General features: G+C 36.2%; 55 protein-coding genes and 1 pseudogene (1 of these 56 running past the window's edge). 15 read left to right on the forward strand and 41 right to left on the reverse strand.

The window, feature by feature from the left end:
- Positions 1-23: 23 nt before the first annotated feature.
- The 6 genes and pseudogenes from DBR39_RS17255 to DBR39_RS17280 form a co-directional block, all read right to left on the reverse strand.
- Positions 24-614: a hypothetical protein gene (locus DBR39_RS17255; protein ID WP_124535170.1), complete on the reverse strand. Its 591-nt coding sequence runs from the start codon at positions 612-614 to the stop codon at positions 24-26.
- Between the two features lie 13 nt (positions 615-627).
- Positions 628-1,137 carry an RNA polymerase sigma factor gene (locus DBR39_RS17260; RefSeq protein WP_124535172.1) on the reverse strand — a complete coding sequence of 170 codons (510 nt, stop codon included), beginning with the start codon at positions 1,135-1,137 and terminating at the stop codon, positions 628-630.
- Positions 1,138-1,402: 265 nt separating this feature from the next.
- Complete coding sequence (locus DBR39_RS17265; protein ID WP_124535175.1) at positions 1,403-1,762, reverse strand: hypothetical protein; 360 nt, start codon at positions 1,760-1,762, stop codon at positions 1,403-1,405.
- Between the two features lie 62 nt (positions 1,763-1,824).
- Positions 1,825-2,640 carry a hypothetical protein gene (locus DBR39_RS17270; protein WP_124535177.1) on the reverse strand — a complete coding sequence of 272 codons (816 nt, stop codon included), beginning with the start codon at positions 2,638-2,640 and terminating at the stop codon, positions 1,825-1,827.
- A 10-nt stretch (positions 2,641-2,650) separates the two neighbouring features.
- Positions 2,651-3,159 (reverse strand): annotated as a pseudogene (locus tag DBR39_RS17275) (RNA polymerase sigma factor).
- A gap of 152 nt (positions 3,160-3,311) precedes the next feature.
- On the reverse strand, positions 3,312-4,940 hold the full coding sequence (locus DBR39_RS17280) for an NADP-dependent glyceraldehyde-3-phosphate dehydrogenase (RefSeq protein ID WP_124535179.1): 1,629 nt from the start codon (positions 4,938-4,940) through the stop codon (positions 3,312-3,314).
- 225 nt (positions 4,941-5,165) lie between these two features.
- Here DBR39_RS17280 and tpx point away from each other — a divergent pair, with 225 nt between their 5' ends.
- Positions 5,166-5,738 (forward strand): thiol peroxidase, encoded by a 573-nt coding sequence (tpx, locus tag DBR39_RS17285; RefSeq protein ID WP_185147212.1) that lies wholly within the window; start codon positions 5,166-5,168, stop codon positions 5,736-5,738.
- 114 nt (positions 5,739-5,852) lie between these two features.
- Here the strand turns inward: tpx and DBR39_RS17290 are convergent, their stop codons facing one another.
- The 8 genes from DBR39_RS17290 to DBR39_RS17325 form a co-directional block, all read right to left on the reverse strand.
- Positions 5,853-6,611, reverse strand: coding sequence for an NAD-binding protein (locus tag DBR39_RS17290; protein WP_124535181.1), 759 nt, complete (start codon positions 6,609-6,611; stop codon positions 5,853-5,855).
- An 82-nt stretch (positions 6,612-6,693) separates the two neighbouring features.
- Entirely contained in the window at positions 6,694-7,260 is a 567-nt protein-coding gene (locus DBR39_RS17295) for a hypothetical protein (protein WP_124535183.1), read from the reverse strand.
- Between the two features lie 469 nt (positions 7,261-7,729).
- On the reverse strand, positions 7,730-8,185 hold the full coding sequence (locus tag DBR39_RS17300; RefSeq protein WP_124535185.1) for a hypothetical protein: 456 nt from the start codon (positions 8,183-8,185) through the stop codon (positions 7,730-7,732).
- A gap of 13 nt (positions 8,186-8,198) precedes the next feature.
- Complete coding sequence (locus DBR39_RS17305) at positions 8,199-8,774, reverse strand: hypothetical protein (RefSeq protein ID WP_124535187.1); 576 nt, start codon at positions 8,772-8,774, stop codon at positions 8,199-8,201.
- Between the two features lie 65 nt (positions 8,775-8,839).
- A complete protein-coding gene (locus DBR39_RS17310) occupies positions 8,840-9,556 on the reverse strand; it encodes a TonB-dependent receptor plug domain-containing protein (RefSeq protein WP_124535189.1) in 717 nt (238 codons plus the stop codon).
- A 392-nt stretch (positions 9,557-9,948) separates the two neighbouring features.
- Positions 9,949-10,707 (reverse strand): MBL fold metallo-hydrolase, encoded by a 759-nt coding sequence (locus tag DBR39_RS17315; protein ID WP_124535191.1) that lies wholly within the window; start codon positions 10,705-10,707, stop codon positions 9,949-9,951.
- A 229-nt stretch (positions 10,708-10,936) separates the two neighbouring features.
- Positions 10,937-11,479 (reverse strand): Crp/Fnr family transcriptional regulator, encoded by a 543-nt coding sequence (locus tag DBR39_RS17320; protein ID WP_124535193.1) that lies wholly within the window; start codon positions 11,477-11,479, stop codon positions 10,937-10,939.
- A gap of 16 nt (positions 11,480-11,495) precedes the next feature.
- Complete coding sequence (locus tag DBR39_RS17325) at positions 11,496-13,481, reverse strand: urocanate hydratase (RefSeq protein ID WP_124535195.1); 1,986 nt, start codon at positions 13,479-13,481, stop codon at positions 11,496-11,498.
- A gap of 245 nt (positions 13,482-13,726) precedes the next feature.
- Here DBR39_RS17325 and DBR39_RS17330 point away from each other — a divergent pair, with 245 nt between their 5' ends.
- Positions 13,727-14,164, forward strand: a complete 438-nt coding sequence (locus tag DBR39_RS17330; RefSeq protein WP_124535197.1) for an endonuclease domain-containing protein — start codon at positions 13,727-13,729, stop codon at positions 14,162-14,164.
- A gap of 115 nt (positions 14,165-14,279) precedes the next feature.
- Here DBR39_RS17330 and DBR39_RS17335 read toward each other — a convergent pair whose 3' ends face one another.
- The 4 genes from DBR39_RS17335 to DBR39_RS17350 all read right to left on the reverse strand — a co-directional run bounded on the left by DBR39_RS17335 (position 14,280) and on the right by DBR39_RS17350 (position 17,278).
- Entirely contained in the window at positions 14,280-14,573 is a 294-nt protein-coding gene (locus tag DBR39_RS17335) for a hypothetical protein (RefSeq protein WP_124535199.1), read from the reverse strand.
- Positions 14,574-14,622: 49 nt separating this feature from the next.
- Positions 14,623-15,609, reverse strand: coding sequence for a 2-hydroxyacid dehydrogenase (locus DBR39_RS17340; protein WP_124535201.1), 987 nt, complete (start codon positions 15,607-15,609; stop codon positions 14,623-14,625).
- 268 nt (positions 15,610-15,877) lie between these two features.
- Complete coding sequence (locus DBR39_RS17345; protein ID WP_124535203.1) at positions 15,878-16,528, reverse strand: protein-L-isoaspartate(D-aspartate) O-methyltransferase; 651 nt, start codon at positions 16,526-16,528, stop codon at positions 15,878-15,880.
- A gap of 102 nt (positions 16,529-16,630) precedes the next feature.
- Positions 16,631-17,278, reverse strand: a complete 648-nt coding sequence (locus tag DBR39_RS17350; RefSeq protein ID WP_124535205.1) for a hypothetical protein — start codon at positions 17,276-17,278, stop codon at positions 16,631-16,633.
- Between the two features lie 134 nt (positions 17,279-17,412).
- On the opposite strand from DBR39_RS17350, the gene DBR39_RS17355 reads away from it, so the two are divergent.
- From DBR39_RS17355 to DBR39_RS17390, 8 genes are all read left to right on the forward strand, one after another.
- Positions 17,413-18,375, forward strand: coding sequence for a Gfo/Idh/MocA family protein (locus DBR39_RS17355; protein WP_103234123.1), 963 nt, complete (start codon positions 17,413-17,415; stop codon positions 18,373-18,375).
- A gap of 1 nt (position 18,376) precedes the next feature.
- Entirely contained in the window at positions 18,377-18,580 is a 204-nt protein-coding gene (locus DBR39_RS17360) for a hypothetical protein (protein ID WP_124535207.1), read from the forward strand.
- A gap of 81 nt (positions 18,581-18,661) precedes the next feature.
- Positions 18,662-19,111 (forward strand): hypothetical protein, encoded by a 450-nt coding sequence (locus DBR39_RS17365; RefSeq protein ID WP_124535209.1) that lies wholly within the window; start codon positions 18,662-18,664, stop codon positions 19,109-19,111.
- A gap of 43 nt (positions 19,112-19,154) precedes the next feature.
- Positions 19,155-20,885, forward strand: coding sequence for a cellulase family glycosylhydrolase (locus DBR39_RS17370; RefSeq protein ID WP_124535211.1), 1,731 nt, complete (start codon positions 19,155-19,157; stop codon positions 20,883-20,885).
- A gap of 66 nt (positions 20,886-20,951) precedes the next feature.
- The gene (bla-A, locus tag DBR39_RS17375) at positions 20,952-21,830 is read left to right on the forward strand and encodes a CGA/CIA family class A beta-lactamase (RefSeq protein WP_124535213.1); all 879 of its coding nucleotides are present in this window, start codon (positions 20,952-20,954) and stop codon (positions 21,828-21,830) included.
- Positions 21,831-21,861: 31 nt separating this feature from the next.
- Positions 21,862-22,272 (forward strand): hypothetical protein, encoded by a 411-nt coding sequence (locus tag DBR39_RS17380; RefSeq protein WP_124535215.1) that lies wholly within the window; start codon positions 21,862-21,864, stop codon positions 22,270-22,272.
- A gap of 10 nt (positions 22,273-22,282) precedes the next feature.
- Positions 22,283-23,173, forward strand: a complete 891-nt coding sequence (locus DBR39_RS17385) for a 3-hydroxybutyryl-CoA dehydrogenase (RefSeq protein ID WP_185147219.1) — start codon at positions 22,283-22,285, stop codon at positions 23,171-23,173.
- Between the two features lie 51 nt (positions 23,174-23,224).
- Positions 23,225-23,464 carry a hypothetical protein gene (locus tag DBR39_RS17390; RefSeq protein ID WP_002977986.1) on the forward strand — a complete coding sequence of 80 codons (240 nt, stop codon included), beginning with the start codon at positions 23,225-23,227 and terminating at the stop codon, positions 23,462-23,464.
- A gap of 49 nt (positions 23,465-23,513) precedes the next feature.
- On the opposite strand, the gene DBR39_RS17395 is transcribed toward DBR39_RS17390, so the two are convergent.
- From DBR39_RS17395 to DBR39_RS17410, 4 genes are all read right to left on the reverse strand, one after another.
- Positions 23,514-23,924: an META domain-containing protein gene (locus DBR39_RS17395; RefSeq protein WP_103234129.1), complete on the reverse strand. Its 411-nt coding sequence runs from the start codon at positions 23,922-23,924 to the stop codon at positions 23,514-23,516.
- Between the two features lie 584 nt (positions 23,925-24,508).
- Entirely contained in the window at positions 24,509-26,911 is a 2,403-nt protein-coding gene (gene pheT, locus DBR39_RS17400; protein ID WP_124535219.1) for a phenylalanine--tRNA ligase subunit beta, read from the reverse strand.
- 207 nt (positions 26,912-27,118) lie between these two features.
- Positions 27,119-27,736, reverse strand: coding sequence for a DUF417 family protein (locus DBR39_RS17405; protein ID WP_124535221.1), 618 nt, complete (start codon positions 27,734-27,736; stop codon positions 27,119-27,121).
- A gap of 62 nt (positions 27,737-27,798) precedes the next feature.
- The gene (locus DBR39_RS17410; protein WP_124535223.1) at positions 27,799-28,629 is read right to left on the reverse strand and encodes an AraC family transcriptional regulator; all 831 of its coding nucleotides are present in this window, start codon (positions 28,627-28,629) and stop codon (positions 27,799-27,801) included.
- 299 nt (positions 28,630-28,928) lie between these two features.
- Here DBR39_RS17410 and DBR39_RS17415 point away from each other — a divergent pair, with 299 nt between their 5' ends.
- On the forward strand, positions 28,929-29,108 hold the full coding sequence (locus tag DBR39_RS17415; protein ID WP_124535225.1) for a bacteriocin-like protein: 180 nt from the start codon (positions 28,929-28,931) through the stop codon (positions 29,106-29,108).
- A gap of 48 nt (positions 29,109-29,156) precedes the next feature.
- The gene (locus DBR39_RS17420) at positions 29,157-29,990 is read left to right on the forward strand and encodes a GLPGLI family protein (RefSeq protein WP_124535227.1); all 834 of its coding nucleotides are present in this window, start codon (positions 29,157-29,159) and stop codon (positions 29,988-29,990) included.
- 78 nt (positions 29,991-30,068) lie between these two features.
- Here DBR39_RS17420 and dnaN read toward each other — a convergent pair whose 3' ends face one another.
- Positions 30,069-31,199 (reverse strand): DNA polymerase III subunit beta, encoded by a 1,131-nt coding sequence (gene dnaN / locus DBR39_RS17425; RefSeq protein WP_103232859.1) that lies wholly within the window; start codon positions 31,197-31,199, stop codon positions 30,069-30,071.
- A gap of 184 nt (positions 31,200-31,383) precedes the next feature.
- On the opposite strand from dnaN, the gene DBR39_RS17430 reads away from it, so the two are divergent.
- Both DBR39_RS17430 and DBR39_RS17435 read left to right on the forward strand, forming a co-directional pair.
- Positions 31,384-31,749: a diacylglycerol kinase family protein gene (locus DBR39_RS17430; RefSeq protein WP_124535229.1), complete on the forward strand. Its 366-nt coding sequence runs from the start codon at positions 31,384-31,386 to the stop codon at positions 31,747-31,749.
- Positions 31,750-31,818: 69 nt separating this feature from the next.
- A complete protein-coding gene (locus DBR39_RS17435) occupies positions 31,819-32,277 on the forward strand; it encodes a lipocalin family protein (RefSeq protein WP_124535231.1) in 459 nt (152 codons plus the stop codon).
- An 84-nt stretch (positions 32,278-32,361) separates the two neighbouring features.
- Here the strand turns inward: DBR39_RS17435 and DBR39_RS17440 are convergent, their stop codons facing one another.
- From DBR39_RS17440 to DBR39_RS17525, 18 genes are all read right to left on the reverse strand, one after another.
- Positions 32,362-32,820 carry a GyrI-like domain-containing protein gene (locus tag DBR39_RS17440; RefSeq protein ID WP_124535233.1) on the reverse strand — a complete coding sequence of 153 codons (459 nt, stop codon included), beginning with the start codon at positions 32,818-32,820 and terminating at the stop codon, positions 32,362-32,364.
- Between the two features lie 142 nt (positions 32,821-32,962).
- The gene (locus DBR39_RS17445; RefSeq protein ID WP_124535235.1) at positions 32,963-33,295 is read right to left on the reverse strand and encodes a gamma-glutamylcyclotransferase family protein; all 333 of its coding nucleotides are present in this window, start codon (positions 33,293-33,295) and stop codon (positions 32,963-32,965) included.
- Positions 33,295-33,924 (reverse strand): SGNH/GDSL hydrolase family protein, encoded by a 630-nt coding sequence (locus DBR39_RS17450; protein ID WP_124535237.1) that lies wholly within the window; start codon positions 33,922-33,924, stop codon positions 33,295-33,297. Before DBR39_RS17450 ends, DBR39_RS17445 begins: the two co-directional genes overlap by 1 nt.
- Before the next feature lie 581 nt (positions 33,925-34,505).
- Positions 34,506-34,919 carry a ribonuclease inhibitor gene (locus DBR39_RS17455; protein WP_124535239.1) on the reverse strand — a complete coding sequence of 138 codons (414 nt, stop codon included), beginning with the start codon at positions 34,917-34,919 and terminating at the stop codon, positions 34,506-34,508.
- Positions 34,900-38,595, reverse strand: a complete 3,696-nt coding sequence (locus tag DBR39_RS17460) for a phosphoribosylformylglycinamidine synthase (protein WP_124535241.1) — start codon at positions 38,593-38,595, stop codon at positions 34,900-34,902. The genes DBR39_RS17455 and DBR39_RS17460 overlap by 20 nt, the downstream gene beginning before the upstream one ends.
- Before the next feature lie 380 nt (positions 38,596-38,975).
- Positions 38,976-40,400, reverse strand: a complete 1,425-nt coding sequence (locus DBR39_RS17465) for a serine hydrolase (protein WP_124535243.1) — start codon at positions 40,398-40,400, stop codon at positions 38,976-38,978.
- A 13-nt stretch (positions 40,401-40,413) separates the two neighbouring features.
- The gene (locus DBR39_RS17470; protein ID WP_124535245.1) at positions 40,414-41,382 is read right to left on the reverse strand and encodes a WG repeat-containing protein; all 969 of its coding nucleotides are present in this window, start codon (positions 41,380-41,382) and stop codon (positions 40,414-40,416) included.
- A 43-nt stretch (positions 41,383-41,425) separates the two neighbouring features.
- Entirely contained in the window at positions 41,426-42,853 is a 1,428-nt protein-coding gene (purB, locus tag DBR39_RS17475; RefSeq protein ID WP_124535247.1) for an adenylosuccinate lyase, read from the reverse strand.
- A 388-nt stretch (positions 42,854-43,241) separates the two neighbouring features.
- Entirely contained in the window at positions 43,242-43,382 is a 141-nt protein-coding gene (locus DBR39_RS24325; RefSeq protein WP_153816321.1) for a bacteriocin-like protein, read from the reverse strand.
- Between the two features lie 170 nt (positions 43,383-43,552).
- The gene (locus DBR39_RS17480; RefSeq protein WP_410494262.1) at positions 43,553-46,099 is read right to left on the reverse strand and encodes a CocE/NonD family hydrolase; all 2,547 of its coding nucleotides are present in this window, start codon (positions 46,097-46,099) and stop codon (positions 43,553-43,555) included.
- Positions 46,100-46,128: 29 nt separating this feature from the next.
- Positions 46,129-46,539 carry a hypothetical protein gene (locus DBR39_RS17490; RefSeq protein ID WP_124535249.1) on the reverse strand — a complete coding sequence of 137 codons (411 nt, stop codon included), beginning with the start codon at positions 46,537-46,539 and terminating at the stop codon, positions 46,129-46,131.
- 121 nt (positions 46,540-46,660) lie between these two features.
- Entirely contained in the window at positions 46,661-47,059 is a 399-nt protein-coding gene (locus tag DBR39_RS17495; protein ID WP_124535251.1) for a hypothetical protein, read from the reverse strand.
- A 95-nt stretch (positions 47,060-47,154) separates the two neighbouring features.
- A complete protein-coding gene (gene bglX, locus DBR39_RS17500) occupies positions 47,155-49,482 on the reverse strand; it encodes a beta-glucosidase BglX (protein WP_124535253.1) in 2,328 nt (775 codons plus the stop codon).
- Positions 49,483-49,571: 89 nt separating this feature from the next.
- On the reverse strand, positions 49,572-50,723 hold the full coding sequence (locus DBR39_RS17505; RefSeq protein ID WP_124535255.1) for a hypothetical protein: 1,152 nt from the start codon (positions 50,721-50,723) through the stop codon (positions 49,572-49,574).
- Positions 50,724-50,752: 29 nt separating this feature from the next.
- On the reverse strand, positions 50,753-51,460 hold the full coding sequence (locus tag DBR39_RS17510) for a prolyl oligopeptidase family serine peptidase (RefSeq protein ID WP_124535257.1): 708 nt from the start codon (positions 51,458-51,460) through the stop codon (positions 50,753-50,755).
- A gap of 78 nt (positions 51,461-51,538) precedes the next feature.
- A complete protein-coding gene (locus DBR39_RS17515) occupies positions 51,539-52,930 on the reverse strand; it encodes a glucoamylase family protein (RefSeq protein ID WP_124535259.1) in 1,392 nt (463 codons plus the stop codon).
- Positions 52,931-53,000: 70 nt separating this feature from the next.
- On the reverse strand, positions 53,001-54,419 hold the full coding sequence (locus DBR39_RS17520) for a RagB/SusD family nutrient uptake outer membrane protein (protein WP_124535261.1): 1,419 nt from the start codon (positions 54,417-54,419) through the stop codon (positions 53,001-53,003).
- Between the two features lie 10 nt (positions 54,420-54,429).
- Positions 54,430-57,246: a SusC/RagA family TonB-linked outer membrane protein gene (locus tag DBR39_RS17525; RefSeq protein ID WP_124535263.1), complete on the reverse strand. Its 2,817-nt coding sequence runs from the start codon at positions 57,244-57,246 to the stop codon at positions 54,430-54,432.
- A 365-nt stretch (positions 57,247-57,611) separates the two neighbouring features.
- On the opposite strand from DBR39_RS17525, the gene DBR39_RS17530 reads away from it, so the two are divergent.
- Positions 57,612-57,671, forward strand: the start of a protein-coding gene (locus DBR39_RS17530; RefSeq protein ID WP_124535265.1) for a DUF4197 family protein. 612 nt of this gene lie beyond the right edge of the window; only the first 60 of its 672 coding nucleotides appear in the window; it begins with the start codon at positions 57,612-57,614; its stop codon lies beyond the right edge, outside the window.

The raw sequence follows: 57,671 nt of genomic DNA on the forward strand, positions 1-57,671 counted from the left end.
TTTTAGCCCGCCGAAACTTTTTTCTATCTTTTTAATTCTTCCAAAAGACCTTCAATATGCTGGATGTATCTTCCATAATACCGGTAAAACCAATATTTCCCAGCCAGAAAGAGCAGGAATAGCCCTCCTATTACAGAACCAATTAAGATCACTGCAATCTTCAGTTCACTCAAAGGTTTCGGCCAGGGAATAAACTCCAGGACAATAAGGATTTCACATACCAGAAATGGTGCAAAACTGATATAGTATGAAAGGTAGTACTGTTTATTCAGATTCAGCTGCATGACCAGATCTTTCAGAGAATCATAGGTCTTTGGTGCAGGATTACTGATTTCGTTATACAATTTAAAGAACTTGCTAAAAAAGAAAACGGTAACAATAAGCATGGAGGCAATTAAAACCGTTATATATAATTGTAATTTGAAGGGGCGGCAGAATGAGCAGACTAAAAATGCAAAGACAAAGATCCCTATGACCCACCAGAATTCCACACGCATATTTTTACGTATTTTTTCAAGGGGAAGATTGAGCTTATTTCTTTGTTCTGTGCTTATTTCAGGAGTTTCCTCCACAATATCTTCATTCCAGGTGTTTTTCAATTCATCGATATTCATTGGATTACTGATTTTAATGTTTGTTGTTTTTTATTTGGCTTAAGATATCTTTAAGTTTAGTTTTTGCCCGGTTCATTTTCACTCTTGCATTCCCTTCCGAAATTCCCATCTGTTCTGCAATCTGCTTTCCTGAAAAATCTTCCAGATAATAGAATATAAAGGCTTTATCAATAGGATTCAACTGATGAATAGCCTTATACATTTCAACCAGGCGGTCTTCTTTACGATAGTCGTAGTCTTCCTGAACAATCATCTGGTTAGAAAAATCTTCATTGGTAATAAAGCTTCTTCTTTTTTCTGATTTAAGGAAAATAATTGCTGTATTTAAAGCAATTCTGTACAGCCATGTTGAAAATTCGCTATCCCCTCTGAAGCTGGGAAATGCTTTCCAGAGCTGATACGTAATTTCCTGAAAAAGATCATCACGATCATCTTTTTCAGTCATGTACATTTTAGAAATCTTAAATAGAATTCCTTTATGCTGTTCAATTTTACTTATAAACTCTTTTTCTTGTGAGGTCATGGCTTGTTACTCTATAGAGTTAGTTTTCGTTTAAAAAAATTGTTACAGTTTTTTACAAAAGAAATAAAAAAACTGATAGAAAAATACTACCAGGCTCCATTGTGTGTTTAATTTGTACTATGTTCTTAGAATAGTATTTCACTTAATGTTGTTCACAGGCATACATATTTAAAATTCAATAAGTTATCATAAAATAAAAAAATATTGCATAAAAAAACCTGACATTTTTTATATCAGGTTCTTTATTTAATATGCTATTCTAGTGTTATTTAAAATCTAAAAAATCATCTTTTTCAAGATAATGGTTCAATGCCGTGATAAGCTGGGAGCATGTAACCTCAGCACGCTGACGGAATGCAAGATCCACAACATCCTGAATGTTCTCATCAGAACACATATACTTCAGCTTATTATGAAAAACAAAATCAGGCAAGCTTTCGATATCATCCTCACCAATATCCAGCGGATCCCCGATAAAAATCTTCATTTCCGGGTTAAATTCGTCTTTTGAAGAATATACCGCATAATTATAATCCGGATCATATGATGCCTTCCGGTCCTGTTTATTCTTTACAAGTTCCAGAAATTCTTCTATAGAATACATCTGATTCTTAATCTCATCCATCTGATATTTTTTTACAACTCAAGTTTTTAAAGATAGAAAATTTGCGGAAGATAAAATAATTTCTAATTCAGTTTATTTAATGCTCTCTGCAATGATCCGAAATCAAGAAAATCCAGTTTCGCTCCTGCTATGATGATGATTAAAAGTACAATTGTCAGGAATACAATGATAAAAATATACATGGATGCAAACCATATCACAGTGTTTACGACATTTCCTTTAATTCCAAACTTGTTCATGAAAAATTTCTGTGAACGTTCAAACCATGTTCCTTTCCTTTTGGTCAAAGGTTTTACTTCAATATCATTGAGCTCATCTACAAGGCGTACTACATCATCTATATACCTTCCATACATATAATAGATCCAATACTTTATAATAAAGGCAACCAGCAACAGAGTAATCAGAAGACTTATTCCGAAGATGGCCAGGTTATACTCCATGTCAAAATGAAAATTAATTTTGATCAGGGACAGAATGAAACCAAGGGGTATGTAGGAGATATAATAGGAAATGTAAATTTCTTTCGAGATAAGAAGCTGTGTTTTAAGATTGAATAAATCGTAATTCGTATTGATGCTGTTTTTCCGAAGCAGCTTATACAATTTCCGAAAACGGGAATAAAAATAAACGATAAAAGCGAGCGTCAGGATGGTGACAAAAGCTGATATGGTTCTAATATTAGAATCTGTAGAAGCAAATGGGAAATTGGTCAAAAGTAATGGCAGTGTAATGATCATCAGCCAAAATTCAGTTTCCATATTGATTTTCAGCATCTGCAACGGAGAATGTATTTCTCTCTGCTTTTCCAGAGAAATTTCAGGAGACTCCTGCCCTGTATCTTTATTCCAAAGTTCTTTAAAGTTTTCTAACTCCATGTTTTATCTTTTAATTGGAACCTCCCCCTTGCCTGGTAATAATCTCTTTCAGTTTTTCTTTTGCCCTTTTCAATTTTACCCGTGTATTCACTTCGGTAATTCCCAGCTGAACAGAAATCTCCTTTCCCGAAAAGCCTTCTAAAAAGAAAATATAAGGGCTTTATCAATAGGGCTCAACTGATGGATGGCTTCATACATCATTTTCATATTCATATCATCTGTATCATTATAAGGTTCCTGCCGAACGCCCAGTCCATCTATATTCTGGTTCTGTATAAAACTACGTTTTTTTTCACTTCGCAGAAAAACAATTGCTGTATTGAGCGCAGTTCTATACAACCATGTTGAGAAATCACTTCTCTTTTGAAAATCACCATATGATTTCCAAGCCTGGTAAATGATCTCCTGATAGAGGTCATTCTGATCGTCCTTATTATCCATATACATTTTAGAAATCTTGAAAACAACACCTTTGTGCTTTTCAATTTTCTCTAAAAATTCTTTTTCGGGTGAAGACATGATTTACACACTGATCCTTAGGTGATATTTACAAAAACACACCTTATTATAACACAAAACTCTAATTTCCGGTATTAAGTTAAAAAAATCCTCAAAAAACACAGTAGTTAATTGAGGATTTTTATTTATGTTAAATACGATACCGTTTAGAATCAGAAAATATAATCGGTGCTCAAGAAGTTGGAATCATGGTCTCTGACGATGGTATTAAGTAATTCTTTGTTAGAATCCGTCAGTTTTGCAGCAACCAAAGAACGGATAGAGAATGAACGGAGTGCATCAAAAACAGAAAGCGTTCCTTCAGCACTATCTTTTCTTCCTGTAAAAGGAAAGACATCCGGTCCGCGCTGCGCCTGGCAGTTGATATTGACACGGCTTACAAGGTTTACAAAAGGATCAATAAGTCTTGCAACTTCATGCGGATCTTCACTGAAAATACTCACCTGCATTCCATGGGATGCATTCACCTGGTATTCTATCGGTTCTTCTATGTCCTCAAACGGAACAACAGGAATCACCGGACCAAACTGCTCTTCATGATACAGCTTCATATCGATGTTTACAGGATATACCACTGCCGGGAAAACAAAAGACTGTTCTGTATACCCACCATCTTTATTCAAAACTGCAGCTCCTTTCTGTAAAGCATCTTCTATACATTCTTTCAGGTAAGGAGGTTTATTCACTTCAGGAAGCGGGGTTACTTTCACGTCTTTCTCCCATGGCAGTCCAGGTTTAAGAGCGGATACTGCTTCACTTAGTTTCTTGGTAAATTCTGCAGCAACTTCTTTCTGTACAAAGATCAGCTTCAATGCTGTACAGCGCTGTCCGTTGAAGGAAAGTGCTCCCAGAATACATTCACTTACCGCTACATCCAGATTTGCATTTTTGGTAACAATGGCTGCATTTTTTGCATCCAGGCTCAGAATTGCTCTTAGACGGTTCACTTTAGGGTGTAGTTTCTTTAGTCCGTTAGCTACTTTACTTGAGCCGATGAAAGCCAGCACATTCACTTTTCCACTTTCCATGATCGGAGTGATGATTTCTGATCCTTTTCCGTATAATGTATTTACAGTTCCTTTCGGGAATGCTTCTTTAAAAGCGTTTAATAAAGGATAGTGAGCCAATACCCCATGTTTTGGAAGTTTGAACAGGATGGTATTTCCCATGATCAAAGCGGGAATAAGGGTGGTGAAAATTTCATTCAGAGGATAGTTGAATGGTCCCATGCTTAAGACTACTCCAAGCGGAGCTCTTCTGATCTGTGCAATAGTTCCTTCTGCCTCTTGAAAGCGGGAAGATTCTCTATCCAAATCTTTCAGGGCATCAATGGTTTGGTTGATATAATCTACGGTACGATCAAACTCTTTCGTAGAATCGGCCAGTGTTTTCCCGATTTCCCACATCAGCAGTTTAATCACCAGATCTCTCTGCTGGATCATCAGGTATACGAATTTCTGCATGCATTTGATACGTTCTGCCACAGACATTGTAGGCCATTCACCCAGACCGTTATCATAGGCTTTTACACAGGCTTCAAGCACTTCCATCGCTTCATTGGGACCAATATTCGGGATACTTCCCAAAAGTTTTCTTTCCAATCCGTTTTCTGTAGGAATGCATACCGGAGAATAGATTTCGGTAACCTCTCCGTTCCATTCTACCAGCTCACCATTTAGCAGATAGGTTTTCTGATGAATAACCGGTACTTTATATTCTTCCGGGATTTCGTTTTCATTTTTAAAAATGTGATGGAATGATGCTGTATTTTCTGAACTCATAAATCTTTCTATTTTTTTAATGTGATAAAATTGAGGCAGCCTCAAAAATCAAACAATCTGACTTTCGTTATTCGGAATGACACTTCGAAACTGCAACGTTTAATAATATAAAGGTAGAAGTAAAATGTTTTGAAAAAAACAATCTGATCATAGATTCGATCTATTTGAATTAAAATTAATCTTAGCTCCTGAAAAAAGAATAATTTAGCTGAAAAATAAATTTTCATGTTTTCAAAATTAGTTTTCAGTACCCTGTTATTCTTCTCTGCAGTGGGCTTTGCTCAAAAATCCAAAGCAGCCAATACCGTTTTAATGGGAGGAAAAGAAGTACATACTTATGCCAAATTGCCGGCCCTGAATAAGCCAGCCCCTAAATTTACCCTTACCGATGTCAATATGAATGATCAGACGCTGGATTCCTACAAAGGAAGATATGTCATCCTGAATATATTTCCAAGTGTAGACACAGGAGTTTGCTCTGCATCTGTACACCATTTCAATGAGGATGCTGGAAATCTTCCCAATACGGTAGTGCTTTGTATTTCTAAAGATTTGCCGTTTGCCCAGAAAAGATTCTGTGGTGCGGAAGGGATCAAAAATGTGATCATGCTTTCGGATTTCCGTTCAGATTTCGGATGGAACTATGGTGTGGAACTGGTAGATTCTGCGATGAAAGGATTGCTGAGCAGAGCTGTTGTTGTGATAGATCCTGCAGGAAAAATTATTTACGAAGAGCAGGTACCGGATATTTCACAGGAACCCAACTATGAGGCCGCTATTGCAGCTGTGGGAAAATAAGCTTTTGCTTTTAATATTATAAAGAGCTCCGGCGATCGAAGATCGCCGGAGCTTCTATTTTACATTCTTTTTCCTTTTTAGTGGTCATCAGAATCACTTAATTTCCTGAAGCATTTACACATGAAAATACCTCGGATCCGGATATTGAAATTCAAAATTCAGATCTGAAATTAATTTTTCGGGTGAAATAATTCGGCCTTCGGTCGTACGTTCTCCTAAATAAGGCAGATCTTTCTGGGCATTGATGATCTCTTCTTTATTGGGATGAACAGGGGCCACCACATTATAAACTTTGGAATGAGATTTATTTTCCAGCATTTTTTCAACAACCGAACAGATATCAGCATAATGAATATGATTCACCAGCAAGTCCAGATTTGAAATATTATAATTCTTTAAAAGTCGCTGATCACCCATTAATCCTGCCAGTCTTAAAATATTGACTTCAGGGAATCTGTTTGCTATTGCACTTTCACTGGGAACATCTTCTGCAGATCGGTCATCTTCTGTAAATTCCTGATCAATATTCGGATATACACCGGTAGAACTCATCAAATAGAGCTGCCCTTTATAATCTCCAAGAAATGTAAGCAGATTCTGAGCTCTCTCCTGCAATGGAATTTCAGCTCCTCTTACTCCTGCAAAAGGAACGGTAACAATCACTGCATCCAATTGTGGAGCAATTTCCCATTCTCTTATTGTTTCGGATTTATCGTCTTCAAAACTAACCTGTGTAACGTGATATCCTTTATCTGATAAATCCTGTATTTTAGACTCAGAAGTAGTGGTTGCAAAAATCTCATATTGCCCGGATAATCTTTCTGCAATATGACCACCCAACCAGCCACAACCTATAATTCCAATTTTTTTCATTCTTCAATGTATTAATTTATTGGGTAAAAAACAACTTATTCCGAATGATAATCATCCATATTACATGAATTTCAGCATGCTCTTATTTTTTACTTTCAATTACAATCACGCCATATTTGCCTCTATCTCCATACAATTTAGTGGCTCCTTCTCCGGAAAGTATTTTTACGCTTTTCACTTTATCTCCATTTATCTTTTTCATCTTCTTTTCGTTTATCTTTTTATTATCCAGCAGGATCAATGGTTGTGTAGCCTCAATCTCTTCCTCAGTAGGCATGCCCAGCCACATGGTTTTATTTAATGTATTGTTGATGACTTCTATACCCTGGAATCCTTTTTTAAAGTCTACTTTCTTTACTTCTTCATCTTTCAATTCCTGTGCTTTGGCAGTTGTTACCATTCCACTGGCGGCCAATAATCCTAAGGCTATTTTGGAAGTTAATGAGAACCTCAGATTTCTTCCCAGCTGATCATCTGTAAACCTTCCACAAACCTTTTTATCAGACTTAAAGCTCATTAAAAGTTCTTCATCCGAATAGCCTGTAAAATCTGTTACTGTTTTAGAACAAACCCCACAGAACTTTCCTTTTTCATCGGCTGTCATTGTTTCCCAATTTTCGTGACAGGGTTTTGGTATGGTAATTTTCATAATATTCTTTTGCTTGTAAAGATGAGTTTATGGTAAAAAAGGTTGGAACGGATTTTAAAATATTTTGTCATTTTAACTTAAGTTGAAAAACGCAAAGGCGCAAAATGGTAGTAAAGAGGTACTGCTTTAAGACGCAAAGATTTCATCTTCGATAAAATTGAACACTGTGTATTTTGATCTCTCGCAGATTGTGTAGATTAAGCAGATAATATAAAAAGATCTGTGAAATCTGCGGGGAAATAGGTTAAGAATATTAAGGTGACACACAACGCTTAAAAAACATCTTGATGTTTTCCTTAACTTATCTTCACCACTTCACTCCCTTAATGGTTCAAAATAATAAAAATCAGCATATAACTGAGTTTTTGTATTATGTTTAAAAGCATAATTGAAACTCCTACCGAGTGACAATGGAAGCGGGTTTCTGGAATTATAATGAGATGATCATCGGATCTTTATATGAAGTGTTTTAATCTCCGTCTCCACCAATAGAATTAAATTCTTTTGTTGAAAAATGCAGGAATAATAAAGTAAGCAAATCATCAACAGAATCATCCACTTCTACATGAAAAACAAGTTCTTTAAACCTTCTTTTTTCTTCGCTTATCTCAATTAATACTTTTCCTTTTTCTATCAGCTGCCTGGTCTTCTTTAATTTAAAATAATGGATCCGAACTTCTTGCCCCGACTTAATAATTCTTTCTTTGGCCAAATCGGTAAAGTAAACTACTGTATTAGCATCAAAAAGTTCTATGTCATTCTTTAAAAAACCTACATTCTTAATATTGTATTTTTTTGAGTTTAAAGCTATATATTCTTCATATTGAAACAATTTCCTGGTCTCTGTTATCCTCCCGATTTCATGCTGAATATCCGATACCAGAACCAAGTCTTTTTTTTGATAGTGTGCGGTATATTTTTTCAAAACAGTCTGCTACTTATTTCTTCTTTTTAGTTGTTATAATAACAACCTTGTTCTTAGCTTTTTCACCGTATTTTTTTAGAATCTCCGGATCTCTGATAATTTGAGTACTCTCTACCGTTTTAAAATCAAAATTCAAAGCCCTGTATTCCTTCAATGTCATCTCTTTATTGTCCAGAATAATTAAAAAATCTTCATTATCTGAAACAACCATTCCCACTTTTATACGGAATACTTTCTTTATGGTATCTTGTTTTGTGGATGGAGCCATAAAACCACTTGAGGTTTCAGTAGGGATTGTGGTATCTCTAGGCTTTATTTCCTGTGCATTGATAGCAGATAAACCACCACCAGCAATAAATAAACCAGCAGTCAATTTACCTGCAATTGAGAAATTCAGATTCCTGCCTAGCTGGTCTTCCCGGAACCGGCCACATATCTTTTGATCAAAATTAAAATTACTGATTTCCTCATCAGAAAGATCTGTAAAATCATAAACAGATTGAGAGCAGACAGAACAAAATTTCCCCTTTTCCTCGGGAGTCATATTGTCCCAGTTCTCATGACAAGGCCTAGGTATGGTAAGTTTCATGGTTATTTTTTATACTAATATAAATTAATAATCGGAATGTTGATACATTGTATTTGAAATATCCTTTATTTCTTATCTTTCCTTTTAGTCGTAATCACGACTACTCCACCTTTTGCTTTTTTGCCATACTTTGCCGTTGCAGAAGCTTCCTTCAAAACATTAACTGTTTTAATTACATTAGCATCCAGTGCTTTTACTTTCTCATAATCGCTTATCTTCCCATCTACAATATATAATGGATTATAGGGTTTTGCTCCGCTTGAAGGCACCCCGCCAATGCGTATTGCACTTGTCTCTTGATGCACATTAGGAGAGATCTGGCTGAACATATTTGGCACATCGGGAACGGCTCCTTTACCTTCCTTTTCTTTGCAGGCTAAAGCATCCATAGACACTACAGAAACTGACCCAAGTAATCTCCTGTCTTTCCTGAATTCAGACAAGACAACGTCCTGTACTTCTTCAATTTTTAAAGTATCATTAGCTTTATTTTGCTGTGCATTTACATGTACCATTCCTCCCGTTGTCAGCATGACACCAACCGCAAATTTCACCAATAAAGCATTGATATAGGAATAATGTAGATCCCTGTTAAGCTGTGACGGATTAAAATTTCCACAGATCTCTTCCGTAGCCTTCGCAAAAACATCTATGATCTCATCATCCTGAATGTTCCTGAAATCTCTCACCGTTTTGGAACAAACAGCACAGAATCTTCCTTTTTCATCGGGGGTCATTGTATTCCAGTTTTCATGACAGGGTTTGGGTATGGTAATTTTCATAGTATTCTTTTGCTTATAAAGATGAGCTTATGGTAGAAAAGGTTGGAAAGGGTTTTAAAATATTTTGTCATTTTAACTTATGTTGGAAAACGCAAAGGTGCAAGGTTTTTGAGCGTTTTATGGTAACGCGCAAGAAAATCTAAAATTTCCAGCAAGTGACACATCATCAATTTTATCGGAGATAAAGTCTTTGCGTCTTAAAGCAGTCTCTTTTTCATATCATTTTGCGTCTTTGCGTTTTACAACTAAGTTTATCTTTTTAAACCATTAAGAGTATTGAAGTGATGAAGATGAGTTAAGAAAAATATCAAAGATATTTTTTAAGTTTTGTGCTTCATCTTAATATTCTTAACATATTCAACATTCTTAATGGTTTAGAAAAAAATTGTTTATTATTCTACCAGCATCGCTCCATCTTTCAAAATCATATACTCCTGTCCTACTTCCTCCGAAACGCTCTTCAAATCATGATCGTCAAACACCTGAGGAATATAGCATTTCTCATGAGCAAACAATCCGTAATGAATCGGCACCAGCCTTTTGGCATGTAGAAGATGGGCCGCCGCAAAAGCTTCTTTCAGATCGAGGGAAGCAGGAATCGGACTATATTCCAATCCGATGATTTCAAAATTGACAATGACACCGTTTACCGGTAAGAAGGCATAGTCTATGTTTGGATTTTCTTTTCCGAGCTTCCAGAATTGGTTGTGCCAGATGGTATCTCCGCCATGAAAGATTTTGACAGTTCCATCATCTACGATCCAGGAGGACTGTATTTCTCCCACTCCATCCATTGCAAATACGGGTTTGAAGGTGATATTGCTTTCTGTGAAAGTTTCATCAAGATCAAGGACAATGATTTCTACATCATCTACCAACTTTCTTACAACAGATTCCAGTCCTGCATAGACGATCAGTTTTCCGTCTTTCTTTAAGCATTTTCGGATCACTCCTTTGTCAAAATGATCGAGATGCAAGTGGGTAAACAGAATATAATCTGCCTGTACATGCTTTGAAAATTCTAAAAGATTTTCTACAGCATCACCCAAAACGGGTTTATAGTAAGAGAAATCTTCTACCGCGTCTATTAAGATGGTTTTGTGGTGAGAAGTGAGACGAATGCCTGCCCAGTTAAGTTTTTGTATTTCCATATTCTTTTTTCAACAAAGGAAAAGACTTCCGGAAGGCAAGACAATAAACAAAAGATAATAAATGAGGATGTTTTGAGGATGGAAGCTTGGGGATGGAGGATGGAAGTGATTGAGATAATAGAACAACTATTCCTTCTTTTTTATTTGAAATAATCTACCAATTATAAACCTACAGAAGATCTGAAGACTGAGAGTAACTTCCAACTCCCCTCATCCAGCTTCCAGCTTCTTACAAAATCCTCTTTCTGATTCTGCTTAAAGAAATAGGCGTAATCCCGATATAAGAAGCCAGATATTTCAGAGGAATATTCTGAATATAATGAGGTTTGTTCTTCAGCAGATATTCATAGAGATCCTGCGGAGTATTTTTCAGCAGAAGCATTTCTCTTTTCATAGCAGCATTCAGTTTTCTGCTCAGATAGTAATTCTGAACGAAACGGCAGTGTGGATTTACAGCAAACATATCATTCACCTCATCAAGGGTGATTTCCCATGCCAGTCCGTTGTTGATAGATTCGTAAACGGCATCGGAGCTTTTTTCTTCAACAGTAAAAATATCACCGGGAAAGTAGAATTCTGCACAGATTTCGGTATCAATATCCGATGTGCTGTTGATGTAATATTTACGGACAAGCCCATCTTCTACAAGATAGGCTTTGTCGTCCGGAAATATGTTTTTCTTTGAAAATTCAACCTCAGCAAACTTCTCCCATACAGGATCACTATCCTCTACGTTCAGGTGTGAAAACAGTTTTTTGTTGATTGTTGCCAATGCTGAATTCTATATATTACAGTAAATTTTCGTCTACAAGGTTTGGAATCGTCACTTTCAAGTTCGGTTCTGCTTCCATGGCTCTTTTAATGGCGAAAATAGCGCCTTCATTTCTTGCCCAGCTTCTTCTTGAGATTCCGTTGTTCACGTCCCAGAAAAGCATAGACTTCAGTCTTCTGTCGGCATCATCGCTTCCGTCCAACAGCATTCCAAAACCTCCGTTGATTACTTCTCCCCAGCCAACGCCACCACCATTGTGAATGGAAACCCAGGTAGCCCCACGGAAACTGTCACCAATCACATTGTGAATCGCCATATCTGCAGTAAATCTTGATCCGTCATAGATATTGGAAGTCTCTCTGTAAGGAGAATCTGTTCCCGAAACATCATGGTGGTCTCTCCCCAATACTACAGGTCCTATTTCACCGTTTCTAATGGCTTTATTGAAGGCTTCTGCAATTTTCATTCTTCCTTCTGCATCTGCATAAAGGATTCTTGCCTGTGAACCTACTACCAGTTTATTTTCCTGCGCTCCTTTGATCCACTGAATGTTGTCTTTCATCTGCTGCTGAATTTCTTCAGGAGAGTTTTTCACCATTTCTTCTAATACTGCACATGCAATATCATCCGTTTTCTGCAGGTCTTCCGGATTTCCACTGGAACATACCCAACGGAACGGTCCGAAACCATAATCGAAACACATAGGTCCCATAATATCCTGTACATAACTTGGATATTTGAATTCTCTTCCCAATGTAGGATTATCTGCCATTACATCAGCTCCGGCTCTGGAAGCTTCCAATAAAAAGGCGTTTCCATAATCGAAGAAATACGTTCCTTTTGCTGTATGTTTGTTGATGGCTGCAGCATGTCTTCTCAATGTTTCCTGAACTTTTTCTTTGAATAATTCAGGGTTTTCAGCCATCATGATATTAGATTCTTCAAAACTTTGTCCTGCAGGATAATACCCTCCAGCCCAAGGATTGTGAAGTGAAGTCTGATCTGACCCGATATCGATTCTTAAATCTGACTGATCAAATTTCTCCCAAACTTCAACAATGTTTCCAAGGTAAGCCAAAGACACAGTTTCTTTATTGTCCTGTGCTTCTCTTACTCTTTTTACCAGTTCATCAAGATTTTCATAGATCTCATTCACCCACTTCTGATCGTGACGGATTTTGGTGATTTTAGGATTCACTTCAGCACATACGGTAACACAGCCAGCGATATTACCAGCTTTTGGCTGAGCACCACTCATTCCTCCTAATCCTGACGTTACAAAAAGTCCTCCTTTCGGTTCTTTTTTAATTTTTCTGAAAGCATTTAACACCGTAATCGTTGTCCCATGAACAATCCCCTGCGGACCGATATACATATAACTTCCCGCGGTCATCTGTCCGTACTGGGTAACACCCAATGCATTGAACTTCTCCCAGTCATCCGGTTTTGAATAGTTCGGAATCATCATTCCATTCGTCACAACTACTCTTGGTGCATCTTTATGAGAAGGGAAAAGCCCCATAGGATGTCCCGAATACATTGTCAGCGTCTGCTCATCTGTCATTTCTGAAAGATACTTCATCGTTAAAAGGTATTGTGCCCAGTTTGAGAAAACAGCTCCGTTTCCACCGTATGTAATCAGTTCGTGAGGATGCTGTGCCACTGCATAATCCAGATTGTTCTGAATCATCAGCATAATCGCTTTCGCCTGCTCAGATTTTCCGGGATAGTCTGTAATAGGTCTCGCCTTCATTTCATAATCCGGACGGAAACGGTACATATAAATCCTTCCATAATCTTCCAGTTCCTGCTTAAATTCAGGAATCAGCTCTGCGTGAAACTGAGGATCAAAATAACGTAAAGCATTCTTCAATGCCAGTTTTTTCTCTTCTTCTCCTAAAATTTCTTTACGCTTCGGAGCATGGTTGATATTGGTCTCGTATGGTTTTGTTTGTGGCAGCTTATTAGGAATCCCCTGCTGTATCTGTTCTTGAAATGTCATATTACTATTTAAAGGTCTATGTTGAAACAATGTTTGAAGTTTTAAAGATATTCAAATTAGAAAATATAGGCAAGGGGATAAGCTAAATAGCGAAGGGAATACATTTGCTTTTTTGCTTTTTTACAAAACTAATGAAGATTTGATATTAAATATTATATTTGAAAAGATGCACCTCAATTCCCCTCCTCCGGAGGGGTGGATTTCAAAGTGTAAACTTTGGAAGACGGGGTGGTTAAAACACAACAATGAAAGAAATCCTTACCAACATCAACGGAATTCCAATCCGTAGAAATTTCGTGGAAAATCTTCCCTACAATCCCTATTTAAAAGTATTATTAAAAGAAAAACGCAAAGCCAGGATTCTGGGTGAAGTGATTTTTTGGAAGAAAGTCCGGACAAAAAAATTTCATGAAATTGATTTTGACAGGCAGAGGATTATTGGAAATTATATCGTTGATTTCTATGTGAAAACTTTGGGACTTATTATTGAGATAGATGATTCAAGCCATGATGAAAAGCAGGTTTATGATGGGATAAGGGAGGAATATCCTGAGTCATTAGGACTGCTTATTTTCAGAATTGCAGATTTTGATGTGAGGAATAATCTGAGTGTTGTGATGAAGGAGTTAGAGGATTTTATTGTGCTGCACTATGGAACCACCCCGTCTTCAAAAATTCTGTAAATTTTTGAACCCACCCCTCCGAGGGAGGGGAATTGCCCTTACCAAAGGAAGTCCTTATTCAACATAAAAAAACCTTACTGAAAATCAATAAGGCTGGTTTATTTTTCGTAAAATTTCAGGTTAAAACATCATCGTTTTCTTCTTCATGGTCGTCTTCATTATCGCTGAGACTCCAGTAATTGTTCTCTTCATCTTCTTCTCCTATTTCTTCCATCTCATCATCATCTTCTGTGCCGGGGATATCTAAACCTTTATCAATTTTATCCTCGTCAAAATCGTCTTCTAAAATAGGATTACCGTCTCCATCAAGCGAAATGTGCTTTTCTTTCTTAAATATATCTTCATTAGGATTATAATCCATTTGTTCTAACCTCTTGTTTTGTTCATTAATATTTTTCTCTGGTGCCATGATATGTAAGGTTTTAGGTTTATATAATCAGAACAAAAATAATTCCAAGTTATGATGAATGATCAGAATAAACATCCGGATTTGCACAATAAGGCATTTTTTCATTTTTTGAAAAAGCAATAATATTTCCTGCAGCCAGTCTTGCCATCCCGTTACGGGCTTCAACAGTAGCAGATCCAATGTGCGGGAGAATGCAAACACTTAAAAGCCCAAGAATAGGATCGTCCGATGACATCGGTTCCGGGTTGGTAACATCCAGACCTGCCCCCCAGATTTTCTTGTCTACCAACGCCTGATACAGATCTTTTTGATTGTGAAAACCTCCTCTGGCCGTGTTAATAAAAATAGAGTCCGGTTTCATCTGTTCAAATAAGGAATAATTGAATAATTCTTTATGCTCAGGAGTAAAGTTGGCATGAACACTCAATACATCTGATTTTTTGATCAGCTCTTCGAAAGAAACATAAGCTGCTCCCAATTCTCGTTCTGCTTCTTCATTATGATTTCGGTTATGATAAATGATATTCATCCCAAAAGCTTTCTTTGATTTTTCTGCCATTTCATAGCCGATACGTCCCAATCCGAAAATTCCCAGTGTTTTTCCGTACAGCTCCTGTCCCAAAGCATGCAAAGGATCAAATGCATTCCAGTTTCCGTCTTTTACTTTCTGGAAATTATAACTGGCTCTTCTTGCCACAGACTGCATCAGTAAAAAGGCTACATCAGAAGTGGCTCTGCTCAAAACATCAGGAGTATTTCCAATTGGAATATGCCTTTGTGCGGCTTCTTTTATTTCCACATGATCAAATCCTACAGAGTATAAAGCAATAGCTTTGACATTCGGGCAGGCATCAAAAAATTTCTTATCATATTTAAAGTCACCGCCTACGTTTAGGATGGTATCTGTATTTTTACAATAGCCCAGCCATTCTTCGTAAGAGAGGTTTTCATTTTCCGGTAAGATAATTTCCAGGCCTGCTTCTTCCAGCATTTTAATTCCTGTTTCGGGAATTCTTTTATTGATAAAAACTTTCATTATACTGTTGTTTGATGATTGTAAATAAAAAACCTCACTCGCAAAAAGTAAGGTTATTGAACTTTAATATTAAAAATTTATTTCTTTTCATCTGAATGTTTGTTCAGTATCTATTTTATTTTTTCCTAATGAGGAATTTCAAGATCGAGGGGTTTTAATTCCATCAATTTTCATTCCGAAATGGAGTTAAAAGATTTTAAATCTTGGCTAAAGCCTGGTAAGTTTTTATTGATGAAAAACGGACTAAAGTCCATTCCTATTGATAGAATTATTGATTGGTATTTCCCAACATCGGAACAAATTTATACGCTCCGAATTCTTCTTTCTCAAATTCTGTAGGACCTACTTTCGTAAACCTGAATAAAACCTGCTCATCCGTTGGTCCTAATGGAATCACCATAATTCCTCCAATGTTCAATTGTTTCAACAGTTCTGTAGGGAGTGTGGAAGCTCCGCAGGTAACGATAATTTTATCAAAAGGAGCAAAAGTAGGCAATCCGGCAAAACCATCCCCAAAGCTTTGAAACTTTGGATAGAGATGCATTTCTCTGAGTTTCTTTTTTGAAAAATCAAACAGATCTTTCTGCCTTTCCACGGTATATACATGGGCTTTCATTGCCAATAAAACTGCGGTCTGGTATCCGCATCCTGTTCCGATTTCCAAAACTTTTTCACCTGCCTTTACCTTTAACAGCTCAGACTGTTCTGCCACCGTGGAAGGGTGGGAAATGGTCTGATGCGCGAGAATTGGGAAAGCACGGTCTTCATAGGCAAAATCTTCAAAAATACTTTCGATAAAAAGGTGTCTCGGAACTTCACTCATCGCCCGAAGTACATTTTCATCCGAAATTCCAATTCTGTGTCGAAGATATTCAACTAAAATCTTTCTTTTTCCTTTATGTACAAACGAATCCTGCATTTGACAAAAGTAAGAAATTAGAAATTAGATTTCCTAAATTGGAGAAAAGAATTATCCACAAAAAATAAAGCAATCAAAAAATGACTGCTTTGTTTTTATTTCTTAATTCCATCTTATCGGATAAGGTCCGTAAAAATCGCTGAAGGTATTATCAGCACATCTTTTTCTCACAAAAAAGTTATAATTCACTGTTTTACTTAACCCTACATAGATGGCTTTCTGACCTGCGATTACCAAATCTCCACTTGCAGGAGGAGCAGAACTTATTGTCAAAACAGTTTCATATGCAGAAACCCCATCATTTTCCCAGGATACTGTAGCATCAAAAATAGAAGAAATTGCCGAAGAAGTTGTTTTTGAATACGTTGCATACCCCGGTTTTACACAAGTTGTCGTATTGCCGGCCAAGACGGTAACAGGTCCCGCCCAGTTGCTCCGCCCATTGTCTATTCCGCAATTTTTTCTCACGTAAAGGTCATATTTATTATCTTTATATAGAGGGAGATTATAGGAATTCTTATAGGTGACAATGGTGGTTCCCTTTCCTAAAGAAAAACCAGGTTCCCCATACTGCACTTCATAATATCCTTCGCCCTGACTAATAATACTCCAGGAAAGCCGGTTATTCCCTTTTTCAAATATCAAATTTGTTGGAGTTCCACATTTAGCCTGCGGGTCATATGGACTATCTCCTATACATCCTGCAGTACATAATCCAAAGAAGAGTACAATCGAAATGAGTCTTTTCATCGTTATTTTTTAGACCGTGAATTTACTGCAATTTCTTTAATGAATAAACGTGTTCCATCTTGAATATCTCCAAGTGAAAAGTCATGTATTTTATAAATGTACATTCACTATATTTACAAAAATTTAATACAGCTATGTTAAAAGCAGGTTTGGTAGGTGCCGGACACTTGGGAAAAATACATTTAAAACTTCTTAATCAATCAGATAGATATGAATTTGTAGGTTTCCACGATAAAGATGTTGAAAACGGAAAGAAATTGGAAGCCGAATTCGGATATAAATATTTTGAAAATTTTGATGAATTATTGGACCAGATCGACATGCTTGACATTGTCACTCCAACGATTTATCACTACGATTACGCTTTAAAAGCGATTGAAAAACGTCTTCACTTTTTTATCGAAAAACCGGTTACCCAGACTCTTGAGCAGGCAGAAGAAATTCTTCGTTTGTGCCAGGAAAACGGTATCAAGGCACAGGTAGGACATGTTGAGAGGTACAATCCTGCTTTCATTGCGACTAAGGAATACATCAGCAATCCAATGTTTATTGAAATCCACAGGCTGGCTGAGTTTAATCCCCGTGGCACAGATGTTTCTGTGGTATTGGACCTTATGATTCACGATCTGGATATTCTATTGAGTATGGCGAAATCCAAGGTTAAAAATATCCATGCAAGCGGTGTTTGTGTGGTAAGCAAAACTCCGGATATTGCCAATGCAAGAATAGAGTTTGAAAACGGATGTGTAGCCAACCTTACTACTTCCAGAATTTCTATGAAAGCCATGAGAAAAAGCAGGTTCTTCCAGAAGGATGCCTATATTTCTGTAGATTTCCTTGAGAAAAAAGCTGAAGTTATCAGAATGAAGGATGCTCCTGAAAGCCCTACTCCATTTGATATGATTATTGAGAATGCCGATGGAGAGAAGAATCAGATCTTGTTTGAATATCCGAATATTCAGCCTAACAATGCTATTCTTGATGAATTAAATTCTTTTGCGGATGCCATCACAGGTGACAAAAATGTAGAAGTATCTCTTGAAGACGGAACTGAAGCACTAAAAATTGCTCTGCAAATTATGAAGCTTATCAGCTAATATGAACATAAAGTCTGCTCTATTTCTGGCAGCTATTACAATGCTATCTTGTAATCAGAAGAAAAGTGGTTACGAGATAGATTGTGATGATCAAAAAAAGCAGGCTCAAAATGATTTCAATTATAAAAACTATACCTGGACCATTTTCTCCGGTTTAGCTTCTGATTATCTGGGAGAAGATGAATTTATCATACTTCTGAATTAGAATCATATAAAAACCAAGAAAATCCCAATATCCTGTGTAAGATTTCCTAATGATCAGTATGAAAACTGCAGGGAAATTGAGATGAACAGGCTTATTCTAAAAAGCTTCGGCAAGAAATTTATAGACTCTTTGCGTGATACTGCAAAACATCAGTTTATAAAAAGTCATCCTGATGAAGTGTTTTCTTATGAAAGATGTGATGATCTTTCACGTTATCCTAATTCTACAATGGATAATCAGTTTGAAAAAATTAAAGTTGATTACCTTCAAAAACATCCAATCCCTAAAGAATACATTAGGAAAAGAGAAAAATATTACTCTTATACTTCTGCTACGTTTACACTCACTAAAAACGGAAAAATTAAAGATTTATCAGTAGAAAGTGAATTTCAAAACAAAAAAAACAATATATTTGAAAAACAATTCAATAAACAATTGAAAGATTTTATTTCACATATACAATGGATTCCCGGCAAAATAAATGGTCTGAATGTAGACTCTTATTATGATGTGACCATTCATTATGACTAATTTCTAAAAATATTTCCTACTATTTTAAACCATTGAAACTACTATGAAAAGAGCTATTCTATTATCCGCAGTTTTATTGTCTCAATTTGGGACATCACAATTATTAAAGACTTCCGGACAGAAAATTGTTAATGATAAAGGTGAAAATATTCAATTGAGAGGTCTTGGCCCTGGCGGCTGGATGCTTCAGGAGGGATATATGCTGAAAACTGCTGATTTTGCAGGACCTCAGTATAAGATTAAGGAGAAAATTGCAGAATTAATTGGTGAAGATGGAATGAATGAGTTCTACAAAGCTTATCATAAAAACGGAATCACGAAACAGGATATTGATTTTCTGGCGAAATCAGGATTCAATTCTATAAGACTTCCGATGCATTACAATCTTTATACTCTTCCGATTGAAAAAGAGACTGTAAAAGGGAAAGACACGTGGCTGGAAGAAGGTTTTAAAATGACGGATGATCTGCTTCAATGGTGTACAGATAATAAAATCTATCTGATCCTCGACCTTCATGCGGCTCCCGGCGGTCAGGGAAATGATGCCAATATCTCTGATAATGATAAGTCTAAGCCTTCGTTGTGGGAAAATGAAGAAAATCAGAGAAAAACGATAGCACTATGGAAAAAATTGGCCGAAAGATATAAAGACAATCCATGGATTGGAGGCTACGACCTGATCAACGAACCTAATATTAATTTCACAGGTAAAAATCCGAATGGTACTGATGAAATGTCTAATGCCCCACTGTGGAAGCTTCAAAAAGATATTACCACAGCCATCAGAGAGGTGGATAAGAAACATATCATTTTTATTGAAGGAAATGGATGGGGAAATAATTATAACGGGTTGCCGGCTCTCTGGGACAACAATATGGCGTTCAGTTTCCATAAATACTGGAACTATAATGATGACCAGACGTTGAAATTTGCACTGGACCTTAGAGAAAAGCATAATATACCGATCTGGCTGGGGGAAACCGGTGAAAATTCTAATGTATGGTTTACTGAGCTGATTCAGCTTTTGAATAAGCATAATATCGGGTATGCATTCTGGCCAATGAAAAAGATTGACAATATCGCAGGAGTTACCAATGTGAAAATCACGCCTGAGTATGAGAAACTATTGGATTACTGGAAAAATGGTGGTGAAAAGCCTTCTAAAGAATATGCAAAGAAAGCTTTAATGCAGATTGCCGATAATTATAAACTGAGCAATACGGAAATCAAAAGAGATGTGATTGATGCGATGTTCAGACAGACAACAGATGCTTCAACAAAGCCATTCAAAAATCATCAGGTTCCGGGAAGAGTATTTGCTTCGGAATATGACTTGGGAAGAATCGGGGGCGCTTATCTGGATAAGGATTTCATTAATCTTTGGGTAAGTGATCCGGCTAAAAGGTCTGAATGGAACTTTGGACAGCAGATGAGAAATGATGGTGTAGATATCTATAAATGTAACGATACAGTTACCAATCAGTATTATGTAGGGAAAACGGAATCCGGAGAATGGCTTCAGTATACGGTTCAATCGAAAGGAGCCAAAAATTATACGTTTGATATCAGATATTCGGCGGCTAATGATTCTAAAATAAGAATCGAAACGGCTTCCGGAAAAGTTTTAGCCAGTGTATCACTAGCTTCCAGCGGAGGAAATGACAGCTGGAAAACCATTTCTGTAAAAAATATCAGTCTTCAGAAGGGGGAAAACAAAATCAGAATTTTCTTTGAAAATGATGGTGTCAATCTGAATTATTTTGAAGTAAAATAGTAATAATTATCTTAAATTGCAGCTCTCTTCCGGTCTTCAGAAGAGGGCTTTTTTAATGATAACATTATGAAAAAAACAGCATTCCTTTTTCTTCTGATTTCTGCATTCTCATTTGCACAGACTTCAATATTAGAACAAAAAATAAACTCAATTCTTAAGAACAAAAAAGCAACGGTAGGGGTTTCTGTTCTGGGCTTTGAAAATGGTTTTAAGTATGATAAAAATGCAGACAAAAAGCTGCCTATGCAAAGTGTATTTAAATTTCACATTGCCGCTGCAGTTTTGAATGCTGTAGATCAGGGAAAACTTTCTCTGGATCAGAAAATTGTCTTGAACAAATCGAATTTACTGGAGAATACCTGGTCGCCGCTTCGTGATAAGTATCCTGAAGGAAGTGCTGGGATTCCGTTAAGTGAAGTGATTGAATATACTGTTGCAAAAAGCGATAACAATGGATGTGATATTCTTCTCAAACTATTGGGTGGAACTCAGACTGTTCAGAAATTCATGGATTCTAAAGGAGTAAAAGGCTTTCAGATTAAATATAATGAAGAAGCGATGCACAAAGACTGGAATATTCAGTATGAAAATTACAGCACTACAAAATCAGCTGTCGATGTCCTTAAAAAATTCTATGACAGAAAATTATTATCTAAGAAATCTACAGATTATCTGATGAAAGTAATGTGGTCTACGTCAACGGGATTAAACAAAGTGGTGGAACAGCTTCCCAAAAATACTCCTGTGGCAAGAAAAACGGGAGCTTCCGGGAAAAATAAAGCAGGCTTAACGGGTGCAGAAAACGAAATAGGAATCGTTACTTTACCGAATGGCAAACATTATGCATTAACTGTATTTGTCAGTAACTCAATGGAAACGGACGCTGCAAACTGCAGGATGATTTCTGATATTTCCAAGGAAGTTTGGGAATATTTTAATAAATAAAATTTTAAGCTTATTTTTAAGCGATTTTAACATGAAAAAAATAATATTAACAACAGCTCTATTAGCTTTTACATTCTTTTACTCACAGAAGAATCAGAATTATTTACAGATCAGCTATGGAAGTGTATGCTGTGGTCCGCCATCTGATAAACCTGTCACTAGCTTTCTTAAAGAATTCAAGAGAAAATATCAGATCAAAAGCCTGGAAATCCTGATACAAAAAGGAATGGGCAGAGAAGGTGAATATACATTATATGTGGGTACAGATTATCTGACAAAAAATCAAAAAAACAGGCTTATAAGAGGTCTTATGGCTACTGTTTCCAATCAAAACAACAACAAAGAGAAAAGCAATAAAGGAAATGTCAGTTTTGATCCGGAACTTACTGTTGCACAGTCAGATCTTGCAGAATCAAAAAATTTAACTATCTATAAAAAATAAAGGAAAAATGATCAAAAACATTGTAGTTATCGGAGCGGGAACCATGGGAAATGGTATTGCACATACTTTCGCACAAAGCGGTTTTAAAGTAAATCTTGTGGATGTATCCCAGGAAGCTCTGGACAGAGGTTTAAAAACCATTACTACCAATCTTGACAGAATCATTGCAAAAGGAAATCTTACAGAGGAACAAAAAGCTGAAACGCTAGGAAACATCACTACTTTTACAGCCTTGAGGGATGCAGTAGGATCTGCAGACCTTATTGTGGAAGCTGCTACAGAAAATATGGATCTTAAACTGAAGATCTTCGGCCAGATGGATGAGCTGGCTCCTGCAGGTTGTATCCTTGCTACCAACACTTCTTCTATTTCTATCACCAAAATTGCTGCAGCCACTAAAAGAGCTGATAAAGTAATCGGTATGCACTTTATGAACCCGGTTCCCATCATGAAACTGGTAGAAATTATAAAAGGATATTCTACTTCTAAGGAGACTTTTGATGTCATTTATGAAATGAGTAAAACATTGGGCAAAGTTCCTGTAGAGGTGAATGACTATCCTGGTTTTGTGGCCAACAGAATTTTAATGCCAATGATCAATGAGTCTATCGAAACACTTTATAACGGTGTTGCCGGTGTAGAAGAAATTGACACGGTAATGAAATTGGGAATGGCACATCCGATGGGTCCGCTTCAGCTGGCAGATTTTATTGGTCTTGACGTATGTCTTGCTATTCTGAATGTAATGTATGACGGTTTCAAAAATCCTAAGTATGCACCGAACCCATTATTGGTAAACATGGTGACAGCAGGAAAACTGGGTGTAAAATCAGGTGAAGGCTTCTACGATTATTCTGAAAGCAAAAAAGCTGAAAAAGTTTCAAAAATGTTTTTGAAGTAATCTTAAATCAATAATTTTATTTATCTTTGAGAAAGTTAAAACATTAAAAAAATGAAATTACCAAAGTTTTTATTAGCAGATAATTCGGAGTTTCCAGAAGATCTATTCGTAGTTCATACAGAATATCCAAGATTTATCTTAAACGTTGAGGAAGAAGAAGTTGAGTGGTTAGATGATCTTGAGGGTGATGATGAAGAAACTATGGCAGACGAAGCGACTAAAGTAGTAGAAGCAGCGTTCAAATGGTGCGACGAAGAATTGGCTAAGTACGACGAAGAAGAGGAAGATTAATAATACTCTAAACATAAAAAAGGAACTCAATTGAGTTCCTTTTGTTTTTTTATTCCGATTTTGTGAATTTCAATAATAAAAGATTGTCTTTATACAATTCTAAAGTATTTCCGGAAATCACATATTTGTTTGCTTTTCCCATCATATCCATAAAGTTCTGCTCTACTCCGATGTTGTTACACATCATTTTTGTAGATCCCATTTGTCCCGCTGTGAAACCACCTGTAGACGGATCTATGGTAGCCGTTCCGAAATAGTTGTTACATCCAGCGTTTCCTGTGATCTTTTCTCCTTCAATATTCAATGTTGGAATTTTACCTTTTACATTGTCAGCCAATGTCCATTTTGTACTGGCAAGAGCAGGCTGAGCCTTTCCTACTTTAGAGGCAGAAGGACTTGTCATACTTCCACATGAAGCCAATACTGCAGCTGTACATATACTTAAAAAAAGATTTTTCATTTTTTTCTTTTTGAATTAATCCAAATTTACGGAAATTATATTATCTAAACGGGCTGCAGCGAATTTTATTATTCTTTAACATCTTATATCTTGAATATTTTTCAGATCTATTTTTTAAGGATGAAAGATATTATCTATAGTCATAAATTGGAAAATGCAAAGACGCAAGTTTATTAATATGCAACGGGTTTAAGTCGCAAGGATTTTATCTTCGATAAAATTTTACAGTGTCTTTGTTATTCCGAAAGAATTTATATTTTAATATACTCTCGCAAATTATGCAAATTAAACGGATTTTAGATTTATAGGCATTTAGATTCCTGACGGAATGGACAAAGGCTACAGATACATTGTTTCAGCAAACTTTAATACAAAAACCCTACATTTTAAACACTAATAACACGAATATTTTCACTAATATCACCAATGAATATTCAATAGGAACGGGCTTTAGCCTGTTTACTTAAAAAAGCAATATTCAAATGGCTTTAGCCGAAACCTATAAGTACAAACTCAGTTTCAAAACAAAAAAACGGACTTCATAAAGTCCGTTTCAATTATAATGATATATATATTTTCAAGTATTAAGATCTCAACTCTGCGTTGAATTCTTTCTGGAAAGATTTGATCAAAGAATCCATTACTTCTGTAATTTCTTTTTCTTCCAGTGTTTTTTCTTCATTTAACAGCTCGAAGCTCATTGCATAAGACTTCTTACCTTCAGGAAGATTTTTACCTTCATACACATCGAATAGATTAACACTCTTAATGAATGGAGATTTATTCTTTTTAGCAGTCTGATATAAATCCTGATAGTTTATATTTTTATCGATCAACAACGCTAGGTCTCTTCTGATTTTGTTGAACTTCGGAATGTCTTTGAATTTCAGTTCGTTTTTAGAACGAAGTTCCTGAGCATATTCCAGTTCAATTTCTGCATAGAAACAATCCTGATCAATATCAAAATCTTTTAATAAAGCAGGAGCTACTTTTCCGATTCTTACTAAAGCTTTACAATCTGCTTCATATACCAATGCATCAGAGAATCTTTCATCAGACAGAGCAGCTTCTTTATAGTCTACAGCCAGTCTTTCCAATAAAACCTTTACATAAGCCTTAAGGTTATAGAAACTTACAGCAGATTTCGGCTGAAGCCAGTTTTCTGCAGCATCTCTTCCGGAAACCAATAATGCCAGCTGTTTTCTTTCTTCGTATTTATCTTTTTTGTGATAGATTTTTCCTAATTCGAAGAACTTGATGTCCTGGTTTTTTCTATTGATGTTGTATGCTGTATTCTGAAGAAGGCCTTCCAATAAAGACTTTCTCATGAATGCCAAATCTCCGCTTAAAGGATTTAAAAGTTTTACGGCATCAGTTTCATCTTTTACAGAAGTTAATGAGTTATTCATCACTTCATTGAAACCAAGGCTCTGTAAACCTCTTGCCCAAGTATTTTCCAGTTCATCCTGATCGTTAGCACTTAGCTTAACCGGGGTAAACGAAATTTTCTGTGGAGCATCAATTTTATTATATCCGTAGATTCTTAAAATCTCTTCTATAACATCTATTTCTCTTGTTACATCTGCTCTGTAAGCAGGAACAGAGATTTCAAAACCATTAGGAATTTCATTTAAAACCTGAATTTCCAATGCTTTTAAGATTTCCTTTACTTTTTCTCTGTGAATTTTTGTTCCTAAAATCTGCTCAATTTTAGAGAATCTCAGGATCACATAGTTGTCTTCTATTTTCTTAGGATACTCTTCCAATAACTCTCCTACTAATTTCCCTTCAGCAATTTCCTGAATCATTTTAATAGCGTGGGTGATCGCCGTTCTTGTAAGATTCGGATCTACTCCTCTTTCAAATCTGAAAGAAGCATCGGTATTCAAACTGTGGGCTTTTGCTCCTTTTCTTACCGCAATCGGATTGAAATAAGCACTTTCCAGGAATATTGTTTTTGTTGTTTCAGATACTCCGGAATTCGCACCACCGAATACTCCAGCGATACACATTGGATTGTCTTTACCATCTTTGATCATGATTTCAGAACCATTCAGTGTTCTTTCCACCCCATCCAAAGTAGTAAATTTTGTTCCCGGTTTTACGACTCCTACTTTCACTTTTTTATCTGCAATTTTGTCTGCGTCAAATGCGTGAAGCGGCTGCCCGTATCCGTGAAGAATATAGTTGGTAATATCTACAACATTATTGATTGGGCTCAACCCGATCGCTTTCAGTCTGTCTTTTAACCAAGATGGAGATTCTGCTACTTTTACATCTTCAATTACGGCTCCGATATATCTTGGACACAATTCTGCATCTTCAATTTCCAGTTTGAAATCATGAGTTCCTTCATTATTCAAAGCTTCAGAAGCTACTTTATTGAACTGCGACTTTAGTTGATTTGTAGAAAGATAAGCATGCAGATCTCTGGCAACACCATAGTGAGACATTGCATCTGTTCTGTTCGGGGTTAATCCGATTTCAAAAACCTCATCATTAGTCAGCTCAAAATAGTCAGCAAAGTTTTTCCCTACTTCATATTTGGTTTCATCCAGCACCATGATTCCTCCGTGATCTTCACTAAGACCCAATTCGTCTTCTGCACAGATCATTCCCTGAGAAACCTCTCCTCTGATTTTCGCTTCTTTAATTTCAAAAAAGTTTCCGGTTTTGTCATAGATTTTAGTTCCGACAACTGCTACAGGAACAGTTTGTCCTGCTTCTACATTAGGAGCTCCGCAAACAATATTTAATACTTTTCCGTTTCCTACCTCTACTGTTGTCTTCTTCAGTTTGTCAGCATTCGGATGTTTCTCGCAGGTTAATACTTTACCTACAACGATTCCTTCCAAACTGCCTCTTACACTTTCAAATTTATCTATCCCTTCAACCTCAAGACCTATATCTGTAAGGAATTCACCGATTCTTTCAGTTTTTGATTCCGTTTTTACAAAGTCCTTCAGCCAGTTGTTTGATATTTTCATTTGTTTATCTATCTACTTGTTTAATTCGTCAGATGAGTATTAGAATTTCATCTGCTCTATTTTGAAACTTTTATTTGAAATTCCACGCTGTATTCCAGTATGATTTTTCAAGCTACAAATGTCGTGTTTTTTTGAGAAATAGAGAAATTTAGAAGCCACTTTAAGATAATAAATTTTCGTTAAGAGATTCGCTTCTCATTCGTGGATTTATTGGTCAGATGGTCTCACCGCTTTCTTCAAGCTATCGGAGAATACTACCAGGCCTCCGGCCATCATGATAATATCTTTCAAGACCAGACGTCCTGCCCCTGAGAGATAGGGAAATCCATACTGAGGTGTGGAATAATCTCCTCCCAGATTGGGTACATATACTTCCGGAGTCGTGATCAGAAATGACAGGGTAACCAATGACATTAAGAATGTTAAAGCTCCTCCAACAGCTCCGATTTTAGGAAACCAAATACCTAATACAACCAAAACACTGATCACGATAATCATTGTTCCCAATCCATAAGAAAATGTATAGGTTCCGTTTTCCTGATGCCAATCAATGTTTTTCTGAACAACTTTTCCCTCAGGGTTTTTATACAGAGTGTATTCTGCAACAGGCTTTTTATCTTCATTAAGAACTTTGGTGCCCGCATTTTTGTAGAAGAAACTCATCAGAGGGCTGTTGGCTACAAAAGGAACAATTCCATCGGCTTCGTAATGAAATGCCTTTAAGCCTCCAATCCAGGCCATAACGATAAAGATTGAAATTCTGAGAAAATTGAAAAACAAGGTATCCAATTGTAATAAACGATGATAAAGTCTGTTGTTTTGCATGTGATTTATTTTTTTCAAAGGTATTCACATGCTCAGAGCCCTAACATAGATATTTGAGGACATTACATGGACATTTTCGCCACCACAGAAATTCCCACTTCTTCTCTATATTTTTTGGGAGAGCATCCCACCGATTTTTTGAAATATCTGCTAAAGTAAAATTCATCTGTAAACCCAAGCTCCGAAGCAATTTCCTTTACGGACCGATACGTTAGGTGCAGCAGTTTTTTAGATTCAAGGATGATTCTTTCATTGATAAGCTGTGTAGGCGTTTTCGCAAATTCTTTTTTTACCGCTTTGCTTAATGTATTATTGGTGATGCTCAGTTTATCACTGTAAAATGACAGCTCTTTTTCATTTCTAAAATGGGCTTCCAACAGTTTCTGAAATTCTGCAGCATATTTATTGGGAAGCTTATCGGTAGAAACCGTACTGTTTTCAATGCTGCTTTTCTGTTTACTGCCAATCGCAAGAATAAGCTGTATATAAGTTTTGATGATGGATTCTGAAAAATGGTGTTTTTCACATTCTTCTTTTCTGATATGATTAAAAAGCTCGAGAATATAATGATAGTTCTCTTCAGACAGTTCAATCCCAGGATTCAGATAAATATTATTGAAGAGAAGCCCGTTGCACGCCACTTCTTCTTTATGATATTCTATACAGTAATAATCCCCATGAAATAAAAGCACATGGATATTTTCATCAGACTCCGACGCCAGTTTCAACTTCTGATATGGGGAAAGAAACAGGATATTGTATCCCTCATAAGAATAATTGATATCATCCACAGAAAAAACACCGGAACCTTTCCATAGAACAACACTATAGTTTTCTGTAGCCAGTTCTGAGGGAAGATCTGAGGTATGATAAGACTGTATTTTTATTTTCATTATGAAAAGTGATCAAAATAAATACATCCACAATAAGACTGATTTCCCAGTTTTTGTAAAATGCTTGTGAAAACATAAATTTAAGTTAAAACAAAGCTACAAAAAACTCATCGAAAGAGCTATTTTAAAATTTAACCAACAGAAAACAAAACTATTTTAACGAATATTATAAAACAAAAATCCGATTTATTGCATCCACATTCTCCAAAACAAAAAACTTTTAGAAAATACGGCTTCCCACCATTGGGAATAAAATATTACTTCTATATTTAACTTACAAACTTTAAAATTAACGCATTATGAAAAAATTAAAAAAATTATCCAGAAACGAATTGAAAGATTTAAAAGGTGGAACATCCTACGGCGACATGTGCAGCCTGGGAAACAATGACAATTGTTCTCAGTATGGACTTGAGTGTGGGCTTTATATAGGAAGAGATAATGCTGTTGGAGAATGGGCTGCTTTTAGATGCATGTAAATAATTCACTCCCTCTTTTATTCAAAGAGGGAGTTTATATATTAAAAAATGTATAAAACTTATACCTCTCAAAAAATTATTGTTCTTCTTTTTTTCCTTGTATACATTATTGCTCCTTCTCAAAGTTTGACAATTATGTATGAACTTATTCATAAACCCTCGAAAGTCGATAAAAACACCAAATCAAAAATATACTATTTGGATGTTGTAAATCAAGAATCTGTTTTTCGTGATGAAATCAGAAAAAAGTCAGATTCCTTGATTTATTATGAAAATAACTATGGATTAGGCTATCCTAATATCAATGAACAGATATACCTCAAAAAAAACTTGAAAACGAATCGGATTATAAGATATTATACATCAATGATAAACAGGGATAAATTTTATATTCCGATTACCGAAATCATTATTTGGAAACTTTCGCCTGATATCAAGGTGATAGGAGATATGAAATGCCAAAAAGCCGAAACCACATATGGGGGCAGACATTGGACAGCATGGTTTGCCCAGGAAATTCAAATTCCTGAAGGACCATATATATTCCATGGTTTACCGGGATTAATTACAGAAATATATGATGATAATGAGGATTATTTATTCCGATTGATTAAGACTCAAAAATTTAATCAAAAAAACTTATATGTGCCAGAGGAAGATCAAGGAAAAGAAATCAATTGGGAAATATTCAAAAAACTCATGCTAGATTTCTACGCCGATCCTTATGCATATATAAAAACAACTGGTTATAAAGCCATGACGGATGATGGGAATGGAGGAATGAAAAAATTAGATTTTAGAGAAGCTACTTTTGAAATTCAAAAAAGCTTAAGAGAAAAAAATAATCCTATCGAACTAAATCAAAAGATTGATTTTAAATAGAATTTTAAGAACTTTTACTAATAATAAAAAAGAAAGCCGGAAAAAATCCAGCTTTCTTTTTATGGGTATATATTAATCTTACAATCCGATTACCGGCATTGATAACATTAAGATATTTTCGTTTTCTTCAAGACCGTCAAGAGGTTCGATGATCCCTGGTCTGTTAGGTTGGGACATTTTCATGGTGATATCATCAGATCCTAAAATCGTCAGCATTTCAGTTAAGAATTTAGAACTGAATCCGATATTGATATCTTCTCCGTTGTAGTCACAAGGAATCTGCATGTCTGCTTTGTTTGCATATTCAGTATCTTCAGCATGAAGGTGAAGAATATTTCCAGAAAGCTTGAATCTTACCTGATTGGTAGATTTATTAGACATGATAGATGCTCTTTTGATCGCTCCCAACAAAAGGTTTCTGTTGATCGTTAATACATTTGGATTTTCCTTCGGAATTACCGCTGTATAGTTTGGATATTTTCCATCAATCAGTCTACAGATCCAGATATGCTTACCAAAAGTAAACTTAGCCATATTCTCATTGAAGTCGATGGTAACGTCTTCATTAGAACTTGCCAGGATATTTTTGAAAATGTTCAGAGGCTTTTTAGGCATGATAAACTCCATCGGCTCAGCATTGATAAGGTCTGCTCTTTTGTATACCACCAATCTGTGGGAGTCTGTAGAAACGAAATTGGTTTCGTTTTCTCCAAACTGGAAAAGAACTCCTGTCATTACCGGACGAAGAGAATCGTTACTTGTCGCAAATAGGGTGTTCGTCAAAGCTTCAGACAAAACTCCTGCCGGCATCGTAACACTTTGTGAAGCGTCGAATTCTGGCAATTCCGGATAGTCATCCGCATTGTCTAATGCTACTGCGAAATTATCTTTTTCATCTAAAATCTCAAGCTGGCTGCCAGTTCCTTCGGCATTGTCTTTTACAACAAATGTCAGAGGCTGTTCACCATATGTCTTGATAAAATCCTGAAAAATTTTAGCAGGAACAGCAAATTTACCTGTATCATCAGACTTTACTTCCAGAGAAGTAACAAGAGTTGTCTCGCCGTCAGATGCTGTAATGGTAACATTATTTCCGTCTAATTCAAAAAGATAGTTTTCTAAAATCGGTCTCGATTGAGAGCTTGATATTACGCCACTTACAGTTTGCAAAGCCTTCTGCAGTTCACCACTTGAAATAATAAATTTCATAGATTTATAAAATAAGTTTGTACAAATATAATAAATAGATACAACAAAGAAAAGAATAATATGGAGGAGTTTTGAACAAATATCCTTAATCTGTTTTGAGCCTTGACATTATGCTCTGATTTCCGTGAAGATTCATTTTTTTATCAAAATACAAAGTCTATCTTTGTGTGAAAAGTTAGAAATCATGCAAAAACCTCCTATCCATAAAAGTTTTCTCAATGCTTTCCGGGGTGTTTTTATGATGGTAAAAACGGAAAGGAATTTCCAGATTGAACTTTTGGCGTTTTTTGTCAATCTCTTCTTCATTTTCTATTTCCGACTGAATAGTACAGATGCTGCTTTGGTCCTGATTGCTGCTTTTGCAGTTCTGACTGCCGAAATTTTCAATACTGCCATTGAAAAGATCTGTGATATCATTCAACCTGATTTCGACAAAAGAATCGGGTTTATTAAAGATATTGCTGCGGGAGCTGTTGTTTTGACAGCTATTGCCTCGGTGATTGTCGGGATTCTGGTTTATGGAAAATATATTTTATCATTTATATCATAGAACATATGTTTTTATAAATTCAAAGTTCTTCAATGGATATTTTTTATTATGTTCGCGAAAAATTAATTTATGAAAAAGATTTTGGCGGGGGTTCTGGGTTTAGTACTTCTTTCATCATGTGGTAATGATAGTGATACTTTACCTATAGAAAATAATGGAAATTCTACTACGGAAAATATTGTGGGAACATGGAAAATACAAACCCAATATACAGTTTCCGGTACTGATAAAACGACTGTTATAAAAGAATATGCTCCTGATGACTGTAAGAAGAAAAGCACTTATGAATTCAGAAATGACGGAAAGTATTATATGACGGACTATAACAGTGTCAGTTCCGGATGTCAAAAAGCTGAAGCCACTATTAGTTACTCTTATTCTTCTGCAAATATGGAAGTTACAATAGGCAGTAATACCGCAAAAGTGCTTGAACTTTCATCCAACAAATTCATCTTCCTTGTTACTGATAATGAAGATCATAATAACGATGGAATTAATGATTACACAAAATATGTTTTATATAAGTAATCCATAGTAAAAATAGATAAAGCCTGCTAACATTCATGTAGCAGGCTTTTTTATTATTGCCGAGTCGATATTTTCTTTCCGATTTTATTTCACCGCAATTAAGATATCCACTTCTGCATCCGAAGGATCTTGTGCTTTTTCTCCATAGACTTCAAAATCGGCTGTAAACACTCTTCCCATATCCATTTCCCAGATTTTCAGCCATTCATTGATGATCAACCCTTTTGAAAGGTCCCCTTTTGTCGTAAACTTCAGATAATCTCCACCGTCAAAAGAATAGCCTACCATTCCGTCAGGAATACTGTCAAGATTTTCTACTTTGCACCCAAGAACCGTTGTATAGGGCCTGGTATGGTCTTTTTCATAATCCGTATAAATAGAATAGATGGTGTTGTCTATTTTATTAGGAATCGAATTGATTATATTTTCGTTCATCATTTTCCCCCATAATACAGGGATATCTTTTGCTGCCTGTTCATTTTCATTGGTCGTTCTTACCGAAATCCCTATGACCTTAAAAGGTTCTATTTTCACGTTATTCATTTCCTGATTTTTTTTGTAAGACAAAGATAAAGACAGATTGTGACAACGGTGTGTCAGGAGTCTTTTAAGTTTTCGCTAAAGCCCGTTTCTATTGAATTAAAAAAAAGAGTTTGGTGGGATTGCTTCGCTTTGCTCGCAATGATTATTTTCCAACATAGATAAATCCTTTTTTTCCGGATTTAAAAACGGTTTCAATTCTTTTATAATCATCTACTTCATATTCGTCTGCCTGGAAGATTTCTGCTTCTGTTACTTCAAAAAGCACTCCTTCTACCTGATCATCATCATTCCCTGAAAATTCCAATACCGGATGGTATTTCTGCCCGCTTTTCCGTAATACTTCCGGGTCTGTAATTTCAAGCATATTGAGTTTATATCCTGACAAGATATCTTTTTCACCCTGTAAAAGACGTCCAAAAGTCTCGATTTGAACCTGCTCTTTCTGCAATGTTCCGTAAGAAAATAATTGTGGCATTATAAATATTTTTCAATGATTGGGATAGCGATTTCAGCCATCATTCCATAGCCTTTTTCATTAGGATGTACACCGTCTGCAGAAAGCAGTATCTCTTTATCATCCAGAAAAGCGGAGTAAAAATCAATATATTTCAACGAATTTTCGGCTGCCAGCTCTTTCAGGATCTGGTTGTAAATGATCACTTCTTCATTGGTTCTTAACTTCCCTGAGCTTACTACTACTCCATCTACCTTTTGAGAGAAAGGAAGAATACTTACGAGATAAATTTCATTGGAGAATTGTGCAGCATGTGTGATGGCTGTCTTAATATTTTTTTTAAATTTTTCAGGATCTACAATCTGCACCCCCTCTTTTATAGCAAGATCATTGGCTCCGTAGCTTAAAAAAACGATATTCCCGTCAGCAGAATTTCTTGCGTTCATTTCATGGGGAATCCTTTTCAGTAATCCTTCTGTAGTTTCTCCTCCTATTCCCAGATTGAACAGGATTAGCTCATCTCCATTTCCTTCGTGAAATTTCTGCAGGGCATATCTTTTCAGAATATCTACCCACCCGCCAAAAACTCCGTCATACTCCCCGTAGGTAATGCTGTCACCGAAGAACAGCCCGTAAATAATTTTCTTCATTCAACTTTTATTGTTTCCTGTTTTGTTTAAGTAAAAGTATTAAGAAAAAATTATTCAATGGTATTAAATTCTTTCAATTTACCTATTTTTTTTAACGCAAAGTCTGGAATGTATATTGTAAATTAAAGAGAGCAAAGAAGGGAATCAACAAGTTGATTTGATGAAGCAGATAGTAATCAAAATGATTTGGACCATTAAGATTTTATAAGAGGTGAAGAATTATTAAGATAGAAGCTAAAGCTATTATTAAGAGTGCTTCATTCATCATTGATGAATCTTAACTTCACTTAAAAACTTTATTATTCTTAATGGTTAAATAATATATTTTGTTTTTTTGACGCAAAGGCTTTATTTTTAGCATGTTGATTCAAGGAAGCAAAGAAGGAATCAACAAGTTGATTTGATGAAGCTGGTATTACCCAAAATGATTTGAACCATTAAGATTTTATAAGAGGTGAAGAATTATTAAGATAACAGCTGAAGCTATTATTAAGCGACTTACTTTATTCATCTTAGATGAATCTTAACTTCCCTTAAAATCTTTACTCTTCTTAATGGTTTAAAATCCGCATCATTACTTATCATTCCAACCTCAACGTAATATTGGTATGGGATTCTATAATTTCTATCAGAATATCAAAAATGGTCTGTCCTTTTCCTTCGGTCAAATCATCTAATTTCTGCTGCATCAATTCTATATTGAAAGGTTTTCCTTGTCTGATTTTATTTTCATAAAATTCACGGGTCGTATCAAAGCCTAATTCTTCTTTTGATTTCTGTGATTCTTTCCAGACGATTTCAATTTCTTCTTTGTTTTCGAATACACCAAAACCTCCGTAGAGAATATCATCAAAGCCATCCAGCGTTCCTACTTTCCAATCCGCATCTTTCATCAGAACATTGGAGATCTCTTCGTAGAAACCTCCTAAAGACGAAAAATGACCGCCATTGATGACGATCATTTTTCTTGTATTGTTATTTGAAGTATTCAACACCGTTTTTGAATATGTTGTGATAATTCGCGGTTGGTATATTTTTCATGAGACCTTCAGCAAATCTTTCCGGGTGTCCCATTCTTCCGTAGATCTTTCCACATGGGCTGGTAATTCCTTCAATTCCGAATAATGAGTTGTTCGGGTTGAATGGCATTCCATGAGCGATGTTTCCATCAAGATCTATGTATTGAGTAGCGATCTGTCCGTTTTCATACAGCTTCTTGATTTCTTCTTCTGAAGCCATGAAACGTCCCTCTCCGTGAGAAATAGGAATGGTGAAAGTCTGACCTTTCATTCCTTTTAACCAAGGGCTTTCGTCATTCAATACTTGTACAGTCACCATCTGAGAGATATGTCTTCTGATTGCGTTGTGAGCCAATGTTGGAGAGTTTTCATCAAGATCTTTGATTCTTCCGTATGGTAACAACCCTGACTTCACGAGAGCCTGGAATCCGTTACAGATCCCGATGATCATTCCGTCTCTGTCTAACAATTCGTGAACTGCCTTTTTCATTTTCTCGTTTTTCAGAACGTTAACGATGAATTTTGCAGAACCATCCGGCTCGTCTCCTGCTGAGAAACCTCCGGAGAATGCCAGAATCTGAGAGGTTCTGATCTCTTCTACCCATGCATCAATGCTTTCATCCAATAATTGGTGATTGATATTGATCAAAGGCAGACTGCTTACTACAGCTCCTTCTTTCTGGAATGCATTCAGCGTGTCATATTCACAGTTGGTTCCTGGGAACACTGGAGCAAAAACTTTCGGCTGTGCAATTCCGTGTTTTTTAATGATGATATTTCTTGGATGAATTGAGTTTGATTTTTCATCAATTTCAATCGTGATCTTTTCTTTTTCTACTGTTGGGAAAAGGTTTTCGAATGTGTTTGTATTGGCAGATACCAGATCTACAATACTGGATTCAAGGTTGTTGATTTTTAAAGTCCCTGAATCTTTTACTTCTCCGATCAACTGAAGAGCAGCTGAGCTTAATTCTTCTTTTGATTCAATGATTAAGCTTCCGATATTTTTCGCCAATAAAACGGTTTCATCGGTATTGATTTCAGCACCTAATCTGTTCCCGAAGCTCATTTTTGCTAACGCTACTGCAAGACCTCCTTCTTTTACTGTTTTCACAGAAACAATTTTACCTGCCTTGATATTTTCGAAGATGAATTCAAAAACTTCTTTTAAAGCATCATAATTCGGAAGTCCGTTTTCCTGAGCAATATGATTGAAGAAATACAGTTTATTGCCTACACTTTTCAATTCAGGAGAGATGATATTTTCTTTATCCCCGTTGGCACATGCAAAAGAAATCAAGGTTGGCGGAACATTCAGATCCTGATATGTTCCACTCATGGAATCTTTACCTCCGATTGCTGCTAAACCAAGTTTGATCTGTGCATCATAAGCTCCTAAAAGGGATGCTAAAGGTTTACCCCATTTCTCAGGGTTTTGTCCTAATTTTTCAAAGTATTCCTGGAAGCTTAATCTGATGTTTTTGTAATCTCCACCCATGGCAACGATCTTTGCAACACTCTCCACTACAGCATAAGATGATCCTAATAGTGAGTTTTGTTTTGAAATTTCAGCATCAAATCCCCAGCTTGCCAAAGAAACAGTCTTAATGTCTTTTGCTCCAAGAATGGGTAATGTCTGCACACTTCCTTCCATCAGCGTCTGCTGGTATTTCCCTCCTAAAGGCATCGCCACTGTAGTTGCTCCAATTGAAGAGTCAAACATTTCCAACAGCCCTTTTTGGGAAGCTACGTTTTTATCTTTTAAGATGTTCAGGAAGTTTTCAGCTGTGAAAGCTTTAGTTTCTTCTTTTACTTCATCAAGGTGAGTGATTTTCACTTCCTGAGATTTGGAACATCCGTTGGTATCTAAGAAAGCTCTTGAAAGGTCTACAATTTTGTCTCCTTTCCAGAACATCTGCATTCTTCCTGAATCTGTTACTTTTGCTACTTCTACAGCAACAATGTTTTCAGCTTCACAGAATTTGATGAACTTTTCTTTATCTTTTGGATCTACGACTACCGCCATTCTTTCCTGAGATTCAGAAATAGCAAGCTCGGTTCCGTTCAATCCTTCGTATTTTAATGGCAATACATCTAAGTTCACTTCTAAAGAATCTGCAATCTCACCGATCGCCACAGAAACTCCTCCTGCTCCGAAGTCGTTTGATTTTTTGATCAGCTTCGTTACTTCAGGATTTCTGAATAGTCTCTGAATTTTACGTTCTTCTACAGCATTTCCTTTCTGAACTTCTGAACTCATGGTATGGATAGAGGTTTCATCCTGTTCTTTTGAACTTCCGCTTGCTCCTCCAACTCCGTCACGACCTGTTGCTCCTCCTAAAATAATAATTGAATCACCGTTTTCAGGTTTCTCACGTCTTACCCAGTCTACAGGAACCGCTCCGGTAACGAAACCAACTTCCATTCTTTTCGCCTTATAGCCTTCATCATAGATTTCAGAGACCATTGTAGTGGCAAGACCGATCTGGTTACCATAAGATGAATATCCATTAGCAGCCTGTTTTGTAATGGTTTTCTGTGGTAATTTTCCTGGTAATGTTTTGTCTACCGATTCTAAAACGTCTGCAGCACCCGTCAATCTCATTGCCTGGAATACAAAAGATCTTCCTGATAATGGATCTCTGATGGCACCTCCTAAACAAGTAGATGCTCCTCCGAAAGGTTCAATTTCTGTCGGGTGGTTGTGCGTTTCGTTTTTGAACAATAGATACCAAGGTTCTTTTTTACCGTCGTATTCTGCTTCGATCTGGATGGTACATGCGTTGATCTCATCAGAGATTACAAGGTTATCCAGGTTTCCTGTTTTATGGAAATATTTACCGCATACTGTTGCAAGATCCATTAGGGAAATTGGCTTCAGCTCACGGCCTAAGAATTTTCTTTTTTCGATATAGTCATTGAAAATAGTTTCCAATGTGTGTTTGAACTGACCTTCAAACTGAATGTCTGACAATTCTGTTTCGAATGTAGTGTGGCGGCAGTGGTCGCTCCAGTACGTGTCTAATACTTTCAGTTCCGTTTCCGTAGGATTTCTCTCTTCAGTTTTGAAGTATTCCTGAATGAATTTCAGGTCATCCAATCCTAGTGCAAAACCGTGATTGTTATAGAAGTCTTCAAGTTCTGCATCATTGAAATTGATGAAGTTTTCGTGGATGATCACTTTTGATGGTGTTTCATCTGCAGGGATATTTAAGATGGTTAAGTCTTTTTCCTGAGATTCTACTTTGTTGATCAGAAGGTCTTTGATCTTAACCAGATCTGCTTCAGAAACTCCTTCAAATTCGATCAGCTTTCCACTTCTTACTTTTGATTTTTCATTTTCTGTCAGCAAAGCGATACACTGCTGTGCAGAGTCTGCTCTCTGATCATACTGGCCAGGCAAAAATTCCATTCCGAAATGAATAGTTTTTACTGGGTTTTCTGTATGTAAAATATCAGTAACAGGATCTACAAAAGTATTGTTCACCACTTTTTCAAATTCTCCGTCATTCAAATTGAAAATATCATATACATTGTATACTTTCACACTTTGAATTGCCGGAACAACTGCTTTTACTTCATCAAAAATTTTTGGACTTTCAACATCGAAAATTCCTCTTTTTTCTACGAAAATTCTTTTGTTATTAGACATTAGATGTCAGATTTTAATATTAGATTTATTTTTCTTTTACTTTTCTGATTTCAGAGTATCCATCACAGACTATTGCTTTCTGTACCGATCCTCTTTGTGGGTGTTATCATCCACCCTATATTATTGAGTACAAATTTACTCTTTTACTTTCTTTTTCCTCTATCTTTTTCTTATAAAACGAATGCCAGATTATTATCTTTGGTACCGTCATTATTGGATGCATTTTTAGTATACTTTTGATTCTTTTGCAACTTTCTGAGCAGCTGCATCTATGATTGAATAAACCGTTTTCTCATTTTGTGCATAATTTTTCACAAATGCTAACGTCAATATTAATACGAATATATTTTTCATTCAATTAACTCAGAGTATACCTGTCTTTACAATGTTATTACTAGACTATTATTTTCAGTTCCGTCGGTATTGGAGGCATTTGGAGGAGTTGTCATCCAGCCTTCTTTATTGAATACAAATTTAAAGGAATAGGTCTTTCCTTTTTCAAATTTGGATATTGGAACTTCCAATTCAAAAGAGTTATTATCCTTCTTGGTCATTTGATATTCTTTATTTTCAGGATTCCAGTCGTTGAAACTTCCTGCTACAGCGATGGTATTGATCAGGTCAGCATTCAGATTCTTTGGATGGGTGTAAGAGAAAACAACTTGATTTCCCTTAACAGAATATCCATAGACCTGCTTCTTGTCTGACGTAGAAATCAAATTTCCCACTAAATCCGCAGCTGTATTATAAAGGATCCCAAATGTTTCAGGTCCGTTGATATTTACAATAATACAAACCCCTATATTCAATTCGGGATATACAGCAAACCAGGTATTTGTTCCGTAGGATCCGCCGTGTTTAAAGCCTACTTTTCCTTTTTCACTGATAAAATATTTGTTCCAGAAATATCCACACCATGCTTCTTTACTATTATCAATATTTCTCTGTGATTCCTGTGCTATTTTATTTTTTGAATCTAATTCTTCTCTTAAAAACTTCACCATATCTCCCATTGTAGATTTGGTTTTTGCACCGCCGGCACCCCATAGGTCACTTTTTGAAGCGGGCATCAGACGGTAATTGATATGGTAACCATTGGCCTGTACCTCATTTTTATCGAGCTCCAGTTTGGTGTGGTTCATTCCCAATTTTGAAAAGATATTCTCCTGTAAAAGGGTTTCATAGCTTTTCCCGTATATATTTTCCAACATGAGTCCTGTAAGTTCCAGACTCAGATTACTATATCTGTATTTTGTTCCGGGAAGCATGTCCAGTTGTACGGTTGCCAGATCTTTCTTAAAGTCTTCTTTTGTATAATTTTCATTCAGTTTGTTATACAGAAAGGGAGTTTCATCCGACATATTTTTTCTTAATTCATCATCATTAGGAAGGTTTCGCGGCAATGCTGTCTGATAAGAGATCAAATTTCTCACTTTTATCGGAACGCCTTTATATTCCAGGTTTGGGTAAGACCCTTTCAGGTATTTACGTACATCGTCATCCAGATTTACTTTTCCATCCAGAACCGCTTTTGCCAGCAACTGACCTGTCAAAAGTTTGTTTACTGAGGCGATTTCAAAATAGGTATTATCATCTGCTTTATTTCCTTTTCCTTTATCAATTTCTCCAAAGTGCCTTGTATATACTTTACCATCTTTCAGAATCCCGATAGATACAGAGTAAGCTCCTGATTTCTGGGCAAGCTTTTCGGCATTTGCATCAATAATTGAATTGATGGTCTGATCATTTTGCGCATGACTCTTTATACATAGTAAAGCAAATACAAATAATAAAGCATTTTTCATGGTATAGATTTTATTAGTTGATGAACTTATTGGGATTATCCGGGCGTTCCTTTTGATATTGTTCAGCCGATTCTATTTCATTCTTCAACCATTCTCCGAAAGGAATTCTTTCTTCATTCTCATCTTCTATTGCATAGAATGCTTTCCCATCTTCTGATACCAGAAATTTAAAATTTGATAACATTCCTAAATCTTTTTTCCTGTAATCATAGGTATTTACCTGATAATACGGGAAGTTTTCTTTTGGTCTTTCCACGATTTCAAAAAGCAGATTCTTTTCTTTTTCAGATAATTTATTGTAAACGTTTACATAATAAAGGTCTGCTAATTTTTTCTTTTGCTTTTCAAAGAACTGCAGCATATTTTTTTCTTTCCCATTGTATTGAAAAGGATTTGGATAATACTTCCCATCTATTTCAACATCCTTCTCTGATTGTTTAGCCAGGGGCTGAACAGTTTGTCCTTTACCATTCATGATGCCCCAGGTTCCCCCTACAATTGATTTATGCTCATCATCCGTTTTCTCCCAATCGCAGCCGTCACAAAATGCAGCATATCCATAATTAAAAGGTGATGCAAAATCATGCTCAGCTTCAATGACAGTCTTTCCGTTTCGGTCTGCAAATCCTACTTTACCATTTTTCACCAATCTTCTTACGCCTTCAGAGAAATAATCTGCTCCATTGTCATAGAGAAATGGGGTATAAAGAAAGTTTCCTTTTCTGTCATAGACATATCCCCAGGTATTTTTCTGATATTTTTTTCCTTCTTTGCTCCCATCAAATAAAATGGTTTCTCCTTCTACCGGATCACCGTCTTTAAGGTATCCAAAGATTTTAAATTGTGCCGGAACTATAATTTTCCCTGCTTTACTTTTTACTCCAACCAAGGAATCTTTAGTTTTAAAATAATGTAAAACCTCTTTTTGCTGAGAAAAAGTGAGAATGGGTAATAGTAAAATGGTTAATAGTATACTTTTCATATGGTTGGAAATAAAAAATGCAGCCCAAAAGGCTGCATATGTTTTATACTTTAAGATCAGCTTCCAATCCTATCAGGTCTTTATTCTGGTCCAAAATAGGCTGAACTTCATTCTGAATGAATTCCTCCGTCTGGATTGGTGCGAAACCAATAAAGTTCTTAGGATCTAAAACTTCTTTGAGTTTTGATTTGTCTAGTTTTAAAGAATCATCATTTAAAATTCTTTCGATAAGGTCATTTTCTTTTCCTTCTTCCTTCACTTTCTTGGATGCTTCCATAGAGTGGACTCTGATCACCTCGTGAATTTCCTGACGGTCACCCCCTGCTTTTACTTCTTCCATGATGATGTATTCTGTCGCCATGAAAGGAAGCTCTTCCATAATGTGTTTGTTGATTCTGTTCGGATATACTACGATTCCGTTCATGATGTTGTTCCAGATCAATAGAATAGCATCAACAGCTAAAAACGCCTGAGGAATTGTCAATCTCTTGTTAGCAGAGTCATCTAATGTTCTTTCAAACCATTGTGTAGAAGCTACCATTGCAGAACTCGTTGTCAAAGACATTACATATTTTGCCAATGCCCCTATTCTTTCACTTCTCATTGGGTTACGCTTGTACGCCATTGCTGATGAACCGATCTGGTTTTTCTCGAATGGTTCTTCAATTTCCTTAAGGTTTTGAAGTAAACGTAAATCGTTTGTGAATTTGTGCGCAGATTGAGCAATATTTCCTAATAAAGCTACTACTTTAGCATCAATTTTTCTATCGTAAGTTTGTCCGGAAACTCCGAAAACTTTATCGAAACCGAATCTTTTTGAAAGTTCTTTATCTAAGTGTTTTACTTTAGAATAGTCACCATTAAAAAGCTCAAGGAAACTTGCAGCAGTTCCTGTAGTTCCTTTCACTCCTCTGAAACGAAGGGTTTCAAGGAAGAAATCAAGTTCTTCGATGTCAAGAACCAAACTCTGTAACCAAAGTGTTGCTCTTTTCCCAACAGTCGTCAGCTGAGCAGGCTGGAAGTGGGTGAATCCTAAAGTAGGAAGGTCTTTATATTGAATAGCAAAGTCTGCTAAGTTCTTCATTACGTTAACCAACTTTTTCTTTAAGATTAAAAGTCCGTCACGGATTTGAATTAAGTCTGTATTGTCTCCTACAAAAGCTGAAGTTGCTCCCAAGTGGATAATTCCTTTTGCTGAAGGCGCCACATCACCATAAGCGTGAACGTGAGCCATTACATCATGACGGAATTTCTTTTCGTACTCTGCTGCTTTCTCATAATCGATATTTTCAGCATTAGCTTTTAACTCAGCGATCTGCTCGTCTGTAATTTCAAGTCCAAGGTCTTTTTCGATTTCAGCAAGAGCTATCCAAAGTTTTCTCCAATTCTGGAATTTGTTATTGTGTGAGAAATTAAATAACATTTCTTCACTGGAGTAGCGCTCTTCCAATGGATTTTTGTAGGAATTCATTCGTTCTTTTACTTTTTAGATGCACAAAAATACGATTTTTCAGTGAGAGATAAAAATCCTGCTTTCATGATTTTTCAACCATATTCCGAATCAAATAAAAGATTTGCATTTATACTTTTACCTTGAAGCAAAAGTATACAAAAGTTCAAGACGGGAATCATCCGCTAAAAATTTCAATGTACTCTTAAAATTTCCAAACTCGCATGGATCACATGGTTCTTCTTCGGCTCTAAATTTCGCCCATGCTCAGACAGTGGAAATTTTTTAACGGATTACATTCAAATTTTCTTAACGCTCCTGATTCCTAAGTCAATTAATGAATAGCACATAAAATAGGCTATTCCATTTCTGAGACAGCCTTTTCTTTACATTATTTTTATGAATCGAATTAATCAATAAGTCCGCATGGTGACCCTACAGAAATACATTTTTTCACGAATGAACACCAGAAGTATCCTGGCAGACACATAGGGATACCGCCTTGAACTGTTTTCAATTCTCTTTTTGAAAGTTTTCTTAGATTTTTCATAGTACTATTTTTTGTTTTTTTCCTACTCTATATGCTTTTCGGATTACGCTTTAATTTGGTAACACCAATATACATATTTTTCAAATGCAAAGATATAATCAGTTCATTTCACATCACTTATATTGAAATAAACTTTTTAATCCTACTATTAAAATCAATAAATGACCCTGTTATTCATTTAAAACCGGGATTTCCACATAACTGTCATTGTACCATTTGATCTGCAGAGGAATGGAAGCATCTTTTATGGTTTCTGTGCTTACCTCCTTCCCTGTTCCGTAATTCAATTGGGAGAACGGATTTTTATTAACATCAATTTTAACAACCAGCCTGCTTCCTTTCTGAAGTTTTTTGCTTACAAAATGGCTATTGGTAAATTCTATCCATGCTTTGTCTCCAGGTTTCAGAAGATTTCTTTTGGTAATATCTTTTGCATAGCTGGCTCTTCCGATATAATATGACAAATGGAAATACTTTCCTTCGGGAGTCAATTCATATAAAGTTACTCCCAGATCCACATCTTTTTTATTAATAGAAACATGAAGTCCTCCTAGAAAAGAGCCGTTTACAATTGTTGGTTTTTCTACCGGATTGCTGGTGAAAATGAAACCTGAACTTTTATCCAGCTCATTTTTCTCTATCGGAGACGGGTAATAATCGCTGTTGCCACTCAATTTTCGATCTTTAAAATCAACGATCTGTGAAAGGAATGTATTTTTATTGGAAGTTTTGGAATCTAAAAAGTAAGTACTTCCCTTTTTTTGATGGGAAAGGTAAAATTTCAGAACCTCATTGTTCATTTTTTCAAAGGAAGAAGCACTGCGCCATTCATTAGCTCCCATGACTTCATAATTGATTTTGTCTTTAAGGACTGATGGTTTCGGCCCATTTTTCAGGATATGATCAAACCACTCGTAGGTAATTTTATTGATATCAAAGAGGGCAACATCATCTACTTTGTATTCATTCACTTCTTTCTCACCTCCTTGCTGGGTTCCAAAATGTCCATAAGGGCCAATGATCAGATAAAACGGAGTACTTGGGCTATACTTCTGCAATTCTTTAAGATAATAAAGACTGGAGTTTTGAGAGTCGTTATAATATCCGTCAAAAGCAAGAACCGGAATAGTGATCTGTTTAAAATCGTCTTTATAAGGAGCCATCTTTTGCCAGTAATCATCAAAATCGGGATGAGTGATCCACTGTTGAAACCATCTGTTGGGCGTACCATCAATGCTGTCCATTTTGTTGTATGCTCCGCCTTTATCCCACCATGTAAACATCATTGATCTGAAACGCTGTCTGTCGTTTCCAGTTTCATTATCCAGATACTTGTTGTTTCCGACGTAAAATGCCCATTCATAATTGGGGTTAATGAATATATTATTTTCCATAGGAAGCCCCATTCCGGGACGGTTTGCCACATAAGGGACAATCGTTTTCAATGCAGGGTGCATCGTTTTACAGGCTGCCCACTGGCTGAAACCATTATAGCTGCCCCCATACATTCCTACACTTCCATTGCACCATTTTTGTTTACTGATCCAATCAATAACATCATAGGTATCAGTGGCTTCAAATTCATAGGGATTAATATCATTCGGACTCAATCTTTTGCCACGGGCATAGGCTATAACGCCTATATATCCTTTATCAGCAGTATTCTTCAAACTTTGAAGGTCCCGTCCGGTATCGCGAACATAGATTGTGAATTGAAAAACCACCGGAAGAGGCCCTTTCTCTCCTTTCTTCTTCACAACTATCGCAGAAATCATCGCTCCATCTCTGGTTTTCACCATGACACTATCCTGGATATCATAAGAACTATCCTGATTTTTAGAAATAGTCGACATGGCTTGTTGCCCCTGAACAGAGACAATTGCACATAGAAAAAGAATGAGCAGATATTTTATCATTTTTCTTTTGTTTTCGTTGACTAAGATACTAAAACCACTGCGATTGCAGTGGTTTTGTTTTGTTTGTGGACACGAGCGAGACGCTCGCGCCAGCGGGGGAAAATCCTCGATACGCCCCACATAAATTTCTATACTTGCATTTATAACTTTTCGTGTCTTTACATCTCTTGCTAAAGTGGTATTACCCATTAAATAATGTTCCGTCCCTTCTGTAGGACCTTTACCAGCTTGAACATCTAACGTAGTTGGAATGCTTGAATTCACTAATTTATTAAATTGCTCTCTTCCTGTTTCTGTTTTTTGTAGAAAAGCTCTTGCTGATTTATCTTTATCACTAGCATATTGTGTATACTCCCTCTTTCCATTATTAGCTTTTGGATCATAAACTAATTGACCTTCTTTATTTCTCCAGTCATTTACACCTCTTCCATCTGGATCAATAAATCTTATCGGATTATTTACAGCATAATTATAAACAGAATGTCTACGATATTTCTCTGCCAGCGGATCCACCACACCCCATCTTCCTAAGTCCGGCATATACATCCTTACTCCGTAATCATACATCCCGCTTTCCTGCAATTCCTTTCCATTGTACTTGTAATTCTTATAGCTTCCTTGCCCAAAGAAAGCATTTCCAGTTTTCAGATGGTTCATCCCAAATGGGTAATAATCATTAGCATCTGTGATTTCAAGAACGCCTGCGATGTTTCTTGCGGAACTTATTCTTGCATTTCCAAGATGATCCTTATACTGGAAAATACAACGGTTTCCAAGATAAAAAAAAACCACTATTTGCATAGTGGTTTCCTATTCTTTGAAATCTGATCTTATTCGTAAATTACTACCTCATTTTTCTTGATTTGGTAGCTCTTTTTGTGAGGAACTAAAACATAGCTATCTTTAATGTGAGTCCCGCTTTTCCAGATTTTTTCTTTTCCTTCTTTATTCAGGATAATGCTTTTCGCAGCTCCATCCGGAATAAAAACTTCAGCTTTTTTCATGTCTTTATTGAAAATCACTGCGGTCATCGAAGTATAACTTTTATCTGAGCTTACTTCTTTTAGTTTTATTTTCTGATTGAAAGTTTTTATACAATCATTTTTTAACTGGGAATAGGTATATCCGGCAGAACCGATACAACCGTGAACATCTCTATCTCCTCCTACCACTGGAGCTTTTTTTTGTGCAACAACTAAGGAACAAAGAAACACGGCACTGAATAAAATTGTTTTTTTCATATATAAGATTTTTTGTTTTCTGATGGATAAAACTATGTCCCCAAACGGGGTATTAGTTTTGCTCTAAGTTACAAAAAAAAGCCACTCATACGAGTAGCTTTATATTTTTTGTAATCCAGTCTTACTGATAGATCACAACATTATCTTTTTTAAGCTGGTATCCGCTTTTTTTGAAAGGCACCAATACATAGCCGTCCTTTTTCCAGGCTTTAGCTTTACCTCCGGCTCTGGTTAGGATGATGCTTCTTGCTTCGGTATCCTTAACGAAAACCTCAGCTTTTTTCATGTCTTTGCTAAAAATAACAGCAGCTATTGAAGTAGAACTTCCTTTCGGATCAACTTCTGTTAGCTTGATCTTTTGTTCAAAAGTTCTTACACAGTCTTTTTTAATCTGAGAGTAGGTATACCCTGCTGAACCGATACATCCATGTGCATCTCTGTCTCCACCTACAACATGTGTTTGTTGTGCAAATACTAAAGAACCCAGGAACATTGCGCTAAGGAAAATTGTTTTTTTCATATTGATTTTTTTATATAATAATAGTTACCGAGTTATTATTAAAAATCATGCCAAATAAACCATAACACACATTTCTGTGAATAAATTTCTTTTTATTACTTAGTCCAATTGATCTTTGAATGCTTTACATCAGCAGAGCTGGTACCAATCATAACATCAAACTCACCTGATTCCCAGTCATATTTCAAATCTCCGTTGTAGAACTTAAGAGTTTCAGGAGTGATATCGAAAGTTACCTTTCTGGATTCTCCTTTTTTCAAAAATACTTTCTGGAAGCCTTTCAGTTCTTTTACCGGTCTTGTGATACTCCCTACCATGTCTCTGATATATAGCTGAACAACTTCTGCCCCATCATAATTCCCATCATTGGTTACAGTAACCGATGCCTGAATCGTCTGATTTCCTTTAGGGCTTGTATTGGATACCGCGATATCCGAATATCCGAATTTTGTATAGCTTAAACCAAATCCAAACGGATACAATGGAGTATTACATTCATCCATATAGTTGGAACGGAATCTTTGATATTCACATTTATCAGTAAGTTCCTGACTCAATGGACGGCCTGTATTTTTGGCATTATAATAAATAGGAACCTGTCCAAGGCTTCTTGGGAAAGTCATTGGAAGTTTTCCTGACGGGTTTACTTTTCCAAATAAGACATCAGTAATTGCATTTCCTGCTTCAGATCCTGCAAACCATGCATTCAAAATAGCATCCGGAGTATCTTTCACATTGGTTAAAGCTAATGGACGCCCTGTGAAAAGAACCATAGCAATTGGTTTTCCGGTTTTCTTTAATTCATTTAATAAATCAACCTGGGATTGAGGAATTGTAATTTCAGTTCTTGAAGAAGATTCTCCACTCATTTCTGCAGATTCTCCAATAGCAAGAACGATAACGTCTGCTTTATTGGCTACATCTACCGCTTCTTTTAAAAGTTCTTCTTTGGAACGATTATCCCGGTCTGTTTTCTTTCCATGAGCTGCATAGATGTCTTCTAATTTAGCATCATAATCGATATTGGCACCTTTAGCAGAAAGGAACTTCACTTCTTTTCCGTAGTTAGCCTGAAGACCTTGCATTAAGTTGACGGCTTTATCATGTTTTGCAGCTACACTCCATGTTCCGGCCATGTTGAGTGAATTGTTCACCAATGGTCCGATTACCGCGACAGTTCCCGATTTTTTCAAAGGAAGAACCTGATTCTCATTTTTCATCAAAACCATTGACTGAGCCGCAACATTTCTTGCAACATTTCTGTTTTCAATGCTGTAAACCTCTTTTGCGGCCAGTTTTGCATCGCCATATTTGTAAGGATCTGTAAATAATCCTAAGTCATATTTTGATTCAAGAACTCTTTTTGCTGCCAGATCGATTTCTGCCTGTGTTACTTTTCCTTCAGATAAAGATTTTTTTAATGTTGTTAAAAAACCTTCTCCTACCATATCCATATCAACACCAGCTTTCAACGCCAATGCAGAAACCTGCTGAAGATCACCCATGCCATGGTCAACCATTTCGTTGATACCGGTATAATCGGTTACCACAAAACCTTTAAAGTTCCATTTATTTCTTAAAACTTCTGTTTGAAGCCATCTGCTTCCTGTTGCAGGAACTCCGTCTACTTCATTGAAAGAAGCCATTACAGAAGCTACCCCCGCATCTACAGCGGCTTTGTAAGGAGGAAAATATTCGTTAAACATTCTCACATGACTCATATCAACCGTGTTGTAATCTCTACCGGATTCACCAGCTCCGTATAATGCAAAGTGCTTTACACAAGCCAGTATATTGGTACCATTTGCAAGATCTTTGCCCTGGTAGCCGTACACCATATTTTTAGCAATTTCACTTCCTAAATACGGATCTTCACCGGAACCTTCAGAAACTCTACCCCATCTTGGCTCACGGGAAATATCCACCATTGGAGAAAATGTCCAGTTGATCCCATCAGAAGAGGCTTCTTTTGCGGCTACTCTTGCTGACTGCTGAACTAAATTCATATCCCATGAAGCGGCTAAACCTAATGGAATCGGGAATGTAGTTTCATAACCATGAATAACATCCATTCCGAAGATCAAAGGAATTTTAAGACGGCTGTTTTCTACCGCTACTTTCTGAACGGCTCTGATTTTTTCAGCTCCTTTTATATTGAATAGTCCACCGACTAAACCTTGTTCAACTTTTTTACCGATGTCGGAACTTTTAGCCAACCCTGTAGTAAAATCGCCTGAACTTGGTAAGTTAAGCTGTCCGATCTTTTCGTCTAATGTCATTTTTGACAAAAGATTGTCTACAAAAGCTTTCTTTTTAGCCTGATATTGAGCCGTCTGATAAGACTGAACGGGCTTTGTTACCATTTCCTGGGCAGAAAACACCGGCGAAAGTGCCAGCGTTGCAAGTAAAATTAACTTTTTCATAAATCTATCTTCTTATATTATTGTTTTATATTTCATTGCTTCATTGAAAGTTGGTCATCTCCAATTATTTTGTATCTGATCAGCAGCTTTTACTGATAAATTATTTCGTGTCTGATTGTTTCAATGGTATTGGTCGCTTTATTCTCTATGCAATATTCTATAGTATTTCCATATTCGTCATATTTTTCGGTTGAAAAATAGGTAGATGAGAAAAATTCCGCATGGGACTTCTTTTCATTTTCAATATAATATATGGCAATGAGCTCATCTTTTTTATTATATTCGTTCACCCTACCTTCAAGATATTCAAGTCTGTTTGCGCCTCCTCTATAGTCATCATAATCGTCTTTTGTTTTACAATACTCGCTTCCATAATGGATATTGTATGGGTCAAAATATTCAATTTCTTCCAAATGAGAGGTGAGATGATTTTTAGAAAAATCAGGACGATAGGACGACACCTCATGTAATACCAGATTGTCAAATTCATCATAATCGAAAATTTCAAGGCGAATATCCTTCATTATTTTGCTGAATGTCTCTTGATCCTCAGTTTGCATATAATGCTCAAACAAATGCAGCTTTTCTTCGTCATACAAGAAATCTCCAATTCTTATCACACGGTTTCTTTCATCAGAAACAGTATATTTGATCCAGTCATCCTCTCTTTCAATAATCATATTATCAGCAAATTCGTAAGTTTTTATGATTGTAGGATAATCAGCATTGATGTATTTTTTCCAGACCTTGCATGTCTTTCCATCTTCACTATAAACGGTATTGATATGATAAGAGTCTTCATATCCCTTGATATCAAAAATCACTTCTATAAGCCTTTCTCCCTTGAACGTATAACTGATTTCATCCTCTCCTGCTTTTACAATAAAGAACTGCTGTAAATCACCTTCTTCTTTTAATTTTTTCTTCAGAAAATCTCTGGAACCTATAGGATAAGTACTAAATCCTTCATATCCATCAAATATATTTTTAATAGAGATTACATATTCCGTATTATTTCGAGAGCGGTCATACATGATTGCTGCCTCATAATTCTGATAATATTCATAAATGGTTTCAAACTCTTCAGCCTTTTTAAAGTTTAAATCTCTTATTCTTCTTAAATTTTCAAAAAAAGCTGATGCTACAAGCTCTCCATTTTTATAACGGTGCACCTCACGGATATTCTTTTTAGTTCCGCTAAAGCTTTCTAGCATAATTCTTCCAAGTTCCATTATCTCCATTACCATTTAATTAAAAAAATTTCGTCCCCCTACTTACCTTTCTTTTTGGACAGAATCCATTCATAAAGCTGCGGGTTTGAATAGGCTGAGTCCCATGAATTGTGATTGTCATTCGGGAAAATAACCAATTCTGCCGTTGGATTTACCGGATGCAGCTTTTGATAAAAATTAAAAGCATTGACAGGTAACACGATATCATCCATTCCTCCATGAAATATTTTCATATTCAAATCTTTAAATTGATGAATATTAGCCGTCATTACCTGATCTGTAGGAGCACAGACTGAGGCCACTGCGGCAAACATTTCCGGGTGCTCCATTGCCAGCTTCAAAGTTCCCCAGCCTCCCATAGAAAGTCCTGTAAGATAGATACGGGATGCATCAATTTTATATTTTTTCTGAATTTCCTTGATCAGATTATAGACCGTAACGGTATCCCACCATGCCCCTTCGGGACATTGCGGAGCCAAAATAGCCACTGGTTCTTTGATCAGGTTTTTATACGTAAACGGGCTGTGTGCTTTTACCAGCTCAAGATTATTTCCACGTTCACCGGAACCATGAAGAAAGACAATCAAGGGCACATTTCCTTTTGTATTCTGAGGATAATCCAGAATATAGGATATTTTTTCTGTCCTTTTAATTTCTTTATTTAATTCTCCTTTTATTTCCTGCGCATTCATTTGCATTGAAAACGGCAGGAGTAAAATGGGAAGATGTTTCAATTTTAGTTTCATATTGTTATTTAGGTTTTGGCTAAAGCCAATGGATTTGATCTTTTTTATTTAAACGGACTAAAACCCATTTCTATTGAATTATTTTATTCCATATTTGGCTGACTGGAAGCTTAATTTTTTCAATCCCTGTTGGATTTCCGGAGCATTCATGAATAATTTCCATAAAAATCCTGTTCTGTAGTTTTCGATCATCGGAGCAATTGTTCCCTGATCGATCGCTAAATATCTTGGTGTCGTCCAATTGTCATAATTGATCGAAGTGGCATCGTAAGGACCTGCAGAACCGATGAATTCAGGCTTTTGGGTATAGATGAACCTCAGGAAAGCCATTGATTCTTTGGGTGAATACGGAAAACTGCTCAATGCAGCTGTAGGAGTGATTACCCCGTTATCATTTTGCGGAAAGTGAGCATCATAGCCAACGCTTCCATCTTTATTTCTTGAATAGCCGGCTGTTAACCCCCAATAATTTGGTCCGTAACCTTTCCATTGTTTTGGATTCTCAACACAGTATTTATAGTCGATAAGGACTTGATTTTTATTTAAATCAAAATAATTTTTAATTAATTTATCGGATAAGTTTGTCGGATCTAAGCCAATGTATGAATATTGCGTCCAGAATAATGGTCCTCCATATTCTTCAGCTCCATTGTGTTTTACATACATTGGAAGTCCGTATTTTTCTTTATCTGAAAGGTAGGTTCCATTTCTGGTCCAGCCTTTATAATACGTCTCCGCATCGATAGAATAAGTTGGCGAAGAGGCTGCTAAAATATAGGTAATGAGACATTCATTGTATCCTTCAAGAGGAAAATTCATTTCCCATTGGTATTCCGGTGACCAGTGCCAATACAATACTTTTTCACCTCCTTTGGTATACCAGTTCCATTGAATTCCCTTCCATAGCTCGTCACATTTTGCAGCTAATGCTTTTTCTTCAGGAGTTCCATTTTTAAAATACTCACGAACCATCAGTATTCCTGAAGTAAGGAATGCGGTTTCCACAAGGTCACCTCCATTATCTTTTTTACCAAAAGGAACGGTTTTTCCGGTTTCTCCATTGATCCAATGTGACCAGGCTCCTTTGTGACGGTCTGCCTTTGCCAGAAAATCCATGATATGAGTAAGTCTTTTTACAGCATCTTTTCTCGGAACAAATCCTCTTTCTACCCCTACCAGAATCGTTGCCAATCCAAATCCTGAGCCTCCTGTAGTAATAACATGCTTATCATTATCCGGATAAATATTGTCTTCATGATAACGTTCTCTTCCTAACATCGACTTTGGTTCAGCATAGTCCCAAAAATACTTAAAGGCATCTTTCTGTACTCTGTCCATCAGCTGTTCATCAGTAATATTACTTTTTACAGCTTCAGATTTTCCAATTTCCTGTTGTTTGACAGGAATATTTTTACAGGAATACACAAAAAATAAAGAGGTAACGGCAATTGATAATATATTCCTTTTCATGAGATCTCTTTTATTGGGTTCTAAAAGAAGAGGAGAACTTTCATTCTCCTCTAATGTTTATGATTTATTTTTAATAGCCAGGGTTTTGTGTAAACAATCCTAAACTTGCATTCATTGCATCCAATGGAATCGGGAATAATTCGTTCTTCCCTGCTTTGAATCCATAAGAAGCAAGTACCGTAGCTGCCTGCCCCGTTCTTACAAGATCTACGAAACGGTCACCTTCCATAGCAAGCTCTACTCTACGTTCATGCCAGATAGCTGTTCTTAATGCTCCTTGCGTTGTAGCTGTGGTTCCTGTTAGTTGAGCTCTGCTTCTAACCCTATTAAGGTTAGTAGTTGCTGTAGAGGTATTACCCAATTCGTTAGCTGCTTCTGCATTGATTAACAGAATCTCAGCAAATCTTAAAATTCTGATATTTTGTTTTGAACCATAAGCACAAGCACTATTATTCAACGCTTTCGGAACATATACTTTTTGGTTAAATGTCGTTACAGAGTTTGGATCTCCCATCGCAATAAGATCTCCTTCCGGAGTAGTCTCTCCATTTCTAAGAATAGTAAGTTCTTTTCTGATATCTCCTGGCTCAAATGCATTTTCCAATGCCTGAGAAGGTGTAAAGAATCCCCATCCAAACTGGTTTCTTACTCCTTGGACCTCTGCATACTGGCTTCCTCCGAATTGAGTTGAACATTCATTATTTACTTCAAATACTGATTCTTTTCCAAATTCTCCTGCAATTCTGAATACATGATTGAAGTCTGGATCTAAATCATATCCCATAGACATCACCTGATTAGAAGTTTCGTATGCTTTCTGCCAATCTTTTTTGTACAGATAAACTTTTGAAAGCAATCCCAAAGCGGCTCCTTTGGTTACTCTTCCAAGATCTGCTGCTGCATAGGTCTGAGGAAGAATAGCTGCAGCACTGGTAAGATCTGAAATAATAAAGTTATACACTTCTTCTGCAGAGTTTCTAGGGACTGTATAAGTAGAAGGAATTCCGTCAAAGATAGGAACACCACCGTAGATTCTCAATAAGTTAAAATAAAAATAGGCTCTCAGCATTTTTGCTTCAGCAATCAATCTTATTTTTAAGGTGGCATCCATGTCAATTTTCGGAACATTTGTAATCACCTGGTTACATCTGTTCACTGCCTGCCATTGTCCGATCCAGTATCCTCTAACCCCATCATCACTTACGGTGTAAGTAAATTGGTCGTAAGCATTGATAAAGGAAGCATCCCCAGGGTTAGATCCTTTCACCACATCATCTGCTGGTACTCCAAATACAAACTGATAAGGAAATGCAGAATTTTCCCAGCTTCTTAAAAACACGTAAATTGCGTTAGTAGCCTGCATCGCATCATCCTGAGTTTTGAAAAAGGAATCAGCTTCTGTTACTCCTTCCTGTTTTATATCCAGATAATCATCTTTACAACTTATTACAAGTGAAAATAAAGCGATGGATAAAAATATTTTTTTCATGTTCTTCTAATTAAAATGTTAAGTTCATACCGATTGTATAAATGGCTGAAATTGGATAAATATTATTATCAACCCCCATTTGCACTCTGTCTGTATTCATAATCTCTGGAGAGAATCCATGGTATTTAAAGCTTGTCCAAGGGTTCTGAGCACTTAGATACAGTCTGAATTTGGTAAGTAATAAAGATTTTGCAAAGTCTTTCGGTAAATTATACCCTACTGTAATATTTCTGATTCTGAAATAGCTTCCATCTTCTACGAAGAAACTGCTTGGCAGAATAACAGACTGATTATTGGTAGTCATTGGATATGCATTGGAAGTCCCTGCACCATTCCATCTGTTGTTGTAGAAATCAAGATCCCAGTTTTCATTTCCATAACGTTGTTCACGGTTATAGTTATAAATCTTGTTACCAAATACTCCCTGGAAGTCAACGGCAATATCAAAGTCATAAACATTTAAATTAACTCCAAATCCATAAGTTCCTTTCGGAATAGGGCTTCCTAAGAATGTTTTATCTCTGGTGTCAATAACTCCGTTTCCATCTATATCAGCAAATTTAAGCCATCCTGCTTTTGCTCCGGTTTGACCAGAAGCAGCTGCTTCTGCATCAGATTGGAACACACCTGCTACCTCATATCCATAATATGCTCCTACAGGCTGTCCGTTTTGTAGTCTCACAATAGAGTTTCCGAATAAACTAGCTCCTGTTTCAAGGTATGAGCCTTGGTATACGGATGTAATTTTATTTTTAAGAGTAGTAAGGTTACCATATACTCCTAATTTTACTTTATCAGAAATTTTCGTATCATAATTTACGGCAACTTCAAAACCTCTGTTATTAAATGAATAGGCATTAGTAACAAAGTTTTTCCAGTTACTTGCTCCCGAAACGGTTCCTTGTGTAACACCATATACTACATCCTTAGTGTCTTTATCAAAATAGGTTGCATCAATTTTCAATTTGTTATTGAATAATCCCATTTCTAAACCAATATCTCTACCTGTTGTAGTTTCCCAGCCTATGTTTGGGTCAATCACTCTGTCAATGGTCTGTGCAGGAGCTCCGGAATTTCCATAATAAGCACCTTCTTTAAGAATTGTAGTTCTTAAAGTATAAGCTCTCGTTACATCGGGATTACCCAATTTTCCCCAGCTTGCTCTTAACTTCAAAAGGCTGAATACATTCTGATTGCTCATAAAGTTCTCCTTGGAAATTACCCATCCAGCACTTACCGCAGGGAATACTCTGTGTCTGTCTCCTGATGAATATTTTGAAGTACCATCCCTACGAACAGATCCGTTTACCAGATATTTCCCTTTATAATCATAGTTCACTCTGCCAAACATAGACTCAATTCTATCCTGATAAGGAACTACATCATATCCTTCTACATCCTTATCAATCATAATGATATTGGTCCCGTTGAAAATATTCATGGAAGCATTCGTTCCGTCATAATTAACGTTAAGTGCTTCTAAATAAGTTTGAGAATAGGAATTCCTTGTTCTGGAGAAACCAGCAAGAATTTCAAGGTTATGATCTCCTAATGATTTTTTCCAGCTTAATGTATTATCCCAAATATAATTTCTATTTCTTGAATCTCTTGTAATAAGTTTATTAGGCTTCTGATCAGAAACAGGAACATAATTAAATGTAGGTGTATACTCGTAAAGGTTTGTATTATAATTATCTGTTGTATAGCTTATTCTTAAAGTAAAGTCCTGTAAGAATTTATATTCAGCCCATACATTGTTCAATAATCTTTCCTGTCTGTTCTGAGAACGGTATAGGTCTAGTATAGCTCTTGGGTTAGGGATAGAATATCCATTAAAGAACTGATATCCGCCGTCGTTCGGATTCATCACAGAGAAAATAGGAGGAGCGTTATAAGCATTCAATAAAGGATTCTTTGCCTGATCAGTACGCATTTTGGAGAACGTGAAGTTATTCCCGATGGTTAAGTTATCAGTAATCTTATAACTAAGGTTTAATTTTGTATTAAGTCTATTAAATCCTGATCCTGAATTAATCCCTTGTCCTGCAGCAATATTACCTTCATCCTGTAGATTCCCTATACTCGCATAATAATTAAGCTTTCCTAAGCTTCCGGAAGCAGAAAAATCATTAGAATTAATGATACTTGTTCTGAAAATCTCGTTGAACCAGTCTGTGTCTGCCGGAAAATTTGCTCTGGAAAGAGCTCCGTTAAGATTTCCATTATCATTCATCAGCTTCTCATTATAAAGCTGAATGTATTGGTCTGAATTAACCATCTTAGGAACATTGGTAACCTTCTTAATTCCTAAATAAGAATTGAAATTGAATATTGGTTTTCCTCTTCCTGTTTTTGTCTTAATGATTACCGCTCCGTTGGCCGCTCTAGCTCCGAAGATTGCTAAACTGGAAGGATCTTTCAGTACACTCATGGATTCAATATCCTGAGAACCAAGGAAAGAAATATCATCCGTGATCATTCCGTCAACAATGAATACTGTTTTACCAGTAAGGGAACCTACTCCCCTGATATCTACTCTTGGTGAGCTTCCAGGCGTACCGGAATTTAGAATCTGTACCCCGGATAATTTACCTTGTATTGAGCTTATTGGGTTAGCGTTCGGTTTATCGGCAAGATCTTTTGCTGAAATCATTCCGATACTTCCCGTCACGTTTTCTTTTTTCTGAGACCCATATCCGATCAAAACTACTTCCTCGATCTTCTGCTCTTTGGCAGTCGTATCTTTTGGAGTAGTCTGTGCATTGACATTCATACCAAAGTACAGAACGGCAATGAGACATGAGTACTTTAAATTACTTTGTTTCATATAGTTTCAATTTTATTCAAATAAATTCAAATTTGTACCTGTCTTAAATAGTGGAGTTATTTAAAATCTCAAAAAAAGACATTAGCCAAAAATATAAAAAATATCCTACAATGTTAATTTATCTTAAACATTTAAAAATTATCAGCTTTTATTAGATAAAACCCGACAACCCATCAAGTTTTATAATTTTATATTCAAAATAATTATGAATTAAATATCATATTATTAATATCAAATTAACATTTTTAACACAAAAATTCACCAAACAAGCACTTGAATTTAATATTTTGTTAAATAGAGAATAGTAATTACCTTTGGTGCAGTTTTTGAGAAAAGCATTTAGGAAATAAACAATAAAAAGATCAATGAGAAAATATATCATTGCAGCCGCTCTTTTAATCGGGACTGGTGCTGTCATTACCACC

Origin of the sequence: Chryseobacterium sp. KBW03, assembly GCF_003852415.1 — a bacterium.
GTDB classification, from domain to species: Bacteria; Bacteroidota; Bacteroidia; order Flavobacteriales; family Weeksellaceae; genus Chryseobacterium; species Chryseobacterium viscerum.

Excerpts from the sequence above, each read along its gene's own strand:
- DBR39_RS17255 (WP_124535170.1), bottom strand. The coding sequence starts at position 614 with ATGAATATCGATGAATTGAAAAACACCTGGAATGAAGATATTGTGGAG.
- DBR39_RS17260 (WP_124535172.1), bottom strand. The coding sequence starts at position 1,137 with ATGACCTCACAAGAAAAAGAGTTTATAAGTAAAATTGAACAGCATAAA.
- DBR39_RS17265 (WP_124535175.1), bottom strand. The coding sequence starts at position 1,762 with ATGGATGAGATTAAGAATCAGATGTATTCTATAGAAGAATTTCTGGAA.
- DBR39_RS17270 (WP_124535177.1), bottom strand. The coding sequence starts at position 2,640 with ATGGAGTTAGAAAACTTTAAAGAACTTTGGAATAAAGATACAGGGCAG.
- DBR39_RS17280 (WP_124535179.1), bottom strand. The coding sequence starts at position 4,940 with ATGAGTTCAGAAAATACAGCATCATTCCATCACATTTTTAAAAATGAA.
- tpx (WP_185147212.1), top strand. The coding sequence starts at position 5,166 with ATGTTTTCAAAATTAGTTTTCAGTACCCTGTTATTCTTCTCTGCAGTG.
- DBR39_RS17290 (WP_124535181.1), bottom strand. The coding sequence starts at position 6,611 with ATGAAAAAAATTGGAATTATAGGTTGTGGCTGGTTGGGTGGTCATATT.
- DBR39_RS17295 (WP_124535183.1), bottom strand. The coding sequence starts at position 7,260 with ATGAAAATTACCATACCAAAACCCTGTCACGAAAATTGGGAAACAATG.
- DBR39_RS17305 (WP_124535187.1), bottom strand. The coding sequence starts at position 8,774 with ATGAAACTTACCATACCTAGGCCTTGTCATGAGAACTGGGACAATATG.
- DBR39_RS17310 (WP_124535189.1), bottom strand. The coding sequence starts at position 9,556 with ATGAAAATTACCATACCCAAACCCTGTCATGAAAACTGGAATACAATG.
- DBR39_RS17315 (WP_124535191.1), bottom strand. The coding sequence starts at position 10,707 with ATGGAAATACAAAAACTTAACTGGGCAGGCATTCGTCTCACTTCTCAC.
- DBR39_RS17325 (WP_124535195.1), bottom strand. The coding sequence starts at position 13,481 with ATGACATTTCAAGAACAGATACAGCAGGGGATTCCTAATAAGCTGCCA.
- DBR39_RS17330 (WP_124535197.1), top strand. The coding sequence starts at position 13,727 with ATGAAAGAAATCCTTACCAACATCAACGGAATTCCAATCCGTAGAAAT.
- DBR39_RS17335 (WP_124535199.1), bottom strand. The coding sequence starts at position 14,573 with ATGGCACCAGAGAAAAATATTAATGAACAAAACAAGAGGTTAGAACAA.
- DBR39_RS17340 (WP_124535201.1), bottom strand. The coding sequence starts at position 15,609 with ATGAAAGTTTTTATCAATAAAAGAATTCCCGAAACAGGAATTAAAATG.
- DBR39_RS17345 (WP_124535203.1), bottom strand. The coding sequence starts at position 16,528 with ATGCAGGATTCGTTTGTACATAAAGGAAAAAGAAAGATTTTAGTTGAA.
- DBR39_RS17350 (WP_124535205.1), bottom strand. The coding sequence starts at position 17,278 with ATGAAAAGACTCATTTCGATTGTACTCTTCTTTGGATTATGTACTGCA.
- DBR39_RS17355 (WP_103234123.1), top strand. The coding sequence starts at position 17,413 with ATGTTAAAAGCAGGTTTGGTAGGTGCCGGACACTTGGGAAAAATACAT.
- DBR39_RS17360 (WP_124535207.1), top strand. The coding sequence starts at position 18,377 with ATGAACATAAAGTCTGCTCTATTTCTGGCAGCTATTACAATGCTATCT.
- DBR39_RS17365 (WP_124535209.1), top strand. The coding sequence starts at position 18,662 with ATGAACAGGCTTATTCTAAAAAGCTTCGGCAAGAAATTTATAGACTCT.
- DBR39_RS17370 (WP_124535211.1), top strand. The coding sequence starts at position 19,155 with ATGAAAAGAGCTATTCTATTATCCGCAGTTTTATTGTCTCAATTTGGG.
- bla-A (WP_124535213.1), top strand. The coding sequence starts at position 20,952 with ATGAAAAAAACAGCATTCCTTTTTCTTCTGATTTCTGCATTCTCATTT.
- DBR39_RS17380 (WP_124535215.1), top strand. The coding sequence starts at position 21,862 with ATGAAAAAAATAATATTAACAACAGCTCTATTAGCTTTTACATTCTTT.
- DBR39_RS17390 (WP_002977986.1), top strand. The coding sequence starts at position 23,225 with ATGAAATTACCAAAGTTTTTATTAGCAGATAATTCGGAGTTTCCAGAA.
- DBR39_RS17395 (WP_103234129.1), bottom strand. The coding sequence starts at position 23,924 with ATGAAAAATCTTTTTTTAAGTATATGTACAGCTGCAGTATTGGCTTCA.
- pheT (WP_124535219.1), bottom strand. The coding sequence starts at position 26,911 with ATGAAAATATCAAACAACTGGCTGAAGGACTTTGTAAAAACGGAATCA.
- DBR39_RS17405 (WP_124535221.1), bottom strand. The coding sequence starts at position 27,736 with ATGCAAAACAACAGACTTTATCATCGTTTATTACAATTGGATACCTTG.
- DBR39_RS17410 (WP_124535223.1), bottom strand. The coding sequence starts at position 28,629 with ATGAAAATAAAAATACAGTCTTATCATACCTCAGATCTTCCCTCAGAA.
- DBR39_RS17415 (WP_124535225.1), top strand. The coding sequence starts at position 28,929 with ATGAAAAAATTAAAAAAATTATCCAGAAACGAATTGAAAGATTTAAAA.
- DBR39_RS17420 (WP_124535227.1), top strand. The coding sequence starts at position 29,157 with ATGTATAAAACTTATACCTCTCAAAAAATTATTGTTCTTCTTTTTTTC.
- dnaN (WP_103232859.1), bottom strand. The coding sequence starts at position 31,199 with ATGAAATTTATTATTTCAAGTGGTGAACTGCAGAAGGCTTTGCAAACT.
- DBR39_RS17430 (WP_124535229.1), top strand. The coding sequence starts at position 31,384 with ATGCAAAAACCTCCTATCCATAAAAGTTTTCTCAATGCTTTCCGGGGT.
- DBR39_RS17435 (WP_124535231.1), top strand. The coding sequence starts at position 31,819 with ATGAAAAAGATTTTGGCGGGGGTTCTGGGTTTAGTACTTCTTTCATCA.
- DBR39_RS17440 (WP_124535233.1), bottom strand. The coding sequence starts at position 32,820 with ATGAATAACGTGAAAATAGAACCTTTTAAGGTCATAGGGATTTCGGTA.
- DBR39_RS17445 (WP_124535235.1), bottom strand. The coding sequence starts at position 33,295 with ATGCCACAATTATTTTCTTACGGAACATTGCAGAAAGAGCAGGTTCAA.
- DBR39_RS17450 (WP_124535237.1), bottom strand. The coding sequence starts at position 33,924 with ATGAAGAAAATTATTTACGGGCTGTTCTTCGGTGACAGCATTACCTAC.
- DBR39_RS17460 (WP_124535241.1), bottom strand. The coding sequence starts at position 38,595 with ATGTCTAATAACAAAAGAATTTTCGTAGAAAAAAGAGGAATTTTCGAT.
- DBR39_RS17465 (WP_124535243.1), bottom strand. The coding sequence starts at position 40,400 with ATGAAAAATGCTTTATTATTTGTATTTGCTTTACTATGTATAAAGAGT.
- DBR39_RS17470 (WP_124535245.1), bottom strand. The coding sequence starts at position 41,382 with ATGAAAAGTATACTATTAACCATTTTACTATTACCCATTCTCACTTTT.
- purB (WP_124535247.1), bottom strand. The coding sequence starts at position 42,853 with ATGAATTCCTACAAAAATCCATTGGAAGAGCGCTACTCCAGTGAAGAA.
- DBR39_RS24325 (WP_153816321.1), bottom strand. The coding sequence starts at position 43,382 with ATGAAAAATCTAAGAAAACTTTCAAAAAGAGAATTGAAAACAGTTCAA.
- DBR39_RS17480 (WP_410494262.1), bottom strand. The coding sequence starts at position 46,099 with ATGCAAATAGTGGTTTTTTTTTATCTTGGAAACCGTTGTATTTTCCAG.
- DBR39_RS17490 (WP_124535249.1), bottom strand. The coding sequence starts at position 46,539 with ATGAAAAAAACAATTTTATTCAGTGCCGTGTTTCTTTGTTCCTTAGTT.
- DBR39_RS17495 (WP_124535251.1), bottom strand. The coding sequence starts at position 47,059 with ATGAAAAAAACAATTTTCCTTAGCGCAATGTTCCTGGGTTCTTTAGTA.
- bglX (WP_124535253.1), bottom strand. The coding sequence starts at position 49,482 with ATGAAAAAGTTAATTTTACTTGCAACGCTGGCACTTTCGCCGGTGTTT.
- DBR39_RS17505 (WP_124535255.1), bottom strand. The coding sequence starts at position 50,723 with ATGGAGATAATGGAACTTGGAAGAATTATGCTAGAAAGCTTTAGCGGA.
- DBR39_RS17510 (WP_124535257.1), bottom strand. The coding sequence starts at position 51,460 with ATGAAACTAAAATTGAAACATCTTCCCATTTTACTCCTGCCGTTTTCA.
- DBR39_RS17515 (WP_124535259.1), bottom strand. The coding sequence starts at position 52,930 with ATGAAAAGGAATATATTATCAATTGCCGTTACCTCTTTATTTTTTGTG.
- DBR39_RS17520 (WP_124535261.1), bottom strand. The coding sequence starts at position 54,419 with ATGAAAAAAATATTTTTATCCATCGCTTTATTTTCACTTGTAATAAGT.
- DBR39_RS17525 (WP_124535263.1), bottom strand. The coding sequence starts at position 57,246 with ATGAAACAAAGTAATTTAAAGTACTCATGTCTCATTGCCGTTCTGTAC.